Source organism: Nesterenkonia sedimenti (assembly GCF_012641515.1).
Lineage (GTDB): Bacteria > Actinomycetota > Actinomycetes > Actinomycetales > Micrococcaceae > Nesterenkonia > Nesterenkonia sedimenti.
In genome coordinates this window covers 114593-158551 of the sequence record NZ_JABAHY010000007.1, presented here as the reverse complement: position 1 = coordinate 158551, position 43959 = coordinate 114593, and the positions used below count along the sequence as shown (strand labels likewise).

Sequence of the window (43959 nt, the reverse complement as noted above, 5' to 3'; positions counted from 1 at the left end):
TATCCAGCCACCGCCACGCCGCTGCTCCCCGTCCCTGCCTCTACACCCTCAAATACGAAGAGCCCTTTAAACTAGCTCAGGAGAGCGAACTGGGGGCGAAGAGGCTATTTCCCGGACTTCTGAGGACAACTTCACGCAGCAGAAACCCTCCTCACTGTTTCTGCAGGGGTCTCCCCACGCATAAAATCTTCCCGAAACATTGAGCGCAGTACTCTATTGGTCGTGCCCAATGAGCCTTCTAAGATTCCACACTCCCCTGCCGAGGATGTCCTTGGCGTATTTATCGGCACCTTTATGGCGGCCATGGGGCTGTATCTTCTCGAACAGGCGGATGCCGTCACCGGTGGCACTGCGGGCCTGGCCCTACTGCTGACTCATGCCACTCCACTGAGCTTTGCGGCACTGTTCCTACTGGTCAATGTCCCATTCTTCGCCTTGGCCCTGTGGCGCAAGGGCTGGAAGTTCACCCTCAAGACCATTGTCTGCGTGGGAATTGTCTCCGGGTTCACCGTGATCTGCGAGATGTACTTCCCGGTCCCGGATATGCACGCGGTCTTTGGTGTGGTCGCCGGCAATGTTCTGGTGGGGATGGCTCTGCTGGCTGTTTTCCGTCATGGAGCAAGTTTGGGCGGGTTCAATATCCTGGCCCTCATTGCCCAGGAGCAGTTCAAGATGCGGGCCGGTTATGTGCAGATGAGCCTGGATGTCACCGTGGTGCTCTTGGCTTTGACAGTGATCGCTCCCCAGGGCGTTCTGCTGTCGGCTTTCGGTGCGGTGATTATGAACATCATCCTGGCCTTCAACCACCGACCCGGCCGGTACAGGGCATAAACCCATGAGCGATTCCACCCCTGCGCGGATCCGCCGCCTCTCCCCTGCTGATGATGCGGATATTCTTGCGGCCTTCACTGTGGATACGGAGATGGAGCGTCAGGGCGATGTCACGGACCTCGCATCTGCTGCGAAGTACCGCGAGTTCCTCACCAATGGGGATGAGGGAAACTGCGGTTTTGCCGTGGAAATTGATGGTCGCTGCGCCGGGATTGTCGGCATCAATGGTGCGACCCAGCATCGTCTGGGCTGGTTCTTCTACTGGATGCATCCCGATTTCCGGGGCCGCGGACTGACTGGGCGAGCTGCTGCCACCGTTGCCAACTGGGCTCTCAGTGAGGGTAGCTTCGACCGACTAGAGCTCGGCCACCGGGTAAACAACCCTGCCTCCGGCGCCGTGGCCACCGCAGCGGGTTTCATCCACGAGGGCACCGAACGTCAGAAATTCCTCATCGATGGCCAGCGGATCGATGTCTTCACCTACGGAAGGCTCTCCACGGACCCCGTTCCGGAAACCCTCCCACTGCCAGGCCTCGGTTCAGCTGTCGATTAACAGTCGTCGGCGAGGGGCGGCTCCCTTGCCGAGAGCACACCCCTCGCTGACTTTATGACCTGGACCGGGCAACAGGAGTGCCGGATACACAAAAATGCCGCCGACCAGGATTTCTTCCGGTCGGCGGCATTTTCCTTCGGGGTGAGCGACGGGGCTTGAACCCGCGACCCTCGCGACCACAACGCGATGCTCTACCAGCTGAGCTACGCCCACCACGTGCTTTGGGGCGAGCCCCGAAAGCAACCAATACATAGTACACCTTCAGTGACCCGGAAGGCACATCGAGCGTCTATGTGTCCTACCGGTAGGCCCGTTCGTACTGTCCCGGCAGGTAATCAACGCTATGGCCCAGCTCCTGAGCTGCCCTCAGCGGGAAGTGCGGATCCCGCAGCGCCTCCCGTCCGATCAGCACGACATCGGCCTGACCGGTGGCCAGAATATGCTCAGCCTGAATGGGTTCAGTGATCAGCCCGACAGCGGCAACGGGAATCTGGGCCTCACTCCGAATCCGATCTGCGAAGGGCACCTGATACCCCGGGCTCAGCGGGATCCGTGCCCGCTCGTTACCGCCGGAGGAGACATCAATGAGATCCACGCCGGACTCACGCAACCAGCCGGACACCTCAACAACTTCGTCCACACTCAGCCCCTCATCCAGCCAATCGGTGGCCGAGACACGGACCAGCAGCGGAACGTGCTGACCGATGCGAGCGCGGACAGCCTCCACCACCTCCAACAGGAACCGGGCACGGTTGGCCAGGGAGCCGCCGTAGTCGTCGTCGCGCTTATTGCTCAGCGGTGAGAGGAACTCATGCAGGAGATACCCATGTGCGGCGTGGACCTCCATGAGATCAAACCCTGCGCGCAGGGCACGCTCTGCCGAATCAGCGAAAGCCTCTACCAGTTGGGCAATACCGTCTGTGCTCAGGGCCTGGGGTTCGGCCAGTCCCGGATAGGCCACTGCGGAGGGCCCCACAGTGGTCCAGCCACCTTCGGTCTCGGGCACACTGCCGGTCTGCTCCTCGCCCCATGGGCGGTAGGTGGAACCCTTGCGACCGGCGTGAGCCAGTTGAATCCCGGCAGCCGCGCCCTGAGAATGCATGAAATCTACGATCCGAGCCAGGGCCTTCTCCTGCTCGTCATTCCAGAGACCGAGGTCCTCCGGGGCGATCCGCCCCTCGGGTGTCACACCGGTGGCCTCGGTGATCACCGCACCTGCTCCTCCCCTGGCCAGTGATCCCAGGTGAGCGAGGTGCCAATCGGTGGCCACGCCGTCGCGGGCTTCGGCTGAGTACTGGCACATGGCCGGAATCCATACGCGATTGCGAATGGTCAGCTCGCGGAGGGTGATCGGTTCGAAGAGCTTGGGCGACATTCAGCTTCCTTCATCTCTGGCTTGCAGATCCACTAGTACTCAATCACCGAGAGGCTCCTGTGATTCCCGCCGTCCACATTTTGGATACTGCTTCCCCCAACCCCGGGGTGGGATGTGTAAGCATGAGCGACATGAATCCTCGCCCTTCAACTACTGCACCCTTCGTCGGCTCCGAGGTCGGCCAGCTCCGCCAGGTGATCGTCCACCGTCCTGGAACCGAGCTGCTGCGCCTGACCCCGGAGACCAAGGATGAGCTGCTCTTCGATGATCTGCTCTGGGTCCGCCGGGCTCAGGAGGAGCATGATCAGTTCTCCCAGGCTCTCTCTGAGGCCGGGGCGGAGGTGCTGCACCTGGATCAGCTGCTGCGTGAGACTCTGGCCGTGCCGGAGGCCAAGTCATTTGTGCTGGACCAGACATTCGATGAGCGTCTGCACGGCCCCGCTGCCGCCCCGGTGCTGCGCGATGTCGCCGAAGGGCTGGACCCCGGCGCCCTGGCGGAGCTGGTCATCGGCGGCCTGACCAAACGGGAGCTCCTTGAGCTCACCGATGAGCCGCGCTCAGTGGTGCTGCATTCGCTGGGCCCCGATGATCTTGTGGTCCCGCCGCTGCCGAACCACCTCTTCGCCCGGGATGCCTCCTGCTGGGTCTATGACGGGGTCGCGGTGAACTCCATGCAGAAACCAGCCCGGATGCGCGAGACCGTCACCTATGAGGCGATCTACCGCTGGCATCCACAGTTCGCAGAGACCAGTTTCAACCGCTGGTCGGATGGGCTCGACGACGGCCGGGCCACTGTTGAGGGCGGTGATGTCCTGGTCATCGGCAATGGTGCCGTCCTGGTGGGTATGAGTGAGCGGACCACAGCCCAGGGAGTCGAACGCCTGGCCAAGCGGCTCTTCGCCGCCGGCTCAGCAGACCGAGTGGTTGCTCTGGATCTGCCCAAGCAGCGTTCCTTCATGCATCTGGACACGGTGATGACCATGGTCGATGAACGCTCCTTCATCGAATACGCCGGTCTCGGGGAGCTCGCCTCCTACACGATCACCCCGCGTGGGGAGAGTGAGCTCAATATTGCCGATCACGCCCCGGGCCAGGCCCACCGGGCGATCGCAGAGGCGCTGGGTCTGCATGGGCTGCGGATCCTGACTGCTGAACAGGATGTGCATTCAGCTGCCCGGGAGCAGTGGGATGACGGCTGTAATGCGCTGGCGGTGGCCCCCGGTGTGGTCATCACCTATGACCGGACTCCGACCTCGAATGCGTTCCTGCGCGAGTCCGGGGTCGAAGTCATTGAGGTCCCAGGCGGTGAGCTGGGCCGCGGGCGGGGCGGGCCGCGCTGTATGAGCTGCCCGACCCTTCGTGAACCCCTGGGCTCCTCAGCGACTCAGGCCGCAGCGTAGAGCTCGGCCAGCAGGGCACGCAGCTCAGCCAACGACGCCGTATCCTCACCTCGGTGCCAGGTGATCCAGACGCCCAGGGGTGGGGCATCAGTGATGACCTTGTATTTGATCCCGGAGCGCTGATGCTGGTGGGCGGTGGCCTCGGAACTGACCCCGAGCCCCCGGCCTGCTGCAATGGCATCGAGCCATTCGTCCACTGAACTCACATCGGCTGAGACATAGGGCCTGCGGCCTTCTGGCCAGAGTTCCGGGGTTGTGGTCCCGGCCCGGGTATCGGCGATCAGCGGGCGGCCGGCGAAGTCTCTCATTCGCAGCACCCGTCGTCGGACCCAGGGGTCGTCCTCGGGGAAGCAGGCCACCCGGCGCTCGGTGCCCACCAGAACGGAACTGAATCTGCCGGGATCCGGCTCGGTGCGCGTGATGGCAGCATCCACTAGGCCCTCACCGAGTCCGGCCAGCGCACCTGTGGCCCGGACGAAGGCGAGCTCCCCTTGGGGATGCAGTCTCTTCCAGCGGCGGTGCAGTGCGGTGGTGTGTTTACCCGCCCCAGCCCAGGCATAGCCGATTCGGAGTCGGCCCTGGCCACGCGCCTCGGCCTCCATCTGTTCGGCAAGCTGCAGCAGACGCCGCCCCTTGGTGACAGCCCGTTGGCCTTCGGCAGTCAGTACCGTATCCCGGGGCTGCCGGCGCACCAGCAGCACACCCCAGGCATCTTCGAGACTCTTCAGAGTTCGGGAGACCTGGGCCTGGCTGACCCCGAGGGCCGCTGCGGCATCGGTGAGACTGCCATGATCGGCGATGGCCGCAAGAGTGCGGATATGCCGAAGCTCCCAGGACATGCATCAAGCGTATATCAGTGCACAGACTTGCATTATGTGCATAACATTTTGCGCGGGAAGATGAAGGACGTGAGTGATCGAACCCCGCAGTCCACAGGGAAACCAGAGAATTCCGCCAGCGGATTCGCGCTGATGGCAACTGCCGCCTGCAGCAGCCAGACCGGCGCTGCTTTCGGCTCCCGTGCTTTTGATTCACTCGGGCCGGTCGGTGTGGTCGCAGTGCGCCAGATCGTGGCTGCGGTGATCCTCGCGGTAATCTCCCGGCCACGACTGTGGCAGTTCACCCGCTCCCAATGGGGCCCGATCATCCTGTTGGCCCTGATCTTCGCGGTGATGAACACTGCGCTCTACGCCTCAATCAGCCGAGTGGGCCTGGGTATGGCAGTGACCCTGGAGTTCCTCGGCCCCCTGGCTGTGGCCATCGGCTCTTCCCGGCGCCTACGTGACGGGATCGGGGCTCTGCTTGCCCTCGGCGGGGTGGTCCTGCTGACCCAGCCGGGCCCCACCAGTGATTTTCTCGGCATCGGGCTTGGACTCTTGGCCGGTGTCTGCTGGGCCGGCTATATCCTCACCAATCGTGTGGTGGGGCGCCGGATCCCTGGGGTCCAGGGGGCCGCAGCTGCCACGATCCTTTCGGCAACGGGGATGCTGCCGGCCGTCGTCGTGATCATCTACAGTTTCCAGCCGCCCTGGCAGGCCTATGTCTTTGCTCTGCTGGCAGGACTGTTCTCCACTGCTGTGCCCTATGCCCTGGACCTCATTGTGCTGCGACGAATCTCGCCTCTGATCTTCGGGCTGGGCATGTCACTGCATCCGTTCTTCGCCGCATTGATCGGCATGGTCTTCCTCGGCGAAGCGCTGGGAGTTCTAGCCTGGTCAGGAATCGCCCTGGTCATCGCCGCGAACACAGTGACCCTCCTGGGGTCCCGCGGCGAGCCTGAGCCGGTCACGGCCAGCCTGGATCTGCAAACCGGGGCACATGCTGTAGTTCCAGCACCTGATTCACATAAAACTCACAGAAACTAAGATCACAGCTTGATAACGAAGCTAGATCCGCATGATTCCGGGGTTTTTGACCTGAGAGACCCCCTGATTCCCCGGTTGACGTGACCGTTCCGAGACTCTTTACTGGAGTGCGGCAAAACTTCTGTGATGTTTACGTGACCTACCGCGCGTTCCCATCGCGTCATGAAGTACAGATTCAGAACTCTCGACTAAGTGAGGAATAAGGCACTAATGAAGACTCAAAAGACTTTCAAGCGGATCGTGGGCGGCTCCATGGCTGCCGCAGTCCTGGCCGGCGGCGCAGTGGTCGCTCAGGCCCCCGTTGCAAACGCCCAGAGCGACTGGGACCGGCTGGCCGAGTGCGAGTCCGGGGGCAACTGGTCCATCAACACCGGTAACGGCTTCTACGGTGGACTGCAGTTCATGAAGGCCACCTGGGACTCCATGGGCGGCCAGCAGTACGCCGAGTACCCCCACCAGGCCACCCGTGAGCAGCAGATCGCCGTAGCCACTGAACTTCAGGCCCGCTACGGCTGGGGCCAGTGGCCATCCTGCTCCGCACAGCTCGGCCTTTCCGGCTCGCCCAGTGGCGGCGGCGGAAACACCTCTTCTGGCAACAGCGGTTCTTCTGACTCCGGCAGCAACGCGAGCAGCGAGAACCAGCAGACTGAATCCCAGCAGAACCAGCAGTCTCAGCAGCAGAGCCAGCCGCAGCAGCAGGAGACTCAGCAGGAAGCTCCCCAGGAGCAGCCCCAGGCTGAGACCCCTGCCCCGGCCGCTGCGGAGTTCTCCGCTGAGCCGAACACTGACGTTGAGGTCTCCGATGAGACCTACACCATCGAGTCCGGTGACTCCCTGGCCTCCATCGCCGAGGAGCTGGACCTCGACTGGGAGGACCTCTGGGGCGCCAACGCCGAGGAGATCGAGGATCCTAACCTCATCTACGTCGGCGATGAGCTCAAGCTGCCCGTCGTTTAGTCCGAGGAAGACGACGAGGAGTAAGCTCCCCGCCCTCAGCCGCAAGGCTGAACACAACGGTCCCGTGCAGATCTGTGCGGTACACCCCGGCACCGAGTGCCTCGAGGGATTCGAGAATCTCGGCAGCCGGGTGACCGTATGTGTTGTCCTCACCAACTCCAATCAGCGCCACGGTGGGCTGAGTCCGTTCAAGGATCTCAGTACCGCCATTGGCTGCTCCATGGTGTGAGACTTTCAAAACATCGACCTCCGCCGGTAGGGCATCACGGGTGATCATGAGTCCCGTGACCTCTTCCTCGAGGTCACCCATCGCCAGTAGGCGCAGCGGATTGTTCGCGGATCCGACTGCGCCTACTGGCGTTTTGGCATCCCAGAGGTCAAAACTGACCACTAGGGAGTTGTCATTGGGGTTGGGGTACCAGTCGGCGGCCGCCCAGATCTCCCAGCTGAGCGGATACTGTCCCTCATGGATACCCTCCTGCCCCACCTCAGCTCGCAGCTCAGGCAGTTCCTCGAACTCCAATGCCTCCGATGGCGCCCATCCCGCTGAGGCCGAATAGAGAACAGTCTCCACGTCAGCGGCCGCCAGCACTCCGGGTGTCCCGCCATAATGGTCGGCGTGATCATGAGTGATCATCAGGATCTGCACCTGCTCCACCGCCAACTGGTTCAGACACCGTTGCGCCTCAGCAGGCTCCTGCCCCGCATCGACCACAATCCCACTCTGCTCCGCGGTACGGATGACCAACATATGCCCCTGCCCCACATCGCAGAGCGCCAGGCGCCAGTCCTCGGGCAGACCACGGCCGAGTATCCCGGCCATCAACATCTGACCGGGTACCACCACGGCGATGAGGCCACCTGCTGTGCAGCTGAGCAGCAGTCGCTGCCCGCGACCGCCCAGGGACCCAGTGATCACGGCCCGGCAGATGAGCACCGCCGCCGCCGTGTAGATCCCCGCTAAGACCCATCCCAGAACTCCCTGTGGCCAGGGTGCCAGTGCCTGCGGCAAGGCAGCCGCCGAATGACCGATCAGGGCAATGGCTGCTGCGGGGAAGCCGGCCAGCCACAGCAGAGCCTGTGAGACCCAGGGCAAGGCCGTGGAGATCACAGCTGCTGCGGTGCCGGGGACGGTGACCAGGGGCAGCAGAGGCCCGGCCAGGATATTGGCGGGGATACTGTAGAGGGTGATCCCCTCAGCCAGCGGTAAGAGCACCGGGGTGACGAACAACTGGGCGGAGCTGGCAAGGGCCAGCGGGGCGGCGATGAAGCCTGGCAGCCAGCGCTGGAAGTAGAGGTTCAGCCTCGCTCCGACGAGCACTATGCCAGCCGTTGCGGCCACAGAGAGTTGGAAGGCAGCTTCACGGGCGAACCAAGGGTCGTAGAGAAGCAGCAGGACCACACAGAGGCATAGTAGGGCCGATGAGGTTCTCCCCCGGCCTGCGAAGACCGCCAGCGCCCCGATTCCTCCCATCACGGCAGCACGGATCACGCTCGGTGCCGGCTGCACCAACATCACGAACGTAGCCAGCCCAGCCAGCAGTACCGGGGGTATCCACCAGCGCGGTACGCCGGTGATTCGCATCAGTCCCAGCAGTGCACCCATCACCAATGCGCAGTGTGTCCCGCTGACCACTGTCATATGGGTCAACCCCGATATCCGCATGGCATCGGTGAGCTCAGCCCCCTGTCCTGAGCGATCACCCAATATCACCCCCGGCAGCAGGGCCGGAGCCTCCCCCAGGGTGTGCTGGGACTGCTCCGCTGTGGCCTGCCTCAGCCCGTTGAACCTGTCCATCACCTCAGACCAGAGATCGGGCTCCAGCTGCCGGGGGATTCCCTCAGAGCCGAAGGGGCGCAGCACTGCAGTCACCCGGTCGGTCGATGCGGTCTGTCCGGCCTGCATGAGTCCCCGGTACCTGCTGCCGGCCTCTAGGGGTGCCTGTGCCGCAGTCGTCGATTCCGAGCCAGCTGAGGCGTGATTCTGCGCGGGGAGGATGGCAACCGCTTCGGCTCCGACTGCAGTGAACGTCTCCCCGCCCGGACTGCGGTAGGACAGCACACGCACTGGCAGCCGGACCTGGTCCGTCCCATCGAAACCACGGCTCTGCAGCGGCTGGGCGTCCCCGGTGATGCGCAGAGTGACCTCCACGGGGACATCACTGGCCACGGCATCGGCCCAACCAGATTGGACCCAGCCGTCCTTGGTATTGGCCACCGTGAGCAGTACTGCCGCGGCCACACCGGCACAGAGAACACTATGGGCCAGCAGGGACCGCACGGATATCCCTCTGAGGCGACGGCGGGCGGAGGTCAGCAGCCAACAGCCGATGCCCAGGGCCGCGGCCAGAACCAGCACGGTGGCAGTGACCCGCAGTGCGGTCACAGTGAGCCCCACCCCGAAGAAGGCTGCTGGCCACAGGACCAGCACCGCAGGCAGCAGCCGCAGGTCCAGGGGCTGGGCTTCTTTGATGCTGCGACTCACCAGGTCACCGAATCTGTGATGTTCTCGATAATCGCCGGTCCGATCCCGCTGACTGCAGCCAGCTCCTCCACGGAGCCGAAGTCGCCGTGGGTCTGCCGGTAGGTGATGATGCGTTCGGCAAGTGCTGGACCGATACCGGGCAGCTCTTCCAATTCCTGTGCATCGGCGGTGTTGATGTTGATGGCGGCTTGATCATCCCCCGCTGTCCCGTCATCGGCATCGGGTGCGGTGCCTGCTCCGTTATGGGGCAGCTCGGCGCCCGCACCGGATTCGAGCTCCTCGCTGGTCGGGACATAGATCAGGGTGCCGTCCTGGGCCTCTGCTGCGAGGTTGATGCCCTCTGCGGCGGCTTCATCGGTGAGGCCGCCTGCTGCTTCTACCGCCTCGATGACCCGGGCCCCGTGGTCAAGTTCCACCACCTGGGGTTCGGCCACGCCACCTGCGACATGGACCAGGATAGGGCCTTCGCCGGTGTTGTCCTCGCCCTCAGCAGAGGCGCCGCCGGGGCTTGGCGGCCGGTTCTCCTGCTGTGTCTCCCCGGGGTCGTCCTCCTGGTCCTCCTCACCCAGGGCGGGGGCTTCCGGTAAGGGTTCGGAGCTCGCAGTACGGTCCAACAGCCAGGAGACTGTCATCCAGCTCAGAGCTCCGGCGAGGACGACGAGCACTACTGAGATCCCCAGTCGCAGCCGCACCGGTGATGCGTTCTCCACCTCCCTCTGGGCACGCAGCCGTTCCCGGCGGGTGAAGATTTCCCGATCCTCGGGGAACCCTTCCAGCTCGGGGTCATAGTGCTGCATGCTCTGAGGCTAGAGCTGGACAGGCTGCACAGGACCCAAGGTCCAGACGACTGTGGGCACAGCGGCATGTCGCTACCGTCTAGGGCTGGACTGGGGAAATCCCCAGGAACCAGTCTGTGCGGTAGGTCTAGGAGAGGTAGCCCGGCGGGGTCCGGAGCAGGGGATGCCCGTCTTTGGTGATGGTGATGCCCAATGCCCCCAGTCCGAGGTGTGCGGCCAGGGCAGGAGGAAGTTCTAGCACCGGCACGGGTTCACTGGAATGCGGCTGCAGCTTATCGGCCAGGTCCTGGGCCTGCTGCAGGTTCCCGCAGTACTGGACACCCAACCGGGGTGTATCGGCGGCATCAATCTGCTGGACGTGGCTAATGGCGGCTTCCTGCATCCGCGAGACAGCTCGGTTCATGGAGTGTGTCAGTTCCAAGGGGGCAATCTCCCCCTGCCGCAGCTCCAGGACTGGTTTGATCCGCATCATCGAACCGAATACCGAGGCGATCCGGTTGATGCGGCCTCCTCGGCGCAGCTGTTCCAGACTTGGTACCGCGAATACCGACCGGGAACTTGCCACCATGCCATTGACATTGGCGGTCACCCACTCCAGATCGGCACCGGTACGCGCCTGCATGGCTGCCCAGAGTGCTGCCTGGCCCAGCCCGAGGCCCGCATGATGGGAGTCGACGACATTGACCGGCAGGGGGGCTGATTCCGCGGCGAGCACGGCGGCGTCGTAGGTTCCTGACAGATGCGCGGAGAGGTGGATGGAGACCACTGCGGAGAAGCCTTGCTGGTGCAGCCGTTGATAGACCTGCCCGATCCGCCCGACTGCCGGCCGGGAGGTGCGCACCGGAAGCCCCTGGGCCAGGGCCAGCGGGAGATCACGGCTCAGCTCCGGTGAGTACTCCGGGTACATCTCGGGCCGCTGGTCGCGGTGCCCGCGGTCGATCATCACCGGGATCGGCACGATCTCCAGGTGCTCGCCGAGCACGCCCAGGACAGGCCGGCCGGTGGTGGGGTCCACCGGCAGCCCGCAGGCTGCATCGGTGACCACTGCCACCCGGCCACGCCGTCGGCGCAAACTGGGCCGGACCAGGGTGACATGATGCCGTCTCAGGCCCCGAATGGTTTCCAGCCGGCTGTTCTGAGCCTGGACCCACCGGTTGTTTCTAGCCTCGCCGTCAGTTCTGCTCATGATCTATCCCTGCCTTGGGCCCGATAATCCGGGTGTTTCTCGCAGGGATCAGCCGGTGACGACGTTGACCAGTTTGGGTGCGCGCACAATCACCTTCCGCACACCGCCGTCCTCGGCGATGTAGCGCTGGATCTTCGGCAGCGCCAGGGCCTTCTCCTCCAGTTCGGACTCGCTGATGTCCACCGGGACCTCCAGCTTGTCACGCAGTTTGCCCTTGACCTGGACCACTGCGGTGACGGTGTCCTCGACCAGCAGGGCCTCCTCATAGGAGGGCCAGGTGGAGTTGGACACTGATGCCTGATGGCCCAGCATCTCCCACATATCCTCTGCGGTGTAGGGCGCGGCCAGGGACAGGATCTGTGCGGTGACCTCTGCGGCCTCGCGCACGGCGGGGTCGGCGCCACCGGCCCCAGAGTCGATCTCCTTGCGGGCAGCGTTGACCAGCTCCATGAGACGGGCGACGACGACGTTGTACTTCTGGTCCTCCAGCAGCGCCTGAGCATCAGCGATGGTCCGGTGGGTCACCGCACGCAGGCCCTGAGCACCCGTGGCGGCATCCGCCCCGGGGTCGCTGGAGACGTCCTGGGCCAGTCGCCAGGCACGGGCCAGGAACTTCTGGCTGGCTGCGGGGCTGACATCTGCCCAGTCGACATCGTCCTCCGGTGGGGAGGCGAAGAGCATGGTCAACCGGACCGCGTCGACGCCGAATGCCTCCAGCTGCTCGCCGAGGTTCACGCCATTGCCCAGGGATTTGGACATCGCCTTACCGCCATTGATGACCTGCCCCTGGTTGAGCAGGGCCTTGAATGGTTCGGTGAAGTTCACCAGGCCCATGTCGTAGAGGACCTTGGTGAAGAACCGCGAGTAGAGCAGATGCAGGATGGCATGTTCGACACCGCCGACGTACTGGTCCACCGGCAGCCATTCATTGACCAGTTCGGTGGGGAACGCGGCCTCGGTACTCTGCGGGTCGATATACCGGATGTAGTACCAGGAGGAGTCCACGAAGGTGTCCATGGTATCGGTGTCCCGGGTGGCGGTCTTACCGCACTCCGGGCAGTCCACGGTCACCCAGTCGCTGTTGGAGGCCAACGGCGACTGGCCCTTCGGCGCCAGCTCCTCACCGCGCATATCGGTGGGCAGCTGCACCGGCAACTGATCATCGGGCACCGGCACCTCCCCGCAGTCGGGGCAGTGGATGATCGGGATCGGCGCACCCCAGAACCGCTGGCGGGAGAGCAGCCAGTCGCGCAGCCGGTAGTTCACCTTGGCCTCGCCGGCGCCATCGGCCTCAAGAACCTCGATGGAGCGGGTGATGGCCTCGTCCTTGGCCAGCCCGTCCCATTTCGGGGAGTTGACCGCCACACCTTCACCGGCGGCCGCCTCGCCGCTGACGGCGGGGTTCTCGTTACCGGTATCGACCACCACGTTGACCGGCAGCTCGAATTTCAGGGCGAATTCGAGGTCACGCTGATCGTGAGCGGGCACACCCATCACAGCGCCGGTGCCGTAGTCGGCCAGCACGTAGTCGGCAGCCCAGATCGGGATCTGCTCACCGGTCAGCGGATGCACCGCGTAACGGCCCAGGAAAACTCCGGTCTTCTCCCGGTCGGCGGACTGCCGCTCGATCTCGGAGACCGATTTCAGCTTCTCCCGGTATTCCTCCAGTTCAGCGCGCTGGGCATCGGTGACCAGTTCGGCGGCCAGCTCAGCGTCGGCGGCGACCACCATGAAGGTGACCCCGTAGAGCGTATCGGGCCGGGTGGTGAAGACCTCGATGTCCTCGTAATCTTCGACGCGGAAGCGGACAGAGGCGCCGGTGGATCGGCCGATCCAGTTGCGCTGCATCGCCAGGACTCGTTCGGGCCAGCTGCCTTCGAGCTGTTCCATATCGTCGAGCAGCCGGTCGGCGTAGTCGGTGATCTTGAAGTACCACTGATTCAGGGCCTTCTTGGTGACTGGGGTCTTGCAGCGTTCGCAGACGCCATCGCCGATGACCTGCTCATTGGCCAGCACTGTCTGGCAGGAGGGGCACCAGTTGACCGGGGAGTTCTTCCGGTAGGCCAGGCCGCGTTCGTAGAGTTTCAGGAACAGCCACTGGGTCCAGCGGTAGTAGAGCTCATCGGAGGTGTGCAGCCGGCGGCTCCAGTCAGTGCTGATCGCGTAGCGCTTGAAGCTGGCGGCCTGGGTGTCGATGTTGTTGTATGTCCACTCGGCCGGATGCGCGTTGTTCTTGATCGCGGCGTTCTCGGCCGGCAGTCCGAAGGAGTCCCAGCCGATGGGGTGCAGCACGTTATAGCCGCGCAGCCGCCAGTAGCGGGCCGGCACATCCCCGATGGCGAAGGCCTCGGCGTGACCCATGTGGAGATCCCCGGAGGGGTAGGGGAACATATCGCAGACATATTTCTTGGGCCGGGTGTCGGCCTCATCGACCACAAAGGTCCCGTCCTGCTCCCAGAACGGCAGCCATTTGGCTTCGATCCGCTGGAAGTCATACGAGGGCTTAGCAGTTTCGCTCACAGGTGCGCACCTATCCAAGAGTTCACGGAAAATTCGACTCCCTACAGTCTAGATGTTTCACCGAGTGGATACGCTGGCATGCGTGAGCAAGACAGCGACGACGACGCCGGCCCGTTTCCTGCCGACCCCTTGGGTGAACTATCCACGGCGAGAGGCGAGCGAATCTAGGCTCGATATCCGCCTCGAAACTGCTGGTCAGCAGGTGGGCACCGAGGTGGGTCTTTGGACATACAGTCCTCACCAGGAGAAACGCCCAGCTAAACCGCCGAGGATTCTGCTAATTCATGGCTTTCGTGGCGATCATCACGGGATGCAGCTGATCGCTGATGCGCTGCCGGAGTATGAGGTCTTTGTGCCGGACCTCCCCGGTTATGGGCTGACCCAACCGCTTCGGGGCGCCGATGGCACACGTACTGAGCACACAGTGGAACTGTATGCGAAGTTCGTCGAGGCCTTGGCGGAGAAATTAGGCCTGGGCCCCGGGGATCTGCTGCTGGGGCATTCCTTCGGCACTATTGTCTGTTCGGCCCACGCTGCGCTTCATCGGCGGGAATGGGCGGGTCTGGCCCTGAGTGCACCGGTGACGAATAATGTCTTCGCCGGCCGGCTGCTTCCCGGAGCTGCAGTGGTAGAGCTCTACTATCGGCTCAGCCAGCTGCTGCCCGAGACAGCCGGCAATGCCTTCCTGCGCTCACCGACGATTCTGGAGGTCACCAATGTGACCCTGGGCGTGGGGTGGGACCAGAAGCTCACCGATTACGTGCGGGATCAGCACCGGCAGTTCTTCGGCGGCTACACAGATCGGCAGACCCTCCTGGAGTCCTACCGGGCCTCCAGCCGGTACACCGTGGCAGATTTCGCCGCGCAGATCGATCTGCCCACGCTGCTGCTGCCCGGTGCCAAAGACAATCTGAGCACGGTGGCTGGACGGATGGCCGTCCGGGATGCGCTGCCGCAGGGCCAATTGGAGATCATCCGGGGCTCTGGGCATCTGGTCCATTACGAGAAGCCAGTTCAGGTGGCCAGGGCAGTGCGCCGCTTCGGCCGAGAGGTCGGTGTCACGGGGGCGTAGGATCGCGGAGGAAATAGTTAATCACCCCGCACTCCAGGAGGCTCTTGTGGTCGATGCGCATACTCTTCTGACAGTCAATGAGGACCGGCTGGTCTCTGACCTCGAGGAACTTGGCAGGTTCGGCCGCAACGAGCAGGGCGGGGTGGACCGGGAGTCCTTCTCCCAGACCGATCAAGAGGCCCGCCGGTGGCTGATCAGCCGTTGTCAGGAGGCCGGGCTGGAGGTCCGCACCGACAGCATCGGCAATATGGTCATCTCCTCCCCCGTGCTGGAGGCTGCGGCCCCGGATAAGGCCCCGGTCTGGTCCGGTTCGCATATCGATGCTGTGCCCAATGGTGGGATCTTCGACGGCCCCCTGGGTTCCCTGGCCGCCGTGGAGTGTCTGCGTCGGCTGCATGAGACCCAGACTCCGCTGGCGAGGCCGGTTCAGGCAGTTGTCTTCAGCGATGAGGAGGGCAGCTATGCCTCTCTGCTGGGCTCCACTGCCCTGACCCATGGCTTCACCACTGAACAGCTTTCTGACCTGAGTTCACGCTATGGCCAGCCGCTGGCTGAGGCCCTGCCTGCCGCTGGTGGGGACCTTGCCGGTGCCGCCGAGCTGAAGCTGGCCCCGGGCTCGGTTCATGCCTCAGTGGAGCTGCATATCGAGCAGGGCCCTGTTCTGGAGGAGACGGGCACCCAGATCGGTGTGGTCACCGCGATTGTGACCATGGGTGGTGGCACTGTCCGGTTCACCGGTAAGGCGGATCATGCCGGTACCACTCCCCTGGACCGCCGCCAGGATGCCTCATTGGCCGCCGCCCAGTTCATTCTTGCCCTGCCGCAGAAGGTCAGGGCGATCAGCCCAGATGCGGTGGCCACCACCGGCATCATCCGGGTGGAGCCCAGCAGTGCCAATGTGGTCCCGGAGTCTGTCGAAATCGTGGTGGATTTCCGCGATCCTTCCAGGGAGAAGGCCGAGCAGCTGAAGACCGCGGTTCTGGAAGCTGCTCAGGCTGCTGCCGATGAGCACAGTGTCCGATTCACCGATGGGCTCAAGCCACTGGTGGATGGCGCTGTGATGGACAGTGGTATTCGGCAGGTGATTGCTGAAGTGGCTGCCGGCCATCTGTTCTCCACCATGGATATCCCCTCCGGGGCAGGTCATGATTCACAGAATATGGCCGCCATCGCGCCCACGGGGATGATCTTTGTTCCCAGCACCGGCGGGCACAGCCACAGCCCGGCTGAGCACACTCCTTGGCCGGATGTCATCCGCGGGGCCAATACTCTGCTGGGCACTCTGACTGCCCTGGCGAAGGAGTGACCGGCTCAGAACTGCAGGGATGAGACATCGTCGACGGCGATGCGCAGGGCACGCGTAGTGCCCTTCTGGGGTTTGGCGCTGGTAGTGCGCCTGACTCGGCGGATCTCGGCGATGACTTCCTCAGCCTGGGCATAGCCGAAGAACAGCAGCCACCGGGATTCACCACCAGGGGCTTCGGCGGGGCCGATCCAGTCCAAGCCTGCCGGCAGTTTCACCTCATGGATCAGCCCACGGACCTCTGTGGGCTCTCCGGTGACCGAGAGCATCCGGGTGGCCGGGGGAAGGTTCAACTCCAGGCGCCGGTAGAGCTCACGCCGTGCGTATCCGGCAGGATCCCAGCGCACCAGCGCCCCGGTCAGCTCCTGGCTCTCCGCGGTGACCACCACGGCCCCGCCCTCACTCCGCGAGCGCGCCAGCGAACCTGCCCGAAACCACCGGGAGAGCACCTGGCGGGGCACATCCAGGCCATCACGCACCAGCTGGAGGTCTCCGTCGAGGAGGATCACCGCACTGTAGCCGGCGGCGGCCACCGGTTCCACTCCGGGGGTGGAGACCACCAGGGCAGGCTTCTCCCCCACCTCCGGAATTGACTGCCCCGCAGTGGAGAGAATCACCGGCACATTCGGAAAGGCCCGTCCCAGCTCCTGCCCGGTGCGCTCAGTGCCCCGGGCAGCGGCACGGAATTCGCGGTGACCGCATTCAGCGCAGCGGTGCCCCCGCTGGTGGATCCCGCACCAGCGGCAGCGCAGTGACTGCGACTGTCCATGATGGGCCGGCAGGGCCAGCGGACCATGACATTCCGGGCATTGCTGGCGCGTCCGGCAGCCAGCGCAGATCACCGCCGGCACGAACCCGGAACGTCCCACCTGGATCAGCACTGGCCCCTGTTCCAGACCCTTGCGGATGCTGCGGAAGGCCACTGCCGGAAGGCGGGACTGCTGCAGTGTGGGGTCCCGCTCCTGCTGATAGGAGTCCGAGGAGGCGGTCACCAATGGGGTGCCAGCCCGGCGGGCGTCACGGTCCGGGGCGGTCTCGGTGAGCCAGCCGCGTTCGACCAGCCGCTGCACTTCCAGACTCCGGGAGGTGGACAGGAAGCGGATGCTGGCCCCGGTCTGCACTGCTCGCAGCAGGGCCACCTCACGCACATGATGATAGGGCGCCCGGGGCTCGGCGTGGCTGGGGTCGTCGTCGTCGAAGATGATCAGCTGGCGCAGATTGGCCACCGGGGCGAAGACTGCCGAGCGGGTGCCCACTGCGACCCGGGCCTGGCCGTAGCGCAGCTGCAGATAGGACCGGTAGCGGGGCGTAGGCCCCATATCCGCGCTGAGCCGGGCTACCACCTCGGTGCCCAGGTCATCCTCCAGGAGGCTGGCCACCTCCTGCGCATCCCTCTGATCAGGAACGACGACGACGGCGTCGCCTCCGGCCTGTAGGGTCTGCTGAACCCGGTGGAGGATCTGGTGGGCCCAGCTGTGCTCACCATAGGACTTCAGCGCCAGACCGGCTTCCCGCGGCCCCGGCTCCTCAGCTGGTTGAGCTGTCTGCGGGGGCGGCTGGCCGATGAACTCCTTCTCGACTCTGGCTACCCGTTGGGGGATGGCTGCACGCAGTACATCGGAGGTCACCCCGGCATAGCGGGCGGCCACCCGCTGGGCCAACTCTAGGATCTCTTCGCCCAGCAGCGGCAGTGGTGAGACCACCCGGCGGATGGAGCTCAACCGGTGCGCGGTGGCGCTGCGCTCCAGGCGCTTGAGCACATAGCCGGGCATCTCCCGGCCGGAGAACATGACTTTGACCCGGGAGCCGGGGACCACTTTCTCCTCGAGGTCCACCGGTACCGCGTAGTCGAAGGGTCGGTCCAGATGGGGAACTGGGGATTCCAGCAGCACCTGGGCGATCGGCAGCTTCGATGTGGTGCCGGCGGGTAGGGCGGGGGCTGATCTGGCGGCTTCGAAGAGGCCAGGCTGGACAGCGGTCAGAGCGGTGGCTGACTCCCCGTTGGGCTGCTGTCCTGTCATGGACTCGATGCTACTCGGGGGCGGGGACATGGAGCATGTCCGGGCGCGGTGATCAGCGCGGATGACATACTCAACAGATGACCTCGCAGAACACTGAGCCACTTCATGACTTTGTTCCGGCGGCGAATCAGGGCCAGGACCCGGCCCTCTATGAGCTGGAGAATGAGGCGATCGACCCCAGTGGTGTGCTGTGGCGGCGGCTGCGGCAGGCCGCTGATTGGCAGGACAAGGTCCTGGTGGATCTCGGCTGTGGTTCCGGGTTCTGGCTGCCGAAATACGCTGATGCTGCCGAGGTCATCGGGGTCGAACCCGATCAGCGGCTGCTGGGCCCGGCCCAGGCCAGGGATCCCGCGATCCAGGTGGTGCACGGTTCGGCTGAACATGTTCCGCTGCCGACTGCCAGTGTGGATGTCATCCATGCGCGGTTCGCCTATTTCTTCCCCAGCGAGGGCTTCGACCCGGTGGCCGGGCTCCGCGAGGCCGAACGAGTGCTTCGCCCCGGCGGGAAACTGGTAGTGGTGGACAATGACCACGTGGCCGGGGATTTCGCTGAGCTATTGGCTGCCAGTGCCCCGGCCGCTGCCCAGGGACGGGACAGCTACCCCACCCGCTGGTGGGCCTCCCATGGGGCGCAGACTGTCCCGGTGATGAGCAGTTGGCAGTTTCAGCGGCGCAGTGACTTCGAACAAGTTCTGCATCTGGAGTTCCCGCAGCAGGTCGCCGAGCAGTGGCTGGCCCGGCACCCTGAGTCACTGGGGTTGAGCTACGGGTATCTGCTGCATATCTGGCAGCGCAGCTAGAGCTTCCTGGCTCTGCAGGTACTGGCTAAGGCTCAGGCGCCGAAGTACTTCCGGAGGGCATCGACCCTAGTGAGCTTCTCCCAAGGGAATTCCTCGCGCCCGAAGTGACCGTTCTTCGCGGTCTCGGCGTAGATGGGGCGCTTGAGGTCCAGATCCTCGATGATGCCCAGGGGCCGCAGGTCGAAGACCTCGCGAATTGCTGCGGCGATCTGGACCGGATCCACCTTCTCGCTGCCGAAGGTCTCCACATAGACACCCACCGGATGTGCCCGGCCGATGGCGTAGGCAATCTGGATCTCAGCACGGTCGGCCAGTCCCGCGGCCACCACGTTCTTGGCTACCCAGCGCATGGCGTAGGCGGCTGAGCGGTCCACCTTGGAGGGGTCCTTACCGGAGAAGGCTCCACCGCCGTGGCGGGCGAAGCCGCCATAGGTGTCGACAATGATCTTCCGCCCGGTCAGCCCGGCATCGCCCACCGGACCGCCGATGACGAAGGGACCGGAGGGGTTGATGATCTCGTCGAGATCGCCGAGGTCCAGTCCGCTGGATTCGATCACCGGGGCGATGACCTGTTCGGAGATATCGGCCTGCAGCTTCGACTGGGTGACCTCATCAGTGTGCTGGGTGGAGACCACCACGGTGTCGAGGCTCACCGGGCGTTCGCCGTCGTAGCCGATGGTGACCTGGGTTTTTCCGTCCGGGCGCAGGTATTCGAGGTCCCCGGACTGACGGGCCTCGGTCAGTCGTGCCGAGAGCCGGTGAGCCAGGGCGATCGGGGTCGGCATGAAAGTATCTGTCTCATTGGTGGCGTAGCCGAACATGATGCCCTGATCTCCGGCACCCTGTGCGTCGCGGGGGTCCTCGGCACCGCCGGTGCGGGCCTCCAGGGAGTTGAACACACCTTCAGCGATCTCAGCGGACTGCTGACCGATGGAGATATTGACTCCGACCCGTTCGCCGTCGAACCCATTGGCTGAGGAGTCATAACCGATCTCGACCAGAGTGTCGCGGACCAGTCGTGGGATCTCCACATAGCCGGAGGTTGTCACCTCACCGGCCACCTGCACCAGACCGGTGGTGGTCAGTGCTTCCACAGCAACCCGGGAGTTGGGGTCCACGGCCAGCAGGGCGTCCAGAATGGAGTCCGAAACCTGATCGCAGATTTTGTCCGGGTGCCCGATTGTCACTGACTCGGAGGAGAACAGGCGCAGAGAATCTGATGAGCTCACCGGGTCATCCTATCGCGGCGGGCAGGGGCTCTTGGGCCAGTTGTCATCTTCAGTCGAAGAAGGAATTCAGCACTTCTCGGCGCAGCACTTTTCCGGTGGTCGAATGGGGCAGCTGGGCTGCGATCTTCACAATTCTGGGGCATTTATAGGCCGAGAGCTCAGCCCGGGCGTAGTCCTTGACCTCATCTTCGGTGACCTCAGTATCGGGATGAGGGACGACGACGGCGGCGATCTCCTGTCCCACCCGGTCATCACTGAGCCCGACGACGACTGCCTGACGGATCCGAGGGTGGCGCTGCAGGGTCTGTTCCACCTCGGAGGGGTAGACGTTATAGCCGCCGCGGATGATCAGTTCTTTGAGCCGGCCGACGATGAAGACATAGCCCTGCTCATCGATGCGGGCGAGGTCTCCGGTGCGGAACCAGTCACCGGCGAAGCTGGCCTCGGTGGCCCCGGGGTCCCCCACATAGCCGTTGAAGATGGTGGGGCCGGTGACCTGCAGCTCGCCGATCTGGTCCTCACCTGCCGGTAGGACGGTGCCCTCCTTATTGGTGACCCGCATTCGGATACCCCAGGAGGGAGTTCCGACTGATCCGATTTTGCGTTCCTGACGGCTCTGGTTCACACAGATCGAGGAGGTGGTCTCGGAGGCGCCGTAGCCTTCGAGCAGGGCCGCATTGGGGAAGATCTCCTCGAATTGGGAGATCAGCTGCAGTCGCAGGGCTGATCCCCCGGAGGTAACCCTGCGGACAGTGCTGAGATCACGTCCCCCGGCACCGGCGGCGACGATATCGCTGAGCATGGTCGGCACCGCCGAGAAACGGGTCACCCGGTGGGCCTGCACCAGGTCCAGGATGCCCTCGGCATCGGGTTTCTCCATCAGCACCAGGGTCATCCCCCAGGCCATGGAGACATTGAGAATCCCTGACATCCCGAAGACATGGAACATCGGCAGGCAGCCCAAAGCGATCTCATCTGAGGTGGGGTCACTGCGAGTGTTCAGGGTCGTGCAGCTCATCCAGAGGTTGAAATGGCTCAGGGCTGCACCTTTGGGCCGGCCTGTAGTGCCGGAGGTGAAGATAATCACGGCGTCGTCGTCGGCTCTGCGCCCTGACTGAGGGCCTCCGGCTGCCTCAGGACCGGCTACTTCAGGACCGGGGGTCAAAAGCTCTGCGAAGCTCAGCTCACCCTGCTGCAAGGGGCTGTCCTCGCCCGTGGGATCAGTGTCGATCACCAGTAGGAAATCTTCGATTCCGGCTGCCGCAGCTCGGACTGTGGCAGCAGTGGCCTCACCGACCACGGCTGCTCGGCAGTCGGCGACGGTCAGGATGTGTTCGACCTCGCGCTCAACGGCCAGCGGGTTGAACGGGACCACCACCAGGCCGGCCCGCAGCACCGCGTAGTAGGCGATGACGAAGGACGGTGTGTTCTTCAGCTGCAGCCCCACCGCTTGGCCCGGTGTCAGGCCCTGGGCGCGCAGCTGGTTGGCCACAGTGGTGATGGCCGCATCGAGCTCGGCGTAGGTCCAGTGCTGTTGACCTGAGATGAGAGCAGTTTTCTGCGGGAACTGCCGCGCCGACTGGGCCACCATCATCGACAGGTCAAACATTGAGTTCCTTCTCCTCCGGGGGTATGCATCACCCACTCCCACACTCAAGGGAGTGACTCACAACACACAATCACCAGGCGGGGTCGGAGGCAATCAAAGCCGGGGGCTATTACCATCTCCCCACCTACTTGATACCCCCTGAGTATCAGTACCCCGTAATAGTGGCCTGAGTCATACATTCAGGGATATGAATAGTGGAGGCCCAGATGCGTGACTGGGATCACAAGCCATGACAGTCAACGTCACGGGAGATTATTTTGACCATCCACTTCAGCCGCCGCAGCTTCCTGGCGGGCGCGGCCGGACTTGCCGCGGCGGCCTCCCTGAGCAGCTGTGCAGCAGGCGCACCTGCTGCCACCAACTCCGCGCTGCCCCGGCAGTTCGTCTGGTCGACTTATGGCATCGGCACCGGTACCTATAACGACCTCGCTGCTGTGGCCAATACACTCACCAGCGAAGTCGGCATTCCGGTGCGATTGATGACCTCTGATACCGGTATCGGCCGGCTGGCGCCTCTGATCAACGGCACCGCGGACTACGCCCGCGCTGGCGATGAGTACTACTACGCCTTCGAGGGCAATGATGAGTTCGCCTCCGAGACGTGGGGCCCGCAACGACTCCGCCAGGTCTGGACCCCGCCGGGTAACTACGGTGTGCTGGTCCGCGAGGACAGCGGTATCGAAACGGTCAGCGACCTCGAGGGTCGGCGCTATCCGCGGCTGACCGCCAGCACCTCGATGAACCGCAAACTCGAGGCCATCCTGAATTACGGAGGACTCACCGGCGAGGACGTCGTCCAGGTGGACATCTCATACTCCGAACAGGTCGAGGCCCTGCGCACCGGACAGCTGGATGCGCTCTACCACAATACGGTCGGTTCCAATATTGAGGAGCTGGCCTCCCAGTACCCGGTCCGGTGGTTGGACCTCGGCGGCGATGATGAATCCCGCTACAGCACCTGGGAGGAACTGGCACCTATGGTCCGCCCCGGGGAGTTCACCGATGGTGCCGGTATGGAGCCGGGGGAATCAGCGGTGAATATGCAGTACACGATTCCGCTGACCACACTGGCCGACCGGCCCGCCGACGAGGTCGCCCAGCTGATCGACTACATCGATGAGCTCTTCGACCATTTCAAGGACGTCACCCCGGATGCGCAGAACTTCCATCGGGATGTGGTGCTGCTGGATCCCATGGTGGTGCCCTTCCATGAAAGTTCTGTGGCCTTCTTCGAGCGGATCGGCCGCTGGACCCCGGATCTGCAGGCCCGCCAGGACGCCCTGCTGGAGCGCGAGGAGCTCATGGCTGATGCCTGGCCCTCCTTCCTGGAGAACAACTCCGATGCCGAGGATCTGGCTCAACGGTGGGTGGACTGGAAATACGAGAATCTGCCCTCCCTGCCCAGTGTCGACGATGTGCCCGACCCCATGGACGAGCAGAACCGCCGCGATTCCGATGACGGGCAGACAGACGGCGATGACGACGACGCAGAGCAGAACGGAGCCGGATGATGACAACCACCACCGAAGAGGTCTCCACGCGGGCCACCGATGGTCAGGACCGCGCCCAGCAGCCCTCCGGCGGGGATGTGCAGAAGCTCATCGCCACCACTGCGGCCAAGAACCCACGGCTGACCCGCTTCTGGAGCGTTGTGGTCATCGCGCTGACTGTCGTCGGCGTGCTGCTGTCGATGAACCAGGTCTTCTTCTGGAACTTAGGCGGGCTGGCCATTCTGACCAATTCCTATCTCTATCTGCTGCTGGCCTGCTTCCTGCCGATCGTGTTCATCGTCTGGCCGCTGCGCAAGGCCAAGGACACCGAGACTGACGGCGGAGACGAGACCGAGGCAGCTGCCGAAGCTCAGCCGGCTGCCGCAGCCCAGGCGAGCCCCCGCACCGGTGTCCCCTGGTACGACTGCCTCATTGTGGTGGCCACGATCCTCACCTGCGGCTATTTCGCGGTCAACGGGGTCGAGATTCAGGAATACGGCTGGGAGTTCATCGCCCCGACCACCGCGACCGTGCTGAGCTTTGTGCTCTGGCTGGTGGTCTTAGAGGCCCTGCGTCGCAGTTCCAGCTGGATCGTCGCCGCCCTGGCGCTGGCCCTATCCCTCTACCCGCTGATCGCCGAGGGGATTCCCTTCGCGATCCTGCAGGGCATCCCCTATGACGTCACCACGCTGGCCCAGGTTCACGCGATGGGCCCCGAAAGCATCCTGGGTCTGCCCATGGAGACTGTGGGCTCCATACTGATCGGCTTCCTGCTCTTCGGCATCGTGCTGCAGCACACCGGTGGCGCTGACTTCTTCCATAACCTCTCGATGGCGATCTTCGGCCGTTACCGCGGCGGCTCGGCCAAGGTCTCGGTGGCCAGTTCGGCCACCCTGGGCATGATGAGCGGTTCCGCGGTCTCCAATGTGCTCACCACCGGGCCGATGACTATCCCGGCGATGAAGAAATCCGGCTTCAGCGCCCGGATGGCCGGTGCAGTGGAGGCCACTGCGGCATCGGGCGGTTCCATCACTCCCCCGATTATGGGAACTGTGGCCTTCCTGATGGTCTCCTTCGTCGGAGTCAGCTACACCGAGGTGCTGATCGCCGCGACCATCCCGGCAGTGCTGTACTTCCTGTGCATCTTCATCCAGATCGACGGCTACGCCGCCCGCGAGGGTCTGGCCGGAACCTCCAAGGATCTGCTTCCCCGAGTGGGTGCGGCCCTGCTGGCCGGTTGGCCGTATATCGCCTCGCTGGTGGTGCTGACCATTATGCTCTTCAGCGCCGGCTCCGAAGCTCAGGTTCCCTACTGGATTGTGGGCATCCTGCTGGTGATCGCCTTCCTGAAACCGGGACTGAGCTTCGGCCCTAAACAGTTCACCGCCATGCTGCTGGACGCCGGTAAGACCCTGGGTCAGATCATCGGGCTGATCGCCGGTGTGGGTCTGATCCTCGGCGGACTTTCGGCCACCGGTGTTGCACTGTCCCTCTCCCGAGATCTGGTGGCCCTGGTCGGCGATAACCTCATCCTGATCCTGATCGCCGGTGCAGTGGTCTGCTTCGTGCTCGGTATGGGACTGACCATCTCAGCTGCCTATGTCTTCCTGGCGATTGTGATGGTCCCAGCAGTCACCGCCCTGGGCGTGGACCCCATTGCCGCCCACCTCTTTGTGATCTATTGGGCCTCGGTCTCCTACATCACTCCCCCGGTGGGTCTGGCAGCCTTCGCCGCGGCCAGTATCTCCAAGGCCTCGGCCATGGCTACCTGTCTGACCGCGATGAAACTGGGCGCGGCCAAATACATTGTGCCCTTCGGTTTTGCCCTGAACCCGGCTCTGGTGGCCCAGGGAACTGTCACCGAGGTCCTCTCGGCCTTCGCGCTGAGCCTCATCGGCGTGGTCGCCATCGCCAGCTCCATCAACGGGTGGCTGCCGGCTGTGGAGTATGTCCTGGGCTGGCCAGCCCGGCTGATGCTGGGCGTCGGCGGAGCGCTGCTGTTCCTGCCCATGCTCTGGGCGGCGGTGACCGGTATCGGTCTGGTCGCAGCCGCAGCTGCAATCACCTATCTGTCCAAACGCTCCGGTGCTGCACCAATTACCGGGGCCGAATCTGCCACCCGAACTGAGACTGACCAGGAGGAGAACGTATGAGCACCTCGAGCGCATCCACATCAGCAGCCCCTGAACTGATCGCTGTTGAACGCAGTGCCGGGATCGCCTGGATCACCATCAACCGTCCGGAGTCCCGCAATGCGATGAACCGTCAGGTTCTTGCCGAGGTCTCTGCGGCACTGGATGAAATCCACGACGACGCCGAGACCCACCTGGTGATCTTCACCGGCGCCGGAGAGAAGGCCTTCGTAGCCGGTGCCGATATCAATGAGCTGGCCCAGCGCACCCCGGTGGACGGGCTGGCTGCGACCATGCAGCGGCTCTATGAGCGGATCGAGAACTTCCCCAAACCCACAATCGCCGCGGTCAACGGCTATGCCTTCGGAGGAGGCCATGAGCTGGCCCTGGCCTGCGATATCCGCATCGCTTCCAGCAACGCCCAGTTCGCCCTTCCCGAGACCGGCCTGGGCATCATCCCCGCCGCCGGAGGCACCCAGCGACTGGCCAAGATCGTGGGCATCGGCCGGGCCACCGATGTGATTCTCACCGGCCGGCGAATCCGCGCTGAGGAGGCACTGTCCTGGGGGCTGGTCTCCGAGGTTGTGGAACCGGAAGAGCTGAAGGAGGCGGCCCTGCGCCGTGCCGAGAGCATCCTGGCCCGCGGCCCACTGGCGGTAGAGCTGGCCAAGACTGTGGTCCAACACGGTTTCACCGTCAATCCCAGCACCGGAATGCTGCTGGAACGCCTCGCCCAGGCGGTGCTCTACAGCACCGAAGAGAAGGCTGAGGGCACCAGGGCCTTCATTGAGAAGCGCCGGCCGAATTTCCGTCCCGATGCCGACACCGCCGAGCACAGCTAAGGAGATCGTCTTGACAGAAACCCAGAGCACTACCGCCTCAGAGATCAACCGGGTCAGCGTCATCGGTGCCGGCACAATGGGCGCCCAGATCGCCATGGTCGCCGCCCTGGCAGGGTTCAGCACTGACCTCATCGATATCAAAGAACAGCAGCTCGAGCAGGCACGCACCAGCTTGGCCAAACGCCTCGACCGGGATGTGCAGAAAGGCCGGCGGAGTCAGGATGAGGTCGATGCCACCTGGGACCGGATGAACCTGACCACTGATCGGGATGCTGCGGTGAAGCAGAGCGATTTCGTCATCGAGGCCGCAGTGGAGGATCTCGGGATCAAAAAGAGTCTCTTCAGTGAGCTGGATGAGCTCTGCCCACCGCACACCATCCTGGCCACCAACTCCTCCAATATCGTCTCCTCCCGGATCGCGGAGGCGACCAACCGGCCGGAGAAGGTCTGCAATATGCACTTCTTCAACCCCGCCCTGGTGATGAAATGCGTTGAGGTCGTGCCCAACCCCCAGACCTCGTCCGAGACCGTGGCCACCACCACTGCCCTGGCCGAGGCCATGGGCAAGGATCCGGTGCAGCTGCATAAAGAGGTCCCCGGTTTCGTGGCCAACCGGCTGCTCAACGCCCTGCGCAAGGAGGCCCTGGATCTCTACAACAAGGGGATCGTGGACTTCCAGGACATCGACACTGCGGCCAAAACCGCCCTGGGCCACCCGATGGGCCCCTTCGAGCTGATGGATCTGGTCGGCATCGACGTGGTCTATCTGATCCGGCTGGCCGAATACGAACAGACCGGCGACCCCGCATCCCTGCCCGACCCCGCCGTCAAAGAGCTCTATGAGGCAGGCCGTTATGGCCGTAAGAGCGGCCACGGCTGGTACAGCTACGAGTCCTGAACCGGAACCGGGTGCCTCAGTGTTCGACGTTCCGGGGATCGGGGAACATCCGCTCAGCCAGATCCACCACTGCGCGCAGGGCTGGACTGGTATCGGCAGCCCGCCAGATCATCCGCACCTCGAGGGGCTGACCACCGTCGGCCACCGGGATGAAGGAGACACCATCAGAGGCGATATTGTCCCGGACCGAGTCCAGAGTCAGCGCACAGCCCAACCCGGCTCCGACCAGCACCACAAGAGTCCAGGAGTCCGGTGCAGTCTGCACCACCCGGGGAACATAGCCGGCAGCCATGGCCAGCGAGTTCAGCCGGTTCTGCAGGGCCGCACCGGCCCCGGCGGGAAGGACGATCCAGGGCTCCTGGGAGAGCTCGGACATACTGACCTGCTCTCGGCCGGCCAAAGGATGAGACTCCGGCAGAGCGAGCATCAGCTCCTCCAGTCGGATGACTGCGGAGTCGATCCCTGGGGGCAGGAAGTCCCACCGACCGATGACCAGATCCAGAGATTCGTCCAAAACCCGCTGCAGCCCGAGATGGGAGAACTGAGAACTGTGCAGCTCCAGATTGATACCGGGACGCACTGCCCGGATATTTCGGGCCAGCTGGCCGACCTGCCGGTTGATCGAGGCCCCGGCGAAGCCCAGGCGGACCCTGCCGGTCTCACCGGTCATCGCGCTGCGCACCGACTGTTTGGCGTTCTCCGAGACCGAGACCAGGGTCTGGGCATCTTCCAGGAGAGCCTGTCCGGCCGAGGTCAGTGCCACATGGCGGGTGCTGCGTTCAAAGAGCGTAGCGCCCATGGAGCGTTCCAGCTGGCGGATCAGGCGGCTCAGCGGCGGCTGCGCCATTCTGAGCCTGGCTGCTGCCCGACCGAAATGCAACTCCTCGGCCACCGCAAGAAAGGCCCGGGCCTGATGGACTTCCATATCCCTCCTACTCTTGCATTTTAGGTATCAGAATACACGCGATTTTGTATTGGACAGACAGTAATCACCAGTGATTCTGTGGTTCATAGCACACTGAACGAAAGAGGAAATATGCCGGATGTATCCCAGCACATGGGCGCCTCCTCGACTGGATCTCAGTCGGGGGCACCCCAGGGGCCGCTGAGCGGCGTCGTCATCGCTGATTTCACCCGAATCCTGGCCGGACCGTACTGCACCATGCTGCTGGCCGATATGGGTGCCACAGTGATCAAAGTCGAGGCCCCTGCCGGGGACGACTCCCGGACGTGGATTCCGCCCGAGCGTGACGGGGTGAGCACCTACTATCTCGCGGTGAACCGGAATAAGCATTCCATTGTGCTGGACCTGCGCGATCCCGAGGACCTCGCCACCGCCCATGAGCTGGTCGGGCAGGCCGATGTGTTCGTGGAAAACTTCAAACCAGGTGGTCTGAGCCGCTATGGGCTTGATGCCGAGACGACCACCACTAAGCATCCGCAGCTGATTCACACCAGTATCACCGGTTTCGGCAGCGGCGGGGGCAAGGATATGCCCGGCTATGACCTGCTGGTTCAGGGACTCTCCGGGCTGATGTCGGTCACCGGCTCACCGGAGCGTCAGCCACAGCGGGCCGGGGTGGCGATGTTCGATGTGATCACCGGGCTGCATGCAGCAACCGGCATTCTGGCGGCCCTGCATGAACGCAGCGTCTCCGGCCGGGGTCAGCATCTGGAACTGGACCTGCTCTCCTCTGCCCTCTCCGGCCTGGTCAATCAGACCGCCGGTTATGCCGCCTGCGGCAATGTTCCGCAGCGGCTGGGCAATGACCATCCCAGCCTCTACCCCTATGGCCCCTTCCCCACTGCGGATAAGGAACTGATCATCTGTGCCGGCAATGACCGACAGTTCTCCCGCCTGGCTGAGGCCCTGAGCTTCGGATGGGCCGCCGAGGACCCCCGGTTCTCCTCCATGGAGGCACGGAATCAGCATCGCGAGACTCTGCGCGAGCTGCTGGTTGAGGCCCTGGCTCAGCAGCCGGCTGACCATTGGTTCGAGGTCCTCCAGGGACAGGGGATCCCCTGTGCGCCGATTCTCAATATCGGCGAAGGTGTGCAGTTCGCCGAACGCCTGGGACTGAACCCGGTTGTTCCAGCAGGCAGCGCCGAGGAGACAGTGCCCACCATCAAACACCCAGTCTCCTTCAGCCGCACCCCGGCCCACTACACCAAAGCCCCACCCCGATTGGGCGCGGATGGAGATGAAGTCCGTCAGTGGCTGCGAGCCCGCAGCACCGCACCGGCTCAGGAGGCAGCCCGATGAGCTATACCCCACCCGCTGTTGCTTTCCAGGCCCCGATCACTATCCGCTGGTCAGACCAGGACATCAATGGGCATGTGAACAACGCCCGGGCCCTGACCCTGGTGGAGGAGGCCCGGATCAAGGCCTCCGACCACTGGGCCGGCGGCAGTGCCGAACGCCATCGCTTCCCCCGGGTGGTGCGCAGTATGAACGTACAGTTCCACCGGCCGATGCACCACGGCAGCGAACTGAGCGCCTATGTGTGGATCACCCGCATCGGCAACACCTCCTATGCAGTCCGCCACGATCTGGTTCAAGAGGACAACCTCTGCCTCAGCTGCGAAGCGGTGATCGTGCTGCTTGACCCGCAGACAGACAAACCCACCCCGGTGCCCGAAACTCTGCGCACCGCCCTTGCTAAAGCCCTCTGCGAAGACGCGAAAGGTAACTGATGACATCTGTAATTGAGCACCCCGACTACTTCCTGCTCGACGAGGGGCTCTCAGCCCAGGAGGCCCAGCTTCGGGATACTGTGCGCAGCTTCGGTGATGAGCATGTGCTGCCGGTGATCAATGAATACTGGGAGCGCGCAGAGTTCCCCGAGCCGGTGCTTGCCCCACTGGCTGAGCTGGGCATTGTCGGGGGCTTCATCCCCGGCTACGGCTGCCCAGGGCTGTCCCGGCGGGCAGCCGGGGTGATCGCCCGCGAAATGGGCCGGATCGACGGCTCGGTCAACACCTTCCTGGGTGTGCATTCGAATCTCTGCATGGGCACGATCTATATGCTCGGCAATGAGGAACAGCGCAGCCGCTGGCTGCCGGAGATGGCCCAGCTGAAGCGCACCGGCGCCTTCGCTCTGACTGAGCCCACTCACGGTTCGGACTCCGTCTCTCTGGAGACCTCGGCCCGGAAAGAGGGTGAGACCTGGGTGCTCAATGGGCATAAGCGGTGGATCGGCAATGGTCATGCCGCTGATGTGGTGACCATCTTCGCCCGCGATGAGGCCGATTCCCAAGTCAAGGCCTTTGTCCTGGAGCGCCAGGCCGACGGTTCCTATCCCGAGGGCTACCGCCCTGAGGTCATCACCGGGAAGGTGGGCAAACGCTCCATCAACCAGGCGGATATCGTCATCGAGAATCTGAGGATTCCGGCCGAGAACCGCCTGGCCGACTGCAACAGCTTCAAGGACGTCAATCGGGTGCTGCGCGCCACCCGGGGCGGGGCCTCCTGGGAGGCGGTCGGCCATGGCATGGCCGCCTTCGAAATCGCAGCAGAGTATGCCCTCAATAGGGAGCAGTTCGGTGCAGCGATCGGCAGCTATCAGCTGATCCAAGAGAAGCTGGCGACAATGCTCTCTGATCTCACCGCCATGCAGCTGATGTGCACTCGGATGGCTGAGCTGGCTGAGGCTGACCGGCTCACCGACGGGATGGCCTCTCTGGTGAAGATGACCACCTCCCGCAAGGCCCTGGCGATGTGCCGGCAGGCCCGGGACATCCTGGCCGGCAACGGACTGCTGCTGGAGAACCATATTGCGCGTCATCTGACCGATATGGAGGTGGTCTCCACCTATGAAGGCACTGATTCCATGCAGGCACTGATTGTGGGCCGGGATATCACCGGGATCTCCGCCTTCACCCGCACTTCCCGACGCTGAGCCCCTGCTCCCCCACTGCAATCTCTTGGAGGTTTGATCATGTCTTCGCCCAGTTCCGCATCTGCCCCGGCTGCCTTCCTGGTCGGCGGCACCCGCACCCCGGTGGGCCGGTATGGCGGCGCCCTTTCGGCTGTGCGCCCCGATGACCTCGCTGCCCTGGTGATCCGTGAGACCGTCCAGGCTGCCGGTATCGACCCCGCTGAGGTGGATGAGGTGGTCTTCGGCAATACCAATGGTGCCGGTGAGGAGAACCGCAATGTGGCCCGGATGTCCTGGCTGCTGGCCGGGTTCCCGGATACGGTGCCGGGGATGACGGTCAACCGGCTGTGTGCCTCGGGGATGTCTGCCATTGCCACCGCATCGCAGATGATCGCCGCCGGTGATGCCGATCTCGTGGTCGCCGGTGGTGTGGAGTCCATGTCCCGCGCCCCCTGGGTGATGGCCAAACCAACCACTGCCTTTGCCCGCCCCGGTGAGATCGCCGATACCTCTATTGGGGCTCGGTTCATCAATCCTGAGCATCTCAAGCATGAGAAGCGGATGATCTCCATGCCGGAGACTGCCGAGGAGGTCGCTGAGCTGGATGGGATTTCCCGGGAAGATGCTGATGCCTTTGCCCTGCAGTCCCATCAGCGGGCTGTTGCCGCCACAGAGGCCGGCCGTCTGCGCCGGGAGATCACTCCGGTTGATGTCCCGGGCCGAAAGGGTCAGGTCACCACCGTGGACACCGATGAGGGTCCCCGTCCGGACACCTCGGTGGAGGTCCTAGCCAAACTGCGTCCGGTAGTCTCGGGTGGTTCTGTGGTGACAGCAGGCAATGCCTCGAGTCTCAATGATGGCGCCTCGGCTGTGCTGGTGGCCTCTGAGCGAGCGGTGGAGAAATTCGGCCTTCAGGCCCGAGCCCGGGTGGTTGCCCGAACCAATGCCGGGATCTCACCGGAGATCATGGGCCTGGGACCGGTTCCGGCTACTGAGCGGGTGTTGCAGCGCAGCGGCTGGTCTCTGGATGAGATCGGTGCCGTGGAGCTCAATGAAGCCTTTGCCTCCCAGTCGCTGGCCTGTATCCGCCGGCTGGGCCTGGATGAATCAGTGGTCAACGCCGATGGCGGGGCTATTGCTCTGGGCCACCCCTTGGGTTCCTCGGGCAGCCGTATTGTGCTGACGCTGCTGCGTCGGATGGAGGATGAAGCGGTTGACCGGGGCCTGGCCACGATGTGTGTGGGCATGGGTCAGGGCGCTGCGATGCTGCTGGAGAAAGTCTGATCTTCGCCGATCGGCCTGAGGCCGCGGGGGTCAATCGGTCAGCAGTCTGCTGAGACAGCCGATGACGGCCTCCGCGGCCTGCTGTTTGGTGCCACGTACCCGGACACCGGGCTCGGGCTCGCTGCCGGTGGCTGCCAGCTGCTCTTTAGCCGCCTCTGAGGCCAGGATCTGAATTTCTGTGGTGTCCTGACCGAAGACGAGATTCTCTCCCACCCGGTTGAAGACCAGGAGGTCGCAGCCTTTGCGCTGCAGTTTCTGCTGGGCCAGCTGCAGGGGGTCGGTGGATTCGTCTCCGGTCTCAGCGGCAAAACCGACGATGACGCCCGGGCCGATGCCCTGCTCTTTCCGGCGGGTCACCGTCTCAGCGAGGATATCCGGGTTGCGCTCCAGGGTGATGACCGGGTTCGTACCGTCATCGGATTTCTTGATCTTGGTGGCCGCATAGTCAGCCGGCCGGAAGTCAGCCACGGCGGCAGCCATGATCAGTGCATCGACCGTATCTGCTTCGCGCAGCACAGCACCATGCAGCTGTTCGGTGGTCTCCACGGGTACGACCTCGATACCGCGCAGTTCGGGACCAGGTTGTACGTCCATGACCCCGGCGATGAGTTTCACCTCTGCTCCGGCGGCCTGAGCTGCCCGGGCCAGCGCCAGCCCCTGCCGACCGGAGGACCGGTTGCCCAGGTAGCGCACCGGGTCCAGGGGCTCGCGAGTGCCGCCTGCGGTGATGAGGACCGTTTTACCCAGCAGAGGCGGCTGGATATTCGGATCTGGTGCGTAAAACTCTCCGGTTCCCGCGGCGTAGGCATGTCCAAAGTTCTGCACACCCAGCAGAGCATCTGCCTGGGTTTTGATGTCCTCGGGTTCGGGCAGCCGCCCGGGGCCGGAGTCCTTGCCGGTCAGGCGCCCGGTGGCCGGTTCCATCACCTGGATTCCGCGGCCACGCAGGACTTCGACGTTCTCCACGGTGGCTGGATGCTGCCACATTTCGGTGTGCATGGCCGGCACCAGAAGCGTCGGCGCCTCAGAGGCCAGCAGGGTGGAGGTCAAAAGGTCCCCGGCCATTCCGGCACGGGCCTTGGCCAGAAGATCCGCGGTGGCAGGAGCGACGACGATGAGGTCAGCCTCCTGGCCCAGCCGCACATGGCGGACCTCATCCACCCCTTCGAAGACCGAGGTGGTCACGGGCCGGCCGCTGATGGCCTCCCAGGTAGCCTTCCCCACGAATTCCAGCGATGCCGGGGTGGGGATGACATCCACCTGGTGTCCGTCCTCTTTGAAGAGTCTTGCCAGATGAACAGCCTTATAGGCGGCGATGCCGGCCGAGACACCGAGGACGATTTTCATGGAGTGTCAGTCGCTCAAGCTGCCTCGGCGGCGGGGGCTTTCTGCTCCAGGAGGTCCTCGTTCACCTCGCGCAGTGCGATGGAGAGTGGCTTCTCGTTCAGCTTGGTCTCCACCAGCGGACCGATGTGGTCGAAGAGCCCCTCGTGCAGCTGAGCGTAGTAGTTGTTGATCTGGCGGGCGCGCTTGGCTGCGAAGAGCACCAGGGCGTATTTGGACTCTGCCTTCTTCACCAGGTCGTCGATCGGCGGGTCGATAATGCCTTCAAGCTGCTCAGTCACAAAGTTCCTTCAGTCTGGGGTTTCGGTTCGAAGCCCATTCGGGCCACAAGTTCTGCTGCCGCGCGCTCGACGTCGTCGTTGATGATGGTGACGTCGAATTCCGGCTCCGCGGCGAGTTCTATTCTAGCGGTTTCCAGCCGACGCTGCCTCTCCTCCTCATCCTCAGTCCCCCGGCCGATCAGACGGGTGACGAGGTCATCGAAGCTGGGCGGGGCCAGGAAGACGAACTGTGCCTCCGGCATCTTCTCCCTGACCTGGCGGGCACCCTGGAGATCGATCTCCAGCAGGACGTTCTTGCCCTGGGCCATGGCTTCCTCCACAGTGCTGCGCAGGGTGCCGTAGCGGTGCTTCTTATGCACCACCGCCCACTCCAGGAACGCGTCCTCAGCCAGTAGCTGGTCGAAGCGTTCGGGGCTGATGAACAGGTAGTCCTCTCCGTCGACCTCACCGGGCCGGGCTGGCCTGGTGGTCGCAGAGACCGAGAAGTGGACTTCGGGATAGGTGCTGCGGATATAGCGGCTCAGGGTGGACTTTCCCACCGATGTCGGGCCGGCTAGAACGGTCACATGGGGCATCAGGCTAATTGTGCCAGATGCGCGCCCAGAGATTTGCGCTGCTTGACCCCCAGACCTCCGAGTCGGCGGTTGATTGAGACACCAAGCTCCTCCAGGATCCGGGTGGCTGTGACGCGGCCGATACCCGGCAGCGACTCCAGCAGCTCGATAGTCTTCAGGCGGGCTACTGCCTCGGACCTATCGGCCTTGGCCAGGACCTGGTCGAAGTTAAGCGATCCTTCACCGAAGCCCTTTTTGACCTCTGCGCGTTCAGCGCGGGCGGCCAGAGCCTTCTTCCGGGCGGTATCTCGCTCTTCCTGGGTCAGCTCTCTCAGTGCCACTGTGCTACTCCTCCACGTAGTGGTGCCCAGTCAGGACATTTCCTTGTGGCAGAATCTAGCGGCAATTTGCGTCTAGGGCAATAGCTCGTGACACCGTTGACTAGGAGATAGGCGGTTTCAGTCCAGGTCAGCGCGGGATGAGGCGACAGAACTGACCAAATCTGACACGCCGGGGCCAGCACTGAGAATCCCCCGTGAGGAGTTGACCAGCACCTGGTCCCAGGCTCCGGCGAATCCGGTTCTGATCTGGGCGGCTGTGGCTCCTTGGGCTCCGTAGCCGGGGGCCAGAATCGGCGGACGCCCCACGGAGAGATCTATGCCGTGCTCAGCGGCCAGCTGGACGGTGGTGGCTCCGATAACCAGGCCGATGCCTCCCAGGCGCTCTGGGGCGCCGTTGACGGCCGCTGCTTGGGCAATCACGCTGCCGGCCACAGTCTCTTTCCCCTGTTCAGCACTGGCTGCCCCCGTCTCCCCCGCGGCGGCCAGCTGCACCTCTGCGCCTTCCGGATTCGAGGTCAGCCCCAGGACGAAGAGCCCTGCACCGTAGTCCTGTGCGGCTTTGATCGCAGGGCCCAGGGAGCCAAAACCCAGATAGGGGCTCACAGTCAACGCGTCCACGCTGAAAGCATTGGCCGGATTCAGCCACGCCTCAGCGTAGGCGGCCATAGTGGAGCCGATATCACCGCGTTTGGCATCGCCGATCACCAGCAGTCCGGCCTCTTTGGCGCTGCTGGTGGTCTCAGCCAGTACCGCCATGCCCTCGGGGCCGTAGCGCTCATAGAAGGCCACCTGAGGTTTGATCACCCCGACCCGGCCGGCGCAGGCCTCGAGCACCCGCTGGCCGAATTCGCGCAGCCCCGCTGCGTCATCGCTGAGTCCCCAGTCGGTGAGCATCCCCGGATGCGGGTCCAGACCCACACAGAGATGCCCGTACTCATCGATGGCCTCGGCCAGCCGGGTCCCGAAGGGCGTCGTCGTCATTCTGCTCCTGCCACGGCGAGTCCGGCTCGGTGGAGGGTGGCGGCGTGTTCCTGGAGGGAGGCCACCGACCACCGGTAGCTGCGCTGGGCTTCGATGCCTTGGACTGCGGCGACGAACTCCGCGATAGTGGTGATCACCGGCACTCCGAGGCTGGTTGCTGCCGCGCGAATCTCGTAGCCGTCGCTGCGGGCGTCCCCGCCGGAGGGAGTGTTGATGATGAGATCGATCTTGCCGTCCTCAACCAGTGGCAGCACAGTTCCCTGCCCCTGGTCAGTTCCGGCGATCTTCTCCACGACCTCGCAGGAGATCCCGTTGCGGCGCAGCACATCGGCGGTCCCGCCGGTGGAGATGATCGAGAAGCCGAGGTCGGCCAGACGTTTGACCGGCATGATGATTCCGCGCTTATCCCGGTTGGCCACCGAGACGAAGGCTTGACCGGAGACCGGCAGGGGGTTATTGGCTGCCAGCTGGGATTTCGCGAAGGCTGTGTCGAAATGCGCGTCGATGCCCATCACCTCACCGGTGGAACGCATCTCCGGGCCCAGCAGGGAGTCCACAACCCGGCCCTCCGGGGTCCGGAATCGGGCGAAGGGCAGCACGGCCTCCTTGACCGCAACCGGGGCCCCAGGCGGCAACAGGGAGCCGTCGCCACTTTCGGGCAGGATCCCGGCGGCCTCGTGTCCGGAGCCGGCACGCAGTTCTGCGATGCTGACCCCGGTACCGATCAGTGCGGCGGCCTTGGCCAGCTGGACACCGGTGGCCTTCGAGACGAAGGGCACAGTGCGCGAGGCACGCGGATTGGCTTCGATGACGTAGAGGACATCGGAGGCCACGGCGAACTGGATATTGATCAGGCCGCGCACGCCGACTCCTGCGGCGATGGCGGCAGTGGCTTCGCGCACCCGCTGCAGCACATCGGGGCCCAGGGTGATCGGCGGCAACACGCAGGCGGAGTCCCCGGAGTGGATTCCGGCCTCCTCGATATGCTCCATGATCCCGCCCATGTAGAGGTTCTCGCCGTCGTAGAGGGCGTCGACGTCGACCTCGATAGCGTCTTCCAGGAAGCGGTCCACCAGCACGGGGTGCTCAGGGGTGACCTCGGTGGCATTGGCGATATAGCGCTCCAACCCGGTCTCGTCGTAGACGATCTCCATACCGCGGCCGCCGAGCACATAGCTGGGCCGGACCAGTACGGGGTAGCCGATGGAGTCGGCCACAGTTTTGGCCTCCTCGAAGCTGACGGCGGTCCCGTTCTTCGGCGCGATCAACCCCGCTGAGTTCAGCACCTGGCTGAAGGCTCCGCGGTGTTCGGCCAGATCGATGGCTGCCGGGGTGGTCCCGAGGATGGGCACACCGGCATCGGCCAGCTGCTGGGCCAGTTTCAGCGGGGTCTGGCCGCCGAGCTGGACGAAGACACCGGCCACTCCCCCGGTGCGTTCCTCGGCGGCGATGACCTCCAGGACATCCTCGAGGGTCAGCGGTTCGAAGTAGAGCCGGTCGGAGACGTCGTAGTCGGTGGAGACGGTCTCGGGGTTGCAGTTGATCATCACCGTGTCATACCCGGAGCCGCCCTGGGAGAATTCCTTCAGCGCCATCGTGGCGTGGACGCAGGAGTAGTCGAATTCGATGCCCTGGCCGATCCGGTTGGGGCCCGAGCCCAGGATGATCACCGAGGGTTTGGCGTGCTCGGCGATCTCATCTTCGAAGTCGTAGCTGGAGTAGTGATACGGGGTGAAGGCCGGGAACTCGGCGGCACAGGTGTCCACTGTCTTATACACCGGGCGCACGCCGAGTGCATGCCGCAGCCCGCGGACCACGGCGGCCTCCATATCCCGCAGGGCACCGATCTGCTCATCGGAGAAGCCGTGACGTTTAGCCAGCTGGAGGGTGGCCCGGTCCAGCTCAGGGGCCTCCCGCAGGGTCTGGGCAGTCTCGTTGATCAGCTGGATCTGGTCCAAATACCAGGGGTCGATGGCGGTGATCTCGAAGATCTCCTCGAGGTCGACTCCGGCGGCCAGTGCTTGCTGGACCTGGTAGAGCCGTTCGGTGGTGGAGGTCGCCATGCCCTGTTTGAGCGCCTCGACGTCGACGTCGTCGGTCTCGAAGCTGAATTCGCTGCCGCGCTGCTCCAGAGAGCGCAGTGCCTTCTGCAGGGCCTCGGTGAAGTTACGGCCGATGGCCATGGCCTCGCCCACTGACTTCATGGTGGTGGTCAGGGTGGGGTCGGCTGCCGGGAACTTCTCGAAGGCGAAGCGCGGGACCTTGACCACCACGTAGTCCAGGGTGGGCTCGAAGCTGGCGGGGGTCTTCTGGGTGATGTCATTGGGGATCTCATCCAGGGTGTAGCCCACGGCCAGTTTGGTGGCGATTTTGGCAATGGCGAAGCCGGTGGCCTTCGAGGCCAGTGCTGAGGAGCGGGAGACCCGGGGGTTCATCTCGATGACCACCACGCGTCCGGTGGCCGGATCCACGGCGAACTGGATATTGCAGCCGCCGGTGTCCACGCCGACCTCTCGGATCACGTTAATCGCGATATCACGCAGCTTCTGGTATTCCCGGTCGGTCAGGGTCATCGCCGGGGCCACGGTGATGGAATCCCCGGTGTGCACACCTACTGGATCGAGGTTCTCAATGGAGCAGACGACGACGACGTTATCGTTGGCGTCGCGCATCATCTCCAGTTCGTATTCCTTCCAGCCGAGGATGGACTCCTCCAGGAGCACCTCGGTGGTCGGTGAGTACTGCAGTCCCGCACCGGCGATCCGGTGGAGGTCTTCCTCGTTATAGGCCATACCGGAGCCGAGTCCGCCCATGGTGAAGGAGGGACGCACGACGACGGGGTAGCCCAGGTCTTTGACTGCCTGAAGTGCCTCATCCATGGAGTGCACGATGGCCGATTTCGCCGATTCGGCACCAGAGCGCTCGACCACGCCTTTGAACTTCTCGCGGTCCTCACCGAGTTCGATGGCCGCGATATTGGCACCGATGAGTTCCACCCCGAATTTCTCCAGGGTGCCGTCCTTATCCAGGGCGATGGCGGTGTTCAGTGCTGTCTGTCCGCCCAGGGTGGGCAGCAGCGCATCGGGGCGTTCCTTCTCGATGATCTTGGCGACCACCTCGGGGCTGATCGGCTCCACATAGGTGGCATCGGCGAACTCGGGGTCGGTCATGATGGTCGCCGGGTTGGAGTTGACCAGGATGACCCGGATGCCCTCTTCCTTGAGCACCCGCAGGGCCTGTGTGCCGGAGTAGTCGAATTCGGCTGCCTGGCCGATGACGATCGGTCCCGAGCCGATCACCATCACGGAGTTGAGGTCAGTGCGTTTTGGCATCTTAGGCGTGGCCTCCAGTGGTCTCTGCTGCGGCAGACGGCCGCCGATCTTCAGGGGGAAGGGTGTCCGCGCCGGTGACGACGCGGTCAGTGGTCAGCATCTCGACGAACCGGTCGAAGAGGTAGGCCGAATCATGGGGTCCGGCGGCTGCTTCGGGGTGGTACTGCACGGAGAATGCGGGGATATCCAGGCAGCGCAGACCCTCGACGACGTCGTCGTTGAGGCTGGAGTGCGAGACCTGGACCCGGCCGTACTGCTGCTGCGGGGCGGTGACCACTTCGCCGATGGGGGCATCGACGGCGAAGCCGTGGTTCTGGCTGGTGATCTCGACTTTGCCGGTGGCGTGGTCCATCACCGGCTGGTTGATACCGCGGTGGCCGAAGGGCAGTTTATAGGTGCCGAAGCCCAGTGCCCGGCCCAGGATCTGGTTGCCGAAGCAGATGCCGAAGAAGGGTTTCTTCGCGTCCAGGACCTCGCGCAGCAGCCCGATCTGGCCGGCTGCGGTGGCGGGGTCGCCTGGCCCATTGGAGAGGAAGACGCCGTCGACCCCGAGGGCTTCGATATCGGCGAAGGTCGTGGTGGCCCGCAGGACGTGGACCCGCAGGCCGCGTTCTGCCATCCGGACCGGGGTCATGGACTTCAGGCCGAGGTCGATGGCGGCCACAGTGGCCACCGGCTCACCGGTGTACCCGTGATCTGCCGGTTCGACTGTGTAGGCCTCTTCGGTGGTGACCTCCTCGGCCAGCCGGGCGCCGAGCATATCGGGCTGGGTGCGCACCTGTTCCAGGAGGCCCTCGCGGCTGGCGGCAGCTGCCTCACCGGAGAAGATTCCGGCCTTCATCGCGCCCTTATCCCGCAGGTGGCGAGTGATGGCGCGGGTGTCGACGTCTTTGATGCCGACGATCCCCTGCTGGTCGAGTTCCTCATCGAGGCTGCGGACAGAACGCCAGTTGGAGGGGCGGCGGGCGGCGTCGCGGACTACATAGCCGGCGACCCAGATCCGCCGGGATTCGGGGTCTTCGTCATTGACCCCGGTGTTGCCGATATGCGGGGCGGTCTGCACCACAATCTGGCGAGCGTAGGAGGGGTCGGTCAGGGTCTCCTGGTAGCCGGTCATCGCGGTGGAGAAGACGGCTTCGCCCAGAGTGGTTCCCTTGGCCCCGTAGGACTGTCCTTCGAAGACGGTGCCGTCTTCGAGGACCAGAACCGCTGGTGTGGCTCCAGTTGTGCTCATTCGGTGGTCTCTCCTTCAGTCTTGCGGGTCAGCGCCTGCAGCAGGGCCTGCCCTTCATCAGCTCGGCGGGGCCGGAAGGCGGTCTCGACCTCGGCGTCGCCGAGGTTCCAGCCCAGGATGATCGCCCCGTCTTTCTCGACGAATTTGCCGACCACTCCCCGGTCGGTGCGCACATAGGTCAGGGCGGTGGTGGAGATCAGGAAGTTTCGGGTTCCGGCGCGGAAGACGGCTGCTCCCTGGCTGTGGACTTCGATTCGGCCGGTGGTGCGCAGGCCGAGTTCGTGCACGGCGATCCGCTCGAGGTAGTCCTCGGCGGAGACGGTGCCGATCACCATGCCCTCGGCTGCGGCCTCGGGCTCTGCCTCCAGCAGGTCGGCGGGCACATCGGCCGGAGCGGGAACACCGGACTGACGGCGTTTGCGGTTGCGCCAGCCCCACCAGATCAGCAGACAGAAGACGACGATGACGACCAGGGCCACCCAGAGGTAGTTGAGGTAGGTGCCGGTCATCTCCAGATTGCGAGTCAGGATCATGCGCCTGTCCTTTCGGTCACCGGCTGGGTCAGCTCTGCCTGGGCGAGTACCGGCTGGCCGGCCAGGAAGGTGTAGCGGACCTCGCCAGGCAGCTCGATGCCGCGGAAGGGCGAGTTGCGTCCCTTACTGGCGTGCTGCTCGGGGGTGATGGTTTTGCTGGCCGCGGGGTCGATCAGGATGATGTTGGCGCTCTGACCTGCTGCGATCTCCTGACCCTGGTGCTGATGGCCGTAGATTTCGGCAGGCCGGGTGGAGGTGATCTCGGCGAAGCGCCGCCAGTTGATCAGCCCGGTTTCGACCATGGCGTGCTGGACAGCGTTGAGCGCGGTCTCCAGTCCGGTCATACCCATGGCGGCCTGGGCCCATTCGCATTCTTTGGCCTGCTCCGGATGCGGGGCGTGGTCGGTGCCGATGACATCGATAGTGCCCTCGGCCAGAGCCTCGCGCAGGGCCTGGGTATCAGCTTCGGTGCGCAGCGGCGGATTGACCTTGTAGACCGGGTTATAGGTGGCCACCAGCTCATCGGTGAGCATGAGGTGGTGCGGGGTGACCTCGGCGGTGACCTGGATGCCGCGGGCCTTGGCCCAGCGCAGGATCTCGACTGAACCGGCGGTGGAGACATGGCAGATATGCAGTTTGGCGCCTACGTAGTCGGCCAGCAGCACATCGCGGGCGATGATGGCTTCCTCAGCCACCGAGGGCCAGCCGGGCAGCCCGAGGGTGGCGGAGACGCTTCCTTCGTTCATCTGCGCGGCGTTGTCTGTGCCCCAGGCGGTGAGATCGGTGTCCTGGGCGTGCTGGGCGATGAATCCGTCGATAGTTTTGACGTATTCCAGGGCCCGGCGCATCAGCTGGGCGTTGGTTACGCAGTGCCCGTCGTCGGAGAACATGCGGACCGCTGCGGCGGATTCAGCCATGGCCCCGAGTTCGGCGAGGCTTTCACCGGCCAGTCCCCTAGTGACTGCACCCACGGGGTACACCTCGGTCCAGCCGGCCTCGACGCCGAGTCGGTAGACCTGTTCGACCACACCGGCGGTATCGGCCACCGGGGAGGAGTTGGCCATGGCGTGCACGGCAGTGAAGCCGCCTTTGGCTGCTGCGCGGCTGCCGGTTTCGACAGTTTCTGCGTCCTCGCGGCCGGGTTCGCGCAGGTGGGTGTGGAGGTCGACCATCCCGGGCAGGGCGATCAGGCCGGTGCCGTCGATGACCTCGGCGTCATCGGCCTGGAGGTTCTGTCCGATATCGGCGATGACCCCGTCGCGGATCAGGAGGTCCTGGGCTGGTTCGCCATAGGGTTTGGCGCCGGTGATGAGGTAGCTGGTGGTCATGAGTGCGATTCCTCCTGGTGGCTCTGGGACAGCAGCAGGTGCAGCACGGCCATGCGTACGGCCACACCGTTGGCTACCTGTTCGGTAATGCGGGTCTGGGGTGAATCGGCGGCTGCTGCGGAGATCTCGACTCCGCGGTTCATCGGTCCGGGGTGCAGGATCACCGCGGGTTTGCCGGTTTCCCCGAGGGTGAGCTTTTCGACGACGGAGAGCCGTTCGTCGGTCAGGCCCCAGCGTCGGGTGTATTCGGCTGCGGTGGGGAAGAACGCTCCGCCCATCCGTTCGGCCTGGACCCGCAGCAGCATGACGGCGTCGGGGGCCGCGGCCAGGGCGTCGTCGAGGCTGTAGTGCCCGGTGGCTGGCCACTGCTCGACACCTTGGGGCAGCAGGGTCGCTGGTGCGGCGAAGTGAACTTCGGCTCCGAGGGTGCGCAGCAGCCAGAGGTTGGAGCGGGCGACTCGGGAGTGCAGGATGTCACCGACGATCAGCACTTTCATCCCGGCCAGATCGGTCCCGCGGGGGCTGTCCTGGCCGTGGGCTGCGGCCCAGTCGCGGCGCAGGGTCAGTGCGTCTAGGAGTGCCTGGGTGGGGTGTTCGTGGGTGCCGTCCCCGGCGTTGACCACTGCAGCCTCGGACCAGTCGGAGGCTGCCAGCTGGGCGGCTGATCCGGCGGCCGAATGACGGATGACGATGGCGTCTGCACCCATGGCGTCCAGGGTTTGGACGGTGTCTTTGAGGGATTCCCCTTTGGAGACTGAGGAGCCCTTGGCGGAGAAGTTGACCACATCGGCGGAGAGTCGTTTGGCGGCGGCTTCGAAGGAGACCCGGGTGCGGGTGGAGTCCTCGTAGAAGAGGTTGACCACGGTCCGCCCGCGCAGGGTGGGCAGTTTTTTGACCTCGCGGGAGGTGACTGCGGCCATCTCCTCGGCGGTGTCGAGGATGCGCAGGGCGTCGTCGTAGGCCAGTTCGGCGGTGGAGAGCAGGTGCCTCATCGGATGATCACCACCGTTTCCTCTGCGGCGGGGACCTCGTCTATTCCGGAGATCTTCACTGAGACGCGTTCGCTGCGGGAGGTGGGGATGTTCTTGCCGACGTGGTCAGCCCGAATGGGCAGTTCGCGGTGTCCGCGGTCGACCAGTACGGCCAGGCGCACTGCCTGTGGCCGGCCGTAGTCGGAGAGAGCGTCCAGAGCGGCCCGGATGGTGCGTCCGGAGAAGAGGACGTCGTCGACCAGAACCACTGTCGCCCCGTCGATACCGGCTGAGGGCAGCTGGGTGGGTTCGGGGGTGCGGGCTGCAGCGGTGCGGAGGTCATCCCGGTACATGGTGATGTCCAGGGCACCGACATGAGCGGCGGCGTCGAAGCCTGGATCGATGCTGATCAGCTTCTCGCCGAGGCGTTTGGCCAGCGGGACTCCGCGGCGCGGGATGCCGAGAATGATGAGACCTGTGGTGCCCCGTTGGGACTCCACGATCTCATGGGCAATACGGGTCAGGGCGCGGTC

37 protein-coding genes and 1 tRNA gene (1 of these 38 running past the window's edge) are annotated in these 43959 nt (G+C 64.2%); 16 read left to right on the top strand and 22 right to left on the bottom strand.

Annotation, left to right across the window (positions count from 1 at the left end; translation table 11 throughout):
- Positions 1-222 precede the first annotated feature (222 nt).
- Together HGQ17_RS09265 and HGQ17_RS09260 are read left to right on the top strand one after the other, a co-directional pair.
- Positions 223-831, top strand: coding sequence for a YitT family protein (locus HGQ17_RS09265; RefSeq protein ID WP_324615242.1), 609 nt, complete (start codon positions 223-225; stop codon positions 829-831).
- A 4-nt stretch (positions 832-835) separates the two neighbouring features.
- Positions 836-1384: a GNAT family N-acetyltransferase gene (locus tag HGQ17_RS09260; RefSeq protein ID WP_168887655.1), complete on the top strand. Its 549-nt coding sequence runs from the start codon at positions 836-838 to the stop codon at positions 1382-1384.
- A gap of 140 nt (positions 1385-1524) precedes the next feature.
- Here HGQ17_RS09260 and HGQ17_RS09255 read toward each other — a convergent pair.
- Positions 1525-1597 (bottom strand) — tRNA-His (locus HGQ17_RS09255).
- An 85-nt stretch (positions 1598-1682) separates the two neighbouring features.
- Positions 1683-2759: an NADH:flavin oxidoreductase/NADH oxidase gene (locus tag HGQ17_RS09250; protein ID WP_168887654.1), complete on the bottom strand. Its 1077-nt coding sequence runs from the start codon at positions 2757-2759 to the stop codon at positions 1683-1685.
- Between the two features lie 122 nt (positions 2760-2881).
- On the opposite strand from HGQ17_RS09250, the gene HGQ17_RS09245 reads away from it, so the two are divergent.
- Positions 2882-4159, top strand: a complete 1278-nt coding sequence (locus tag HGQ17_RS09245; RefSeq protein WP_211090561.1) for an arginine deiminase — start codon at positions 2882-2884, stop codon at positions 4157-4159.
- Here the strand turns inward: HGQ17_RS09245 and HGQ17_RS09240 are convergent.
- The gene (locus HGQ17_RS09240; RefSeq protein WP_168887653.1) at positions 4144-4998 is read right to left on the bottom strand and encodes a LysR family transcriptional regulator; all 855 of its coding nucleotides are present in this window, start codon (positions 4996-4998) and stop codon (positions 4144-4146) included. The two genes, HGQ17_RS09245 and HGQ17_RS09240, sit on opposite strands and share 16 nt — an antisense overlap.
- Before the next feature lie 69 nt (positions 4999-5067).
- Here HGQ17_RS09240 and HGQ17_RS09235 point away from each other — a divergent pair, with 69 nt between their 5' ends.
- Entirely contained in the window at positions 5068-6024 is a 957-nt protein-coding gene (locus HGQ17_RS09235; protein ID WP_324615241.1) for an EamA family transporter, read from the top strand.
- A gap of 210 nt (positions 6025-6234) precedes the next feature.
- The gene (locus HGQ17_RS15720) at positions 6235-6981 is read left to right on the top strand and encodes a transglycosylase family protein (protein WP_168887652.1); all 747 of its coding nucleotides are present in this window, start codon (positions 6235-6237) and stop codon (positions 6979-6981) included.
- Here HGQ17_RS15720 and HGQ17_RS09225 read toward each other — a convergent pair.
- From HGQ17_RS09225 to leuS, 4 genes are all read right to left on the bottom strand, one after another.
- Positions 6962-9466: a ComEC/Rec2 family competence protein gene (locus HGQ17_RS09225; protein WP_168887651.1), complete on the bottom strand. Its 2505-nt coding sequence runs from the start codon at positions 9464-9466 to the stop codon at positions 6962-6964. The genes HGQ17_RS15720 and HGQ17_RS09225 overlap by 20 nt on opposite strands.
- On the bottom strand, positions 9463-10263 hold the full coding sequence (locus HGQ17_RS09220; RefSeq protein WP_168887650.1) for a ComEA family DNA-binding protein: 801 nt from the start codon (positions 10261-10263) through the stop codon (positions 9463-9465). Before HGQ17_RS09220 ends, HGQ17_RS09225 begins: the two co-directional genes overlap by 4 nt.
- 127 nt (positions 10264-10390) lie before the next feature.
- Positions 10391-11449 (bottom strand): DegV family protein, encoded by a 1059-nt coding sequence (locus HGQ17_RS09215; protein ID WP_168887649.1) that lies wholly within the window; start codon positions 11447-11449, stop codon positions 10391-10393.
- Between the two features lie 48 nt (positions 11450-11497).
- Complete coding sequence (leuS, locus tag HGQ17_RS09210) at positions 11498-13987, bottom strand: leucine--tRNA ligase (protein ID WP_211090560.1); 2490 nt, start codon at positions 13985-13987, stop codon at positions 11498-11500.
- Positions 13988-14021: 34 nt separating this feature from the next.
- Between leuS and HGQ17_RS09205 the strand changes: the two genes are divergently transcribed.
- The gene (locus HGQ17_RS09205; RefSeq protein WP_267873178.1) at positions 14022-15041 is read left to right on the top strand and encodes an alpha/beta fold hydrolase; all 1020 of its coding nucleotides are present in this window, start codon (positions 14022-14024) and stop codon (positions 15039-15041) included.
- Positions 15042-15087: 46 nt separating this feature from the next.
- A complete protein-coding gene (locus HGQ17_RS09200; protein WP_168887647.1) occupies positions 15088-16347 on the top strand; it encodes a Zn-dependent hydrolase in 1260 nt (419 codons plus the stop codon).
- 5 nt (positions 16348-16352) lie between these two features.
- Here the strand turns inward: HGQ17_RS09200 and HGQ17_RS09195 are convergent, their stop codons facing one another.
- Positions 16353-18365: a primosomal protein N' family DNA-binding protein gene (locus tag HGQ17_RS09195; RefSeq protein ID WP_168887646.1), complete on the bottom strand. Its 2013-nt coding sequence runs from the start codon at positions 18363-18365 to the stop codon at positions 16353-16355.
- Between the two features lie 77 nt (positions 18366-18442).
- Between HGQ17_RS09195 and HGQ17_RS09190 the strand changes: the two genes are divergently transcribed.
- A complete protein-coding gene (locus tag HGQ17_RS09190) occupies positions 18443-19165 on the top strand; it encodes a class I SAM-dependent methyltransferase (RefSeq protein ID WP_168887645.1) in 723 nt (240 codons plus the stop codon).
- A gap of 32 nt (positions 19166-19197) precedes the next feature.
- Here HGQ17_RS09190 and metK read toward each other — a convergent pair whose 3' ends face one another.
- Together metK and HGQ17_RS09180 are read right to left on the bottom strand one after the other, a co-directional pair.
- On the bottom strand, positions 19198-20394 hold the full coding sequence (gene metK / locus HGQ17_RS09185; protein ID WP_168887644.1) for a methionine adenosyltransferase: 1197 nt from the start codon (positions 20392-20394) through the stop codon (positions 19198-19200).
- A gap of 49 nt (positions 20395-20443) precedes the next feature.
- Positions 20444-22003 carry a class I adenylate-forming enzyme family protein gene (locus HGQ17_RS09180; protein WP_168887643.1) on the bottom strand — a complete coding sequence of 520 codons (1560 nt, stop codon included), beginning with the start codon at positions 22001-22003 and terminating at the stop codon, positions 20444-20446.
- A 257-nt stretch (positions 22004-22260) separates the two neighbouring features.
- Between HGQ17_RS09180 and HGQ17_RS09175 the strand changes: the two genes are divergently transcribed.
- The 4 genes from HGQ17_RS09175 to HGQ17_RS09160 are packed head-to-tail and all read left to right on the top strand — an operon-like array spanning position 22261 to position 27365.
- Positions 22261-23514 (top strand): TAXI family TRAP transporter solute-binding subunit, encoded by a 1254-nt coding sequence (locus HGQ17_RS09175; protein ID WP_168887642.1) that lies wholly within the window; start codon positions 22261-22263, stop codon positions 23512-23514.
- Complete coding sequence (locus HGQ17_RS09170; RefSeq protein WP_168887641.1) at positions 23514-25646, top strand: TRAP transporter permease; 2133 nt, start codon at positions 23514-23516, stop codon at positions 25644-25646. The genes HGQ17_RS09175 and HGQ17_RS09170 overlap by 1 nt, the downstream gene beginning before the upstream one ends.
- Positions 25643-26467, top strand: coding sequence for an enoyl-CoA hydratase/isomerase family protein (locus HGQ17_RS09165; RefSeq protein WP_168887640.1), 825 nt, complete (start codon positions 25643-25645; stop codon positions 26465-26467). Before HGQ17_RS09170 ends, HGQ17_RS09165 begins: the two co-directional genes overlap by 4 nt.
- A 10-nt stretch (positions 26468-26477) precedes the next feature.
- Complete coding sequence (locus HGQ17_RS09160) at positions 26478-27365, top strand: 3-hydroxyacyl-CoA dehydrogenase family protein (RefSeq protein ID WP_267873177.1); 888 nt, start codon at positions 26478-26480, stop codon at positions 27363-27365.
- Positions 27366-27381: 16 nt separating this feature from the next.
- Here HGQ17_RS09160 and HGQ17_RS09155 read toward each other — a convergent pair whose 3' ends face one another.
- Positions 27382-28290: a LysR family transcriptional regulator gene (locus HGQ17_RS09155; RefSeq protein WP_168887638.1), complete on the bottom strand. Its 909-nt coding sequence runs from the start codon at positions 28288-28290 to the stop codon at positions 27382-27384.
- 111 nt (positions 28291-28401) lie between these two features.
- On the opposite strand from HGQ17_RS09155, the gene HGQ17_RS09150 reads away from it, so the two are divergent.
- From HGQ17_RS09150 to HGQ17_RS09135, 4 genes are read left to right on the top strand one after another with little or no spacing between them, the layout of a single operon-like run.
- Positions 28402-29628: a CaiB/BaiF CoA transferase family protein gene (locus HGQ17_RS09150; protein WP_229503435.1), complete on the top strand. Its 1227-nt coding sequence runs from the start codon at positions 28402-28404 to the stop codon at positions 29626-29628.
- A complete protein-coding gene (locus tag HGQ17_RS09145; protein WP_168887637.1) occupies positions 29625-30059 on the top strand; it encodes an acyl-CoA thioesterase in 435 nt (144 codons plus the stop codon). The genes HGQ17_RS09150 and HGQ17_RS09145 overlap by 4 nt, the downstream gene beginning before the upstream one ends.
- On the top strand, positions 30059-31264 hold the full coding sequence (locus HGQ17_RS09140; protein WP_168887636.1) for an acyl-CoA dehydrogenase family protein: 1206 nt from the start codon (positions 30059-30061) through the stop codon (positions 31262-31264). The genes HGQ17_RS09145 and HGQ17_RS09140 overlap by 1 nt, the downstream gene beginning before the upstream one ends.
- Before the next feature lie 39 nt (positions 31265-31303).
- Positions 31304-32527, top strand: coding sequence for a thiolase family protein (locus HGQ17_RS09135; RefSeq protein ID WP_168887635.1), 1224 nt, complete (start codon positions 31304-31306; stop codon positions 32525-32527).
- 30 nt (positions 32528-32557) lie between these two features.
- Here HGQ17_RS09135 and HGQ17_RS09130 read toward each other — a convergent pair whose 3' ends face one another.
- From HGQ17_RS09130 to pyrR, 11 genes are all read right to left on the bottom strand, one after another.
- A complete protein-coding gene (locus HGQ17_RS09130; protein ID WP_168887634.1) occupies positions 32558-33874 on the bottom strand; it encodes a bifunctional phosphopantothenoylcysteine decarboxylase/phosphopantothenate synthase in 1317 nt (438 codons plus the stop codon).
- Between the two features lie 14 nt (positions 33875-33888).
- Entirely contained in the window at positions 33889-34152 is a 264-nt protein-coding gene (rpoZ, locus tag HGQ17_RS09125) for a DNA-directed RNA polymerase subunit omega (protein ID WP_168887633.1), read from the bottom strand.
- Positions 34149-34727: a guanylate kinase gene (gene gmk, locus HGQ17_RS09120; protein WP_211090558.1), complete on the bottom strand. Its 579-nt coding sequence runs from the start codon at positions 34725-34727 to the stop codon at positions 34149-34151. Before gmk ends, rpoZ begins: the two co-directional genes overlap by 4 nt.
- Positions 34727-35047: an integration host factor, actinobacterial type gene (gene mihF / locus HGQ17_RS09115; RefSeq protein ID WP_168887632.1), complete on the bottom strand. Its 321-nt coding sequence runs from the start codon at positions 35045-35047 to the stop codon at positions 34727-34729. Before mihF ends, gmk begins: the two co-directional genes overlap by 1 nt.
- A 117-nt stretch (positions 35048-35164) precedes the next feature.
- Entirely contained in the window at positions 35165-36028 is an 864-nt protein-coding gene (pyrF, locus tag HGQ17_RS09110) for an orotidine-5'-phosphate decarboxylase (protein WP_168887631.1), read from the bottom strand.
- Positions 36025-39360, bottom strand: a complete 3336-nt coding sequence (gene carB / locus HGQ17_RS09105) for a carbamoyl-phosphate synthase large subunit (protein WP_168887630.1) — start codon at positions 39358-39360, stop codon at positions 36025-36027. The genes pyrF and carB overlap by 4 nt, the downstream gene beginning before the upstream one ends.
- A gap of 1 nt (position 39361) precedes the next feature.
- Positions 39362-40594 carry a glutamine-hydrolyzing carbamoyl-phosphate synthase small subunit gene (gene carA, locus HGQ17_RS09100; protein ID WP_168887629.1) on the bottom strand — a complete coding sequence of 411 codons (1233 nt, stop codon included), beginning with the start codon at positions 40592-40594 and terminating at the stop codon, positions 39362-39364.
- Positions 40591-41127 carry a PH-like domain-containing protein gene (locus HGQ17_RS09095; protein WP_168887628.1) on the bottom strand — a complete coding sequence of 179 codons (537 nt, stop codon included), beginning with the start codon at positions 41125-41127 and terminating at the stop codon, positions 40591-40593. Before HGQ17_RS09095 ends, carA begins: the two co-directional genes overlap by 4 nt.
- Complete coding sequence (locus tag HGQ17_RS09090; RefSeq protein ID WP_168887627.1) at positions 41124-42455, bottom strand: dihydroorotase; 1332 nt, start codon at positions 42453-42455, stop codon at positions 41124-41126. Before HGQ17_RS09090 ends, HGQ17_RS09095 begins: the two co-directional genes overlap by 4 nt.
- Entirely contained in the window at positions 42452-43447 is a 996-nt protein-coding gene (locus tag HGQ17_RS09085) for an aspartate carbamoyltransferase catalytic subunit (RefSeq protein ID WP_168887626.1), read from the bottom strand. The genes HGQ17_RS09090 and HGQ17_RS09085 overlap by 4 nt, the downstream gene beginning before the upstream one ends.
- Positions 43444-43959, bottom strand: the 3' portion of a protein-coding gene (gene pyrR / locus HGQ17_RS09080; RefSeq protein ID WP_168887625.1) for a bifunctional pyr operon transcriptional regulator/uracil phosphoribosyltransferase PyrR. 48 nt of this gene lie beyond the right edge of the window; the window shows 516 of its 564 coding nt (coding positions 49-564); its start codon lies beyond the right edge, outside the window; the stop codon is at positions 43444-43446. Before pyrR ends, HGQ17_RS09085 begins: the two co-directional genes overlap by 4 nt.

Bases quoted from the DNA above. Each gene is read 5' to 3' on its own strand.
- HGQ17_RS09085 (WP_168887626.1), bottom strand. From the start codon at position 43,447: ATGAGGCACCTGCTCTCCACCGCCGAACTGGCCTACGACGACGCCCTG.
- pyrF (WP_168887631.1), bottom strand. From the start codon at position 36,028: ATGACGACGACGCCCTTCGGGACCCGGCTGGCCGAGGCCATCGATGAG.
- carB (WP_168887630.1), bottom strand. From the start codon at position 39,360: ATGCCAAAACGCACTGACCTCAACTCCGTGATGGTGATCGGCTCGGGA.
- gmk (WP_211090558.1), bottom strand. From the start codon at position 34,727: ATGCCCCATGTGACCGTTCTAGCCGGCCCGACATCGGTGGGAAAGTCC.
- HGQ17_RS09090 (WP_168887627.1), bottom strand. From the start codon at position 42,455: ATGACCACCAGCTACCTCATCACCGGCGCCAAACCCTATGGCGAACCA.
- HGQ17_RS09165 (WP_168887640.1), top strand. From the start codon at position 25,643: ATGAGCACCTCGAGCGCATCCACATCAGCAGCCCCTGAACTGATCGCT.
- HGQ17_RS09190 (WP_168887645.1), top strand. From the start codon at position 18,443: ATGACCTCGCAGAACACTGAGCCACTTCATGACTTTGTTCCGGCGGCG.
- HGQ17_RS09135 (WP_168887635.1), top strand. From the start codon at position 31,304: ATGTCTTCGCCCAGTTCCGCATCTGCCCCGGCTGCCTTCCTGGTCGGC.
- HGQ17_RS09180 (WP_168887643.1), bottom strand. From the start codon at position 22,003: ATGTTTGACCTGTCGATGATGGTGGCCCAGTCGGCGCGGCAGTTCCCG.
- HGQ17_RS09220 (WP_168887650.1), bottom strand. From the start codon at position 10,263: ATGCAGCACTATGACCCCGAGCTGGAAGGGTTCCCCGAGGATCGGGAA.
- HGQ17_RS09260 (WP_168887655.1), top strand. From the start codon at position 836: ATGAGCGATTCCACCCCTGCGCGGATCCGCCGCCTCTCCCCTGCTGAT.
- HGQ17_RS09215 (WP_168887649.1), bottom strand. From the start codon at position 11,449: ATGAGCAGAACTGACGGCGAGGCTAGAAACAACCGGTGGGTCCAGGCT.
- HGQ17_RS09150 (WP_229503435.1), top strand. From the start codon at position 28,402: ATGCCGGATGTATCCCAGCACATGGGCGCCTCCTCGACTGGATCTCAG.
- HGQ17_RS15720 (WP_168887652.1), top strand. From the start codon at position 6,235: ATGAAGACTCAAAAGACTTTCAAGCGGATCGTGGGCGGCTCCATGGCT.
- HGQ17_RS09170 (WP_168887641.1), top strand. From the start codon at position 23,514: ATGACAACCACCACCGAAGAGGTCTCCACGCGGGCCACCGATGGTCAG.
- HGQ17_RS09250 (WP_168887654.1), bottom strand. From the start codon at position 2,759: ATGTCGCCCAAGCTCTTCGAACCGATCACCCTCCGCGAGCTGACCATT.
- HGQ17_RS09130 (WP_168887634.1), bottom strand. From the start codon at position 33,874: ATGAAAATCGTCCTCGGTGTCTCGGCCGGCATCGCCGCCTATAAGGCT.
- HGQ17_RS09245 (WP_211090561.1), top strand. From the start codon at position 2,882: ATGAGCGACATGAATCCTCGCCCTTCAACTACTGCACCCTTCGTCGGC.
- HGQ17_RS09155 (WP_168887638.1), bottom strand. From the start codon at position 28,290: ATGGAAGTCCATCAGGCCCGGGCCTTTCTTGCGGTGGCCGAGGAGTTG.
- carA (WP_168887629.1), bottom strand. From the start codon at position 40,594: ATGAGCACAACTGGAGCCACACCAGCGGTTCTGGTCCTCGAAGACGGC.
- HGQ17_RS09095 (WP_168887628.1), bottom strand. From the start codon at position 41,127: ATGATCCTGACTCGCAATCTGGAGATGACCGGCACCTACCTCAACTAC.
- HGQ17_RS09205 (WP_267873178.1), top strand. From the start codon at position 14,022: ATGTTTCACCGAGTGGATACGCTGGCATGCGTGAGCAAGACAGCGACG.
- HGQ17_RS09195 (WP_168887646.1), bottom strand. From the start codon at position 18,365: ATGACAGGACAGCAGCCCAACGGGGAGTCAGCCACCGCTCTGACCGCT.
- HGQ17_RS09240 (WP_168887653.1), bottom strand. From the start codon at position 4,998: ATGTCCTGGGAGCTTCGGCATATCCGCACTCTTGCGGCCATCGCCGAT.
- HGQ17_RS09145 (WP_168887637.1), top strand. From the start codon at position 29,625: ATGAGCTATACCCCACCCGCTGTTGCTTTCCAGGCCCCGATCACTATC.
- HGQ17_RS09140 (WP_168887636.1), top strand. From the start codon at position 30,059: ATGACATCTGTAATTGAGCACCCCGACTACTTCCTGCTCGACGAGGGG.